At 44.7% G+C, this 57,671-nt stretch carries 43 protein-coding genes, 1 tRNA gene and 4 pseudogenes (1 of these 48 only partly in view); 34 read left to right on the top strand and 14 right to left on the bottom strand.

Translation table 11 applies throughout. From position 1 onward, the window contains the following. The 20 genes from QUB13_RS00620 to QUB13_RS00530 form a co-directional block, all read left to right on the top strand. Nucleotides 1-3,187, top strand: the 3' portion of a protein-coding gene (locus QUB13_RS00620) for a trifunctional serine/threonine-protein kinase/ATP-binding protein/sensor histidine kinase (protein ID WP_333377724.1). It extends 2,270 nt beyond the left edge of the window; 3,187 of the gene's 5,457 nt are visible here — the last part of the coding sequence; its start codon lies off the left edge, out of view; its stop codon occupies nucleotides 3,185-3,187. 315 nt (nucleotides 3,188-3,502) lie between these two features. Further along, nucleotides 3,503-5,569: a phosphodiester glycosidase family protein gene (locus QUB13_RS00615; protein WP_333377722.1), complete on the top strand. Its 2,067-nt coding sequence runs from the start codon at nucleotides 3,503-3,505 to the stop codon at nucleotides 5,567-5,569. Between the two features lie 462 nt (nucleotides 5,570-6,031). Then, entirely contained in the window at nucleotides 6,032-8,773 is a 2,742-nt protein-coding gene (locus tag QUB13_RS00610; RefSeq protein ID WP_333115226.1) for a DEAD/DEAH box helicase, read from the top strand. Between the two features lie 264 nt (nucleotides 8,774-9,037). Further along, nucleotides 9,038-11,806, top strand: coding sequence for a family 10 glycosylhydrolase (locus tag QUB13_RS00605; protein WP_333377719.1), 2,769 nt, complete (start codon nucleotides 9,038-9,040; stop codon nucleotides 11,804-11,806). Nucleotides 11,807-12,106: 300 nt separating this feature from the next. Further along, entirely contained in the window at nucleotides 12,107-16,051 is a 3,945-nt protein-coding gene (locus QUB13_RS00600; protein ID WP_442922118.1) for a PAS domain S-box protein, read from the top strand. Between the two features lie 7 nt (nucleotides 16,052-16,058). Further along, nucleotides 16,059-17,483, top strand: a complete 1,425-nt coding sequence (locus tag QUB13_RS00595) for a hybrid sensor histidine kinase/response regulator (protein ID WP_333377712.1) — start codon at nucleotides 16,059-16,061, stop codon at nucleotides 17,481-17,483. Nucleotides 17,484-17,698: 215 nt separating this feature from the next. Then, a complete protein-coding gene (locus tag QUB13_RS00590; RefSeq protein ID WP_194070556.1) occupies nucleotides 17,699-18,091 on the top strand; it encodes a response regulator in 393 nt (130 codons plus the stop codon). Continuing rightward, nucleotides 18,088-20,655: a response regulator gene (locus QUB13_RS00585; protein ID WP_333377709.1), complete on the top strand. Its 2,568-nt coding sequence runs from the start codon at nucleotides 18,088-18,090 to the stop codon at nucleotides 20,653-20,655. Before QUB13_RS00590 ends, QUB13_RS00585 begins: the two co-directional genes overlap by 4 nt. Beyond that, nucleotides 20,630-22,288 carry an adenylate/guanylate cyclase domain-containing protein gene (locus tag QUB13_RS00580; RefSeq protein ID WP_333377706.1) on the top strand — a complete coding sequence of 553 codons (1,659 nt, stop codon included), beginning with the start codon at nucleotides 20,630-20,632 and terminating at the stop codon, nucleotides 22,286-22,288. The genes QUB13_RS00585 and QUB13_RS00580 overlap by 26 nt, the downstream gene beginning before the upstream one ends. A 191-nt stretch (nucleotides 22,289-22,479) precedes the next feature. Further along, entirely contained in the window at nucleotides 22,480-22,872 is a 393-nt protein-coding gene (locus QUB13_RS00575; protein ID WP_333377703.1) for a DUF1499 domain-containing protein, read from the top strand. Nucleotides 22,873-23,207: 335 nt separating this feature from the next. Next, nucleotides 23,208-24,056, top strand: a complete 849-nt coding sequence (locus QUB13_RS00570; protein ID WP_333377700.1) for a DUF2382 domain-containing protein — start codon at nucleotides 23,208-23,210, stop codon at nucleotides 24,054-24,056. A 265-nt stretch (nucleotides 24,057-24,321) separates the two neighbouring features. Then, the gene (locus QUB13_RS00565; protein ID WP_333377698.1) at nucleotides 24,322-25,215 is read left to right on the top strand and encodes a YsnF/AvaK domain-containing protein; all 894 of its coding nucleotides are present in this window, start codon (nucleotides 24,322-24,324) and stop codon (nucleotides 25,213-25,215) included. Between the two features lie 159 nt (nucleotides 25,216-25,374). Further along, the gene (locus tag QUB13_RS00560) at nucleotides 25,375-25,860 is read left to right on the top strand and encodes a glutathione peroxidase (protein WP_333377695.1); all 486 of its coding nucleotides are present in this window, start codon (nucleotides 25,375-25,377) and stop codon (nucleotides 25,858-25,860) included. A 1,383-nt stretch (nucleotides 25,861-27,243) separates the two neighbouring features. Then, nucleotides 27,244-27,570: a transposase gene (locus tag QUB13_RS30355; RefSeq protein ID WP_373537502.1), complete on the top strand. Its 327-nt coding sequence runs from the start codon at nucleotides 27,244-27,246 to the stop codon at nucleotides 27,568-27,570. 185 nt (nucleotides 27,571-27,755) lie between these two features. Then, complete coding sequence (locus QUB13_RS00550; RefSeq protein ID WP_333377691.1) at nucleotides 27,756-27,986, top strand: hypothetical protein; 231 nt, start codon at nucleotides 27,756-27,758, stop codon at nucleotides 27,984-27,986. A gap of 135 nt (nucleotides 27,987-28,121) precedes the next feature. Beyond that, nucleotides 28,122-28,325 (top strand): hypothetical protein, encoded by a 204-nt coding sequence (locus QUB13_RS00545; RefSeq protein WP_194070547.1) that lies wholly within the window; start codon nucleotides 28,122-28,124, stop codon nucleotides 28,323-28,325. Between the two features lie 147 nt (nucleotides 28,326-28,472). After that, a tRNA-Ala gene (locus tag QUB13_RS00540) sits at nucleotides 28,473-28,545 on the top strand. A 123-nt stretch (nucleotides 28,546-28,668) separates the two neighbouring features. Beyond that, entirely contained in the window at nucleotides 28,669-28,854 is a 186-nt protein-coding gene (locus tag QUB13_RS30350) for an Arm DNA-binding domain-containing protein (protein WP_442922114.1), read from the top strand. Next, nucleotides 28,769-29,233, top strand: a complete 465-nt coding sequence (locus QUB13_RS00535) for a phage integrase SAM-like domain-containing protein (RefSeq protein WP_442922117.1) — start codon at nucleotides 28,769-28,771, stop codon at nucleotides 29,231-29,233. The genes QUB13_RS30350 and QUB13_RS00535 overlap by 86 nt, the downstream gene beginning before the upstream one ends. Then, a complete protein-coding gene (locus QUB13_RS00530) occupies nucleotides 29,176-29,631 on the top strand; it encodes a tyrosine-type recombinase/integrase (RefSeq protein WP_333377685.1) in 456 nt (151 codons plus the stop codon). The genes QUB13_RS00535 and QUB13_RS00530 overlap by 58 nt, the downstream gene beginning before the upstream one ends. Nucleotides 29,632-29,691: 60 nt before the next feature. Here QUB13_RS00530 and QUB13_RS00525 read toward each other — a convergent pair. From QUB13_RS00525 to QUB13_RS00510, 4 genes and pseudogenes are all read right to left on the bottom strand, one after another. Next, nucleotides 29,692-29,784 (bottom strand): annotated as a pseudogene (locus QUB13_RS00525) (IS1 family transposase); the annotation flags it as partial. Between the two features lie 106 nt (nucleotides 29,785-29,890). Further along, a pseudogene (locus tag QUB13_RS00520) lies at nucleotides 29,891-30,522 on the bottom strand (IS1 family transposase); the annotation flags it as partial. A gap of 226 nt (nucleotides 30,523-30,748) precedes the next feature. Continuing rightward, complete coding sequence (locus tag QUB13_RS00515) at nucleotides 30,749-31,312, bottom strand: transposase (protein ID WP_333377682.1); 564 nt, start codon at nucleotides 31,310-31,312, stop codon at nucleotides 30,749-30,751. Between the two features lie 18 nt (nucleotides 31,313-31,330). Further along, nucleotides 31,331-31,765 carry a hypothetical protein gene (locus tag QUB13_RS00510; RefSeq protein WP_223300638.1) on the bottom strand — a complete coding sequence of 145 codons (435 nt, stop codon included), beginning with the start codon at nucleotides 31,763-31,765 and terminating at the stop codon, nucleotides 31,331-31,333. 183 nt (nucleotides 31,766-31,948) lie between these two features. Here QUB13_RS00510 and QUB13_RS30345 point away from each other — a divergent pair, with 183 nt between their 5' ends. Continuing rightward, nucleotides 31,949-32,158, top strand: a complete 210-nt coding sequence (locus QUB13_RS30345) for a hypothetical protein (protein ID WP_442922122.1) — start codon at nucleotides 31,949-31,951, stop codon at nucleotides 32,156-32,158. Next, nucleotides 32,056-32,378: pseudogene (locus tag QUB13_RS00500) on the top strand (DNA/RNA non-specific endonuclease). The gene QUB13_RS30345 and the pseudogene QUB13_RS00500 overlap by 103 nt, the downstream one beginning before the upstream one ends. On the opposite strand, the gene QUB13_RS00495 reads toward QUB13_RS00500, so the two are convergent. Next, nucleotides 32,306-34,615 (bottom strand): FUSC family protein, encoded by a 2,310-nt coding sequence (locus QUB13_RS00495; RefSeq protein WP_333377672.1) that lies wholly within the window; start codon nucleotides 34,613-34,615, stop codon nucleotides 32,306-32,308. The pseudogene QUB13_RS00500 and the gene QUB13_RS00495 overlap by 73 nt on opposite strands. A 352-nt stretch (nucleotides 34,616-34,967) precedes the next feature. Here QUB13_RS00495 and QUB13_RS00490 point away from each other — a divergent pair, with 352 nt between their 5' ends. From QUB13_RS00490 to gcvT, 4 genes are all read left to right on the top strand, one after another. Further along, nucleotides 34,968-35,495: a hypothetical protein gene (locus QUB13_RS00490; protein ID WP_333377668.1), complete on the top strand. Its 528-nt coding sequence runs from the start codon at nucleotides 34,968-34,970 to the stop codon at nucleotides 35,493-35,495. 77 nt (nucleotides 35,496-35,572) lie between these two features. Continuing rightward, entirely contained in the window at nucleotides 35,573-36,652 is a 1,080-nt protein-coding gene (locus QUB13_RS00485; RefSeq protein WP_333377665.1) for a hypothetical protein, read from the top strand. A 737-nt stretch (nucleotides 36,653-37,389) separates the two neighbouring features. Next, entirely contained in the window at nucleotides 37,390-37,575 is a 186-nt protein-coding gene (locus QUB13_RS00480; RefSeq protein ID WP_333377663.1) for a hypothetical protein, read from the top strand. A gap of 236 nt (nucleotides 37,576-37,811) precedes the next feature. Continuing rightward, nucleotides 37,812-38,963 carry a glycine cleavage system aminomethyltransferase GcvT gene (gcvT, locus tag QUB13_RS00475; RefSeq protein WP_333377660.1) on the top strand — a complete coding sequence of 384 codons (1,152 nt, stop codon included), beginning with the start codon at nucleotides 37,812-37,814 and terminating at the stop codon, nucleotides 38,961-38,963. A gap of 108 nt (nucleotides 38,964-39,071) precedes the next feature. Here the strand turns inward: gcvT and QUB13_RS00470 are convergent, their stop codons facing one another. Next, nucleotides 39,072-39,905 carry an alpha/beta hydrolase gene (locus QUB13_RS00470; RefSeq protein ID WP_333377658.1) on the bottom strand — a complete coding sequence of 278 codons (834 nt, stop codon included), beginning with the start codon at nucleotides 39,903-39,905 and terminating at the stop codon, nucleotides 39,072-39,074. 60 nt (nucleotides 39,906-39,965) lie between these two features. Between QUB13_RS00470 and gcvH the strand changes: the two genes are divergently transcribed. The 6 genes from gcvH (at nucleotide 39,966) to QUB13_RS00440 (ending at nucleotide 49,580) form a co-directional block, all read left to right on the top strand. After that, on the top strand, nucleotides 39,966-40,355 hold the full coding sequence (gene gcvH, locus QUB13_RS00465; protein ID WP_333253457.1) for a glycine cleavage system protein GcvH: 390 nt from the start codon (nucleotides 39,966-39,968) through the stop codon (nucleotides 40,353-40,355). A gap of 253 nt (nucleotides 40,356-40,608) precedes the next feature. Continuing rightward, nucleotides 40,609-43,542, top strand: a complete 2,934-nt coding sequence (gene gcvP, locus QUB13_RS00460; RefSeq protein ID WP_333377655.1) for an aminomethyl-transferring glycine dehydrogenase — start codon at nucleotides 40,609-40,611, stop codon at nucleotides 43,540-43,542. A 218-nt stretch (nucleotides 43,543-43,760) separates the two neighbouring features. Then, entirely contained in the window at nucleotides 43,761-45,299 is a 1,539-nt protein-coding gene (locus tag QUB13_RS00455) for a serine/threonine-protein kinase (protein ID WP_333377652.1), read from the top strand. Between the two features lie 426 nt (nucleotides 45,300-45,725). Next, complete coding sequence (locus tag QUB13_RS00450) at nucleotides 45,726-46,148, top strand: endonuclease domain-containing protein (RefSeq protein WP_333377649.1); 423 nt, start codon at nucleotides 45,726-45,728, stop codon at nucleotides 46,146-46,148. 377 nt (nucleotides 46,149-46,525) lie between these two features. After that, a complete protein-coding gene (locus tag QUB13_RS00445; protein WP_333377647.1) occupies nucleotides 46,526-47,887 on the top strand; it encodes a protein kinase domain-containing protein in 1,362 nt (453 codons plus the stop codon). Nucleotides 47,888-47,891: 4 nt separating this feature from the next. Continuing rightward, nucleotides 47,892-49,580 carry a glycoside hydrolase family 44 protein gene (locus QUB13_RS00440; RefSeq protein ID WP_333377644.1) on the top strand — a complete coding sequence of 563 codons (1,689 nt, stop codon included), beginning with the start codon at nucleotides 47,892-47,894 and terminating at the stop codon, nucleotides 49,578-49,580. A gap of 149 nt (nucleotides 49,581-49,729) precedes the next feature. Here the strand turns inward: QUB13_RS00440 and QUB13_RS00435 are convergent, their stop codons facing one another. The 8 genes and pseudogenes from QUB13_RS00435 to QUB13_RS00400 form a co-directional block, all read right to left on the bottom strand. Further along, nucleotides 49,730-50,035, bottom strand: coding sequence for a DUF5615 family PIN-like protein (locus tag QUB13_RS00435; protein WP_333378217.1), 306 nt, complete (start codon nucleotides 50,033-50,035; stop codon nucleotides 49,730-49,732). Nucleotides 50,036-50,167: 132 nt separating this feature from the next. Continuing rightward, nucleotides 50,168-50,392, bottom strand: coding sequence for a DUF433 domain-containing protein (locus tag QUB13_RS00430; protein ID WP_333377641.1), 225 nt, complete (start codon nucleotides 50,390-50,392; stop codon nucleotides 50,168-50,170). 41 nt (nucleotides 50,393-50,433) lie between these two features. Then, nucleotides 50,434-51,306 (bottom strand): MBL fold metallo-hydrolase, encoded by an 873-nt coding sequence (locus QUB13_RS00425; RefSeq protein WP_333377638.1) that lies wholly within the window; start codon nucleotides 51,304-51,306, stop codon nucleotides 50,434-50,436. Between the two features lie 292 nt (nucleotides 51,307-51,598). Then, complete coding sequence (locus QUB13_RS00420; RefSeq protein WP_333115259.1) at nucleotides 51,599-52,210, bottom strand: HEAT repeat domain-containing protein; 612 nt, start codon at nucleotides 52,208-52,210, stop codon at nucleotides 51,599-51,601. A 145-nt stretch (nucleotides 52,211-52,355) separates the two neighbouring features. Continuing rightward, nucleotides 52,356-53,633, bottom strand: a complete 1,278-nt coding sequence (locus tag QUB13_RS00415; RefSeq protein ID WP_333377634.1) for a HEAT repeat domain-containing protein — start codon at nucleotides 53,631-53,633, stop codon at nucleotides 52,356-52,358. A 369-nt stretch (nucleotides 53,634-54,002) separates the two neighbouring features. Further along, on the bottom strand, nucleotides 54,003-54,497 hold the full coding sequence (locus QUB13_RS00410; RefSeq protein WP_194012005.1) for a bleomycin hydrolase: 495 nt from the start codon (nucleotides 54,495-54,497) through the stop codon (nucleotides 54,003-54,005). Nucleotides 54,498-54,581: 84 nt separating this feature from the next. Continuing rightward, nucleotides 54,582-55,136 (bottom strand): bleomycin hydrolase, encoded by a 555-nt coding sequence (locus QUB13_RS00405; protein ID WP_194069665.1) that lies wholly within the window; start codon nucleotides 55,134-55,136, stop codon nucleotides 54,582-54,584. 520 nt (nucleotides 55,137-55,656) lie between these two features. Then, nucleotides 55,657-56,774 (bottom strand): annotated as a pseudogene (locus QUB13_RS00400) (IS630 family transposase). Nucleotides 56,775-56,954: 180 nt separating this feature from the next. On the opposite strand from QUB13_RS00400, the gene QUB13_RS30340 reads away from it, so the two are divergent. Both QUB13_RS30340 and QUB13_RS00395 read left to right on the top strand, forming a co-directional pair. Next, nucleotides 56,955-57,134, top strand: a complete 180-nt coding sequence (locus tag QUB13_RS30340; protein WP_442921980.1) for a helix-turn-helix domain-containing protein — start codon at nucleotides 56,955-56,957, stop codon at nucleotides 57,132-57,134. A 158-nt stretch (nucleotides 57,135-57,292) separates the two neighbouring features. Beyond that, on the top strand, nucleotides 57,293-57,565 hold the full coding sequence (locus tag QUB13_RS00395) for a transposase (RefSeq protein ID WP_333377632.1): 273 nt from the start codon (nucleotides 57,293-57,295) through the stop codon (nucleotides 57,563-57,565). Nucleotides 57,566-57,671: the final 106 nt, after the last annotated feature.

Here is a 57,671-nt window from a genome sequence, read left to right as displayed (position 1 = left end):
TCAATTAAATCACGGAACTGTTTTAATTACCCAACCAACAGAACGAGAAGAATTAGCTCAACTCAATTTAATTGCCTGTCGCAAAGCTAAAACTTCAACCGCCTATCAAGCAGCGCGTGAATATGCGACAGTGGGATTGTCTCTTTTGGATAAAAATGCTTGGCAGCAGCAGTATGAAATGACCCTCGCCTTGCATGAATTAGCGGCGGAAGTGGCAATGCTAACTGGCAACTTTGAGGCTATGGAAAAATTCATTGATATTGTCATTCAACAGGCACGCTCCTTACCTGAAAAAGTCAATGTTTACTGCATCAGAATTCAATCTCATATTTCCCAAAGTAAACTGACATCAGCGATCGCGATCGGCCAACAAGTCTTACAACAGCTTGGTATAACCTTTCCTGAAACACCGACACCATCAGATATTCAACAGGAAATCCAACAGATTGAGGAACTCATTGGAGATCGGGAAATCGCTGATTTGGTTCACTTGCCTGAAATGACAGATGCAGAAAAACTAGGTAGTCTTAAAATTGTCAATATCATTATCCCAGCCGCTTACCTCACTGGCTCTGCGCTGTACCCATTGCTGAATAGTTTGTCCGTTAAACTATCAATTCAGTACGGTAACACATCGACTTCTGCTTTAGGCTATGCAACCTATGGCAATATTCTCTGCAATTTCTTACAAATAGATACAGGATCGCAGTTTGGTTCCCTGGCACTCCAGATTATTTCAAAACTCGATGCCAAAGCAAGTAAAACAGATGTTTTGATGATCTTGGGGATATTTATTGTACACCGCAAATCTCACATTAAAGAAACACTACCCCTCTTGCAAGAAGGTTACACCAGTGCCATAGAATTTGGAAACTTGGTACTTGCTGGATATAATGGGCACACTTTTTGCCTCAATTCTTTTTGGTGTAATCAATCCCTGGCTACCTTAGAGCAGGATATTAGCGCCTACTGCCATAGTTTGATGCAATTAAATCAATTGACAACCGCAAATTATTGCCGGATCTATTGGCAACCTGTTTTAAATCTGCTGGGTTTGGCAGAACATACCACCGTTTTGTCTGGAAAAGCCCTTGAAGAAACAGAATTTCGACCGCAGCTAGAGTCTGCCAAAGATGGATATGGATTGTATATTTTCCATTTGTATAAACTAATGCTTTGTTTCTTGTTTGGAGAAATTGAGCCAGCGAAAAATCATGCTATTGAAGTCAGGCGCTATTTTATGGCTGGTGCGGGATTAGTCACCGAACCAGTATTTTATCTTTATGATTCTCTGCTAACTTTGGCACAATTAAATCCACAGTTAGATGAAACATCAGAAACATTGCAGGGTGTAATAGAAAACCAAACAAAGTTACAGCAATGGGCGCATCATGCACCCATAAATTATCAACATAAGGTTGATTTGGTAGAGGCAGAAAAATGTCGAGTGTTCGGACAAAAAGCCAAAGCAATTGAGTTTTACGACCAGGCAATTTCTGGAGCCAAAGCCAACGAATATACGCAAGAAGAAGCACTTGCTAACGAACTGGCAGCAAAGTTCTACCTAGATTGGGGCAAAAAGCGCATAGCCGGGGAATACATGATCCAAGCCTACTATGCCTACGCTCGTTGGGGTGCAAAAGCCAAAGTCGCTGACTTAGAAGCTCGCTATCCTCAACTACTTACACCTATATTAGAGCAAACCCTTTCTCCTCTCTCCGCTCACGAAACTCTCTTAACATGGGGTAATGTCACCTCCACCAGTTCGGCCACATCCAGTAGTAGTGTTTCTGTGGCTTTAGATTTAGCTACTATTCTCAAAGCTTCTCATACTATTTCCGCTGAAATCGAACTGGAAAATCTACTTTCATCGTTGATGACGATCGTCATCGAAAACGCGGGGGCTGATAAATGCGTGTTCATGCTCATGCGAGACTCGCGCCTGTTAATCAAAGGGTCAATTACCACAGGTTCAAAGCCAGTTGTCTTGCAGCGTATTCCCATTGAAGATAGCCAGGACATTCCCCACAGACTGATTTACAAAGTCAAGCATGACAAGCAAACTGCTGTAATAGTTGATGCAAGTGCCGATGCGAACTTAGCCAATGACCCCTATATCATCCGTCAGCAGCCCAAAAGTATCTTGTGTAGCCCGATTTTGCATCAAGGGAAGTTGATGGGCATTTTATATCTAGAAAATAATCTAGCAACGGGAGTATTTACGAGCGATCGCGTCACCCTACTCAACATCCTCTGCTCGCAAGCTGCAATTTCCTTACAAAACGCCCAATTGTATCAACAATCTCAGGATTATGCCCAAAAACTAGAGTCCTCTATCCACAATCTTCAACAGATGCAACTGCAATTGGTGCAGGGTGAGAAAATGTCTGCTCTTGGAAATTTAGTCGCAGGGGTAGCCCACGAAATTAACAATCCCGTAGGCTTTATCGCTGGCAATTTGCAACCCGCTCAAGAATACGTGGGGGATTTATTCCACTTGATCGATTTGTATCAAGAAAAATTTCCCGCTCCGGGAGTGGAAATTGAATCAGAAATTGAGGAGATGGACTTGGAGTATTTGCGAGAAGATTTGCCGAAATTGATTAGCTCAATGAATGAGGGAGTCGATCGCATTCGTAATATCAGTACGAGTTTGAGAACGTTTTCGAGGGCGGATAGCGATCGACCAGTTTCTTTCAATATTCACGACGGACTCGACAGCACTCTGCTGATTCTAAAGCATCGATTAAAAGCGAGCGAGTTACGCCCTGCTATTGAAGTTGTGAAAGAGTATGGTAACTTGCCCCTAGTAAAATGCTTTCCCGGACAGTTGAACCAGGTATTTATGAATGTGCTGGCTAATGCCATTGATGCTCTGGAAGAGTCAAATAAGGGGCGCAGTTTTAGTGAAATTAAAGTCCTACCTAATCAAATCACGGTTCAAACTGCTCTGAGCGAAGATAAAAATCAGGTTTTGATTCGGATTAAGGATAATGGAGCGGGGATGTCGAAGGAAGTCAAGGAAAACATCTTTAACCATTTATTTACAACTAAGGCTGTGGGTCAAGGAACTGGATTGGGATTGTCGATCGCTAACCAAATTGTTGTGGAAAAACATGGAGGTACGTTACTCGTGAATTCTTCCCTAGGACAGGGTTCGGAGTTTGTGATTTCTATTCCGGCATGAGCAGTTCGTGCTAGAATTTAACGCAATTAGCGCCGTTTAGTAAGAAGAAACATAGGGATATTCCGGGTTTCTAGATACCTATAGCAATCCTAAATGACTCGTAAACTTTTTACCCTGCCCCAACCCTCCCCTTGCTAAGGAGAGGGAGTAAGAAATTCACAAAGGATTTAGGATTGCTATATGCGTTGAGGATTAAAATTGTGAGTTGTAAATTGTGATATCAATTCCGGTTGCACTCTTTATGATGTTAACAGTCAACAGTCAACAGTCAACAGTCAACAGTGAATTTACTATTCCGATGCTAACGGATTTGATATGAAATGTAATTGGTATTATTGGCGTTCAATATTGTCAGTCTCGATTTTACCTGTACTGGCGATCGCCCAGTCTTTGCTTTGGAATCAACCCGGAAGAGCGCAAGAGGCTTCGAGTGGGAGAACTTCTAATTTTTCCTCCAATCCATTACACAATTTATTGCCCTCTTCCTTGTTCCTGAATCGTGAATTAACGGAGGTCAATTTGACTCAATCTGTACCGCCAGTTGCCAGAATTAAACAAGGCCGCCAAGTGTCTCTCAACGGCCGGATTCTGCCCTTAGCTTGGACTGTGCAGCCAACAAACAGCACTTCGGCAAATTTCCGAATTTGGATTGCTGATGTGGGCTTGATGCAAAGTGCGGGAGTGGATTTGCTCAACACCGCCGACAGTACCAAACAACCGGTGCAGTGGTTTTCGGTATCTTTCACCGATGCTAAAAGTTTGACAGCCAGGGCAACAGGCCCGTATCGTTACTTAGATGTTACAGATTTTGCTAAACTTGCAGGCTGGCAGATATCTGCTGAGGGCAATGTTCTAAAAATTACTTCTCCAACTGCCAATATTACTGGCATTCGGCAAGCAGCGAGAGAATGGGGCGATCGCACAGTGCTCGATCTCGATCGCCCCGCCCCCTGGCAAGTCAACTTCGTCGATACACCGAGCCCGTCCCCAACAACCCCACCGCGAGACACTCCCGACGACCCCACAAAGCCCGCTATCCCGCAGCAGACAGCGCCCCCAGCCCGAAACCTCGAAACACCAGACGACCCGACCAAACCCGCGCTCTCGCAGCCGCTAGCGCCCGCAGCGCCGATCGCCACTCAAGAATGGTCGATCGCGATCGATGCCAAGATCGATCGCACTTCGATCGATCGCGCTTTTGCAACCAGCAAACAAGTGCGATCGTTAAAAATCGAACCTGCGGGGAATCAAACCAAAGTCAAGGTACAAATTCCATTAGGTTGGCGGCCACAAGTTTTCAGTTTAGGAAATCCCAATCGATTAGTTATCGACATTCGCCCGGATTCCCTAGTAGAAAAAAACATTCTTTGGGCTCCGGGCGTGCGGTGGCGGCAGCAATATCAAAATTTAGGAACCGCTCGTTTTCCCGTAGTTGGGTTAGAAATTAATCCCCGCCAATCCGGTGTCAAAATTAGACCGCTTTTGAGCAATCCGCCGACAGATCTAGGTACTGCACCTCTATTGCAAACAGCAGAACTTTCTGGAACTGCGGCTGCAATTAATGCCGGATTTTTCAATCGCATCAATCGATTAGCTTTAGGCGCGATTCGGCGGGAAAATAAATGGCTTTCCGGGTCAATTTTGAATCGGGGGGCGATCGCTTGGAACGATCGGGGCGAATTTGCGATCGCTCGTTTGACTTTGCAAGAAACTTTAATAACTCCTGCAAATCAACGTTTGTCTCTTTCACAGTTAAATAGTGCCTACGTGACATCAGGAATCGGCCGCTACAATCCCGATTGGGGAAAAACTTATACTCCGTTTTCTGATAATGAAATAGTTGTGACAGTTGCGGGCGATAGAGTTGTCAGCCAATCTCCCGGAGGCGCGCCGGGAACAACAAATTTCCCGATTCCAGCAAACGGTTATGTTTTGGCTTTGCGTTCCAATTTTCCCCCTGCTTCTCAATTAACTGCTGGCACTTTATTGCGTTTGGAAACTAACACAATTCCGGCAGATTTTAACCGTTTTCCTTACATTCTAGGCGGCGGGCCGGTGTTGGTACAAAACAGTCGAGTTGTTTTGGATGCTAAGGCGGAAGGGTTTAGCGATGCCTATGTTCGACAGACAGCGATTCGGAGTGCGATCGGGCGAACTGCTTCGGGGAATTTGCTAATTGTAGCGGTGCACAATCGCGCGGGCGGGGCGGGCCCAAATTTTGCGGAACTGGCGCAGATATTGCAGCAAATGGGTGCTGTGGAGGCTTTAAATTTGGATGGGGGAAGTTCGACGAGTTTGTATTTGGGAGGGAGTTTGCTCGATCGCCCGCCGTCTACTGCTGCGAGAGTCCATAATGCGATCGGTATTTTCATTCAACCATAAATTGACTGATATTGTAGGGGAGGGTTAACCCTAATTTAGGCAGCTTAATGACAATCTAAATAAACCCGCCCTTCTAGGAAAAATCTTCCCAAAATTTGGAATTTATCGGCGATCGTGTGGGGTAAAGGTAGGTCAAGAAATATCAGGTTAGATCGTGTCCGGTAGATTACCATAACAAACATGGTTAGTAGTGCGGACTGAAGTCCGATCGATTAACCTGCGCGTGCGTGCGGTTAATCGATCGGACACGATCGAAAAAAAAACAGCAGTCCAGACTGCAAACCTGGTTCGATCGCTATACTAGATTTTTGAGGCACTAAGTATAAAAGCCCGAATCACCCACTCCCTTACTTCCTCCGAGTTCCGATCGGCTGACAAAGGTTTAAAATCAATACAGTCCTCTGCTGCCTTGCTTTCAGCAAGATTTAAGCATAATTACCCTGCAACCTCAGAATAATCCTTGTGCCAGATAATTCCCAGAACCGCCCAGAGCTGGATCTGAAGACCATATTTCCATTCGAGCTAGATAACTTTCAGAGAGAGGCGATCGCCGCCCTCGATGCAGGTAAATCCGTTGTGGTGTGCGCTCCCACAGGCTCGGGGAAAACGTTAATCGGCGAATACGCCATCCATCAAGCACTTTTCCGGGGGCGGCGCGTGTTCTACACCACTCCTCTAAAAGCTCTCTCCAACCAAAAGCTGCGCGACTTCCGCAGGCAATTTGGAGACGACAGCGTAGGTTTGCTCACGGGCGACATCTCCGTCAATCGAGATGCGCCGATTTTGGTGATGACTACGGAAATATTTCGGAATATGCTCTACGGTACGCCGATCGGAGCAGTCGGCGCTTCCCTCACCGGAGTCGAAACCGTAGTGCTCGACGAATGTCACTACATGAACGATCGCCAGCGCGGTACAGTCTGGGAAGAATCGATCATTTACTGTTCCGGCGAAATTCAACTGCTCGCCCTCTCAGCCACCGTCGCCAATAGCGACCAACTCACAGACTGGATTAACAAAGTTCACGGGCCCACACAGCTAGTCTACTCAGACTTTCGACCAGTACCCCTGCAATTCCACTTTGCCAATCAAAAAGGCATATTTCCCCTGCTAGACGAAACCGGCAAAAGAGCTAATCCGCGGTTAGTCCCCAAAAAGAAGCAGCAAAAAGCAGAAAGAGGCAGCATTCCCACTCCCAGTTTGACCGATGTTTTGTGCCGGTTGGACGATCGAGATATGCTACCAGCAATCTACTTCATCTTCAGCCGTCGCGGGTGCGACCAAGCAGTCGCAGAAGTCGGAAATTTATCCCTGGTTAACGAAGCCGAAACAGCCGAACTCAAACGCATCATTGACGATTTTTTACAGCGAAACCCAGAAGCAGAACGCTTAGGTCAAAAAGAAGCACTTTTAAAAGGCATCGCAGCCCACCACGCAGGCATTTTACCCGCTTGGAAAGGCTTAGTAGAAGAACTCTTTGGCAGAGGTTTGATTAAAGTCGTATTTGCCACCGAAACCCTCGCAGCCGGGATTAATATGCCCGCCCGCACCACAGTCATTTCCACCTTGTCCAAGCGCACCGACAAGGGACACCGACTGCTAAACGCTTCAGAATTCCTGCAAATGGCCGGTCGGGCCGGTCGCCGTGGGATGGACGAACTGGGGCACGTTGTCGCAGTTCAGACGCGCTTTGAAGGTGCAAAAGAAGCCTCTTATTTGGCAACAGCCAAAGCCGACCCCCTCGCCAGTCAATTTACGCCCAGCTACGGCATGGTGCTGAATTTGCTGCAAACTCACACGATCGATGAAGCTCAAGAGTTAGTAGAGCGCAGTTTCGGTCAATACCTGTCTACCTTGTACTTGCAGCCGCAGCAAGCAGAATTAGACCGACTGGAAACAGAATTAGTGGCGATCGACAAATCCCTGGCGGCCGGAGGTAATGTCTCTTACCTAGAAAAACAACTCGCCGATTACGAAAAATTGCAGGGAAGACTCAAAGAAGACAAACGTTTGCTCAAAATTTTATTGCAGCAAGCAGAAGAAGCGCGCATTAAGGAGATGTCCGTAGCCGTGTCTTTTGCAGTGCTCGGCACGGTTCTGAGTCTCAAAGGCAAGCACGTTCCGACAGCCAAACGATCGCACGCAACCCCCGTACCCGCCATCTTAGTTGCCAAAATCGCAGGTTCGGGCCAAGCACCAAACTTGGTGTGCTTGGGTAAAGACAACCGCTGGTACATCGTCGCCATTAGCGATGTCGCCACCCTCCACGCCGAACTACCTCGCTTGAGTGTCGCAGATACCTTGATCCCCCCGGCAGAACTGACTCTGAGACTCGGCCAGTGTCGCTTGGGAACCGAAGAAACCGTGGCAATTGCCCGATCGATCCCAGAATTGCCCCCACCAGAACCGAGCCCGGAGGCGATCGAGCAACTGCAGAAAATCGCAGCCCTAGAAGATCGACTAGAAATTCACCCAGTTCTAGAATGGGGCAATCCCGGTACTTTGCTCAAACGCCAGCGCCGCCGGGAAGAATTGAAAAAAGAAATCCGCAAAAGCGAACAAGACTTAGAAAAGCAGCGAGCTCGCTATTGGGAGCAATTTCTCAACTTAATTGACATCTTGCTAAACTTCGGCTGTTTGGAAAGAGTAATTTCGGCAGATGGAAACCGAGACGACTCCTCCGACAGATTAGTACCCACAGTTTTGGGCCAAGCCTGTGCCGCCATTCGCGGCGATAACGAACTGTGGCTGGGTTTGTCCCTGATGTCTTCAGAGTTTGACGAACTCGACCCCCACCACCTCGCTGCTGCTTGCGCGGCCTTGGTTACAGAAGTTTCCAGGCCTGACAGTTGGACTCATTACTCGCTGTCGCCGGAAGTTTTAGCACCTTTGGACAACCTGCAAAAAGGCCTGCGCCGCCGGTTGTTTCAAGTGCAGTACCGCCACGAAGCTGCGATCCCGATTTGGCTGGAACGGGATTTAGTGACTTTGGTGGAACAGTGGGCTCTGGGTGTGGAATGGCTGGAACTAATTAGTCATACGAGTTTGGATGAAGGAGATGTGGTGCGAATTTTGCGCCGGACTTTGGATTTCTTGTCTCAGATTCCTCATGTTCCTCACGTTTCGGATTCTTTGCGGAGGAATGCTTGTCGGGCGATGCAGTTGATCGATCGATTCCCGGTAAATGAAACTGCAATTCAGTAGTGAAGGTTCGATCGTTCGGACTAAAGTCCTGATTTTTGCGGACTAAAGTCCGAACAATCGAACCTTTTTTATGGCGGTTGTTCGATCGCGCGCAATCTGAGTTTAGGATAAAATTTGCGATCGAATGCGCTCCCATCCTCAGCGGGCGATCGTCTATTTTCCCGATCGCACGTTGCACGACAGAAGAAAAAATTGTATGGTGCGGATCGATCTAAATTGTTATTAAAATTTTATTAAGCGGTGTGGTGGGTAATTCTCGTGTCAATGCAACAGCTCAAAAGAACCAGTCAAACGCCTAAAACCATCTCTCAGACTCAAAAAAATCGCCTTTTCACCTTCTTGCAAAGAGTCTTGATTGGAACCCTAGCGAGTACATTACTAAATACATTCATTCTATTTCCCTCACCCAGTTTCGCCGAAGTAGTTCTGGGCGTTGTTCGCAGTTCCGAAAATTCTCCTGACTGGGTAAAAATTACCACGCGCCTCTGGGAAAGCGGCATTGCTTACAAACCAATTAATCTCGAAGAAATCAAAAGTACGGCGGATTTAGCAGGCGTTAACGTCCTGTTTTTGCCCAACATAGAAACTTTGACCCCGGCGCAAATTAAAGTTTTAGAAGCTTGGGCATCCCAGGGCGGCCGTTTGATTGCTTCTGGCCCTGTAGGGCGCAGTTCCCCGGCTTTGGTGCGCCAATCTTTACGATCGCTCCTTGGGGCCTATTGGGCTTTTCCGTTAACCCAGCCGGCGGTACCACAACCGCGCGCGCGCTGTCGGGATATCGCCTGCAATACTTCTAGCAATTGGATGCCGGCCCAACAACAAAACGGCTCAGTTCTAGGCGGTGTCCTGATTCCCGCCGACGCCAACAGTCAAACAGTCGCGACTTGGAAAAATAGTTCCGGTTCCTCGGCGGCGATCGCCACCGATCGCGCTACCTATCTCGGCTGGCGCTGGGGTACCGACGGTTCGTCAAATTTAGACAAAGCTTGGCTGCAGGCCTCGATCGCCCGCTGGGGAGGCACAACCGGTTCCGCCGCAACAGCGCCAACAGCCGCTGCCCTCCCACTTCCTTCTCCCCCCCCCTCCAGAGTCCCAAGAAACACCGCCCCTGCGCCGCGCAGTACCCCGCTGAGTACACTTTCTCCTGCTCCCTCGCTTCCCGAACCAGTCCCCGCAAATTTTACAGACCCTTCAGATCAGTCAGCGCCGGCGGGTTTGGACGTGCAGGCAAATTCCAATCAGCCGATCGTCAGCATTGAAGCCTACTTGATGCGCCAAGAGCTCACCAACCTCCTCGGTAGGTTTGAAAGCGCCCTGACAGCATCTAATTCCGGGAATACCGCCGTCAATCTCAGTGCTCCTAACCCCGCTCAACTCGTGGCTGGAAGCAACAGTGCCGGCGGCCCAGCCGCCATTCGTCCGTCTGTGATACCAGGGACTATGATGCGGGCGATCGCCAACGCGCGGGAGGTTTTGCAAAATTTTGACCAACTCCTGCAACAACAAAAATACGCCGAAGCCAGACAGCAGTGGGTGCAAGCGCGCCAGTTGCTGTGGCAAAATTACCCCCAGGAAGGGCCGCGCGTCGGGGCGGAAATTCGGGCGGTTTGGCTCGATCGCGGTACGATCGTGGCCGCTCGATCTGAACAAGGTTTGGCCGCAGTGTTCGATCGGCTCGCCGCCGCCGGTATCAATACCGTTTTCTTTGAAACTGTGAATGCCGGATATCCAATTTATCCCAGTCAAGTTGCACCCCAACAAAACCCCCTCACAGTTGGCTGGGACCCGCTGGAATCTGCTGTTAAATTAGCCCACGAGCGAGGCCTGGAACTGCACGCTTGGGTTTGGATTTTTGCCACCGGAAATAAACGCCACAATGCTTTAATTGGTCAACGTGATTCTTATCCGGGGCCGGTGCTTTCCGCTCATCCAAATTGGGCAAATATTGACAATAAAGGACGCATCCAAAATCCTAATGACGGTAAATTTTATATCGATCCAGCAAACCCAGAAGCGCGCAGTTATCTACTCCAAATTATCAACGAAATTGCCACCCGCTACAAAGTAGATGGAGTGCAGTTAGACTACATTCGCTATCCTTTTCAAAATGATAACGCGGGTTTTACCTACGGCTACGGTGCTGCGGCGAGGCAGCAATTCAAACAGTTGACTGGTACAGATCCGGTGAATATTTCCCCCAAGGACGGCAGTTTGTGGCGGCAGTGGGTTGAATTTAAAACTAATCAAATTAATAGTTTTGTCGCTGAAGTTTATCGGCTTTTGGGGTCGAATTCTCCCCGCACAATTCTGTCGGTGGCGGTGTTTCCTCACCCAGAAAGTCAGCGGATTTACAAAATTCAGCAAAATTGGGAAGTTTGGGCCCGTCAGGGTATTGTAGATTTGATTGTGCCGATGACTTATGCTTTGGATACTAACCGACTTCAGCGCGTTACGGAACCGTTGGCGAAGGAACAAATGCTCGGTTCGGCTTTGATTTCTCCGTCGGTTAAGTTGTTGACTCTCCCGCAAGTTGTGGCGATCGACCAAATTCAAGCTTTGCGCGATTTGCCCACAGGGGGCTATGCTATTTTTGCGGTGGAAAGTATCAGCAGCGCGATGCAGGGCTTTTTTAACCGCACTCAAGGGCGAGGGGTGCGTTCTACGAATGCTGCAGAACCGATTCCTTACCGGCAGCCGTTTGCAGCCGCGGCTTCGCGCTATACTGCTCTCAAGCAGGAATGGAGTTTTTTGTTGGCTAACAATCAGTTGCAGGTGTCGGAATCTGAACTGAAAGTTCTCCAAAGTCGATCGGATGAATTGGCGCAAGCTTTTAGCAAATTGGCGGTCAATCCTTCTAGTGAAAGTTTAGCGACGGCTAAAAGATTGTTGGCAAATTTTCAATCTCAGTTTCCAGCTTTGATGCGGCTGCATTCTCGGGACAATAGCTATCAGGTACAAACTTGGCAAAATCGTTTGGAGAGTTTGGATATGCTGTTGCGTTACGGCGAAAGGGTGGAGTTGAATCGCAAGTAAAAGCAGTTTTAGGGGTGCCGGCAGCTACCGATAGGGCGATCGCGCCCAATCACCTGTTCTCCGCAAAAATACGGTATATTAATATTAATGAATGCCTGTACGTTTGTCAAAAAGGTAAAATCCCAGCCCTGCACTCATAATAATCTCTCGGGAGCATCTGGGGCTTTGTAAAAAGTCCCAAATGCTCCCCACTTTTTTTTAAGTAAGTAACCGGATTCAATAAAACTAGCTCGTCTATCGCTCCAAAATTTTAACATCTACTAATTTCCCTTGACAATTTCAATTACTCTTAGGATGAATATGTTTCCTAAACCGCTGAATCGCTTTGCCACCAAAATGTTAGGTAAAGTTCCATTACAAACAGTGCTCGTAGTGCCTTTTTTAGTGCAAATTGTCGGCACCGTAGGAGTTGTCGGTTGGCTATCATTCCAAAACGGTCAGCGGGCGGTTAACGATGTAGCAGCTCAGTTGCGGGGAGAAATTAGCGATCGCATCAAAGACCGCATGGAAAACTATATGTCAATTCCCCATATTGTCAATCACCTCAACGTTCAAGGCATAAAATTGGGGCAGTTGAACCTCGAAGAAAAACAAAAACTAGAACTTCATTTCCTCGAACAAATTCAATATTTTGATACAATCAGCATCATTTATGTAGCCACAGAAAATGGAGAACACTCGGGAGCCATCCGCACTAAAGATCGGATTCTCATCTCTGCTGCTGACAAATCTACTGGCAATAAATTAGCTCGATATACTGGTGATTCTCAAGGAAACCGCGTTAAATTAGTAGAAATATCCAATAATATTTACGACCCGCGAATTCGTCCTTGGTACATAGCAGCGGCGCTCGCAAAAAAACCTATCTGGAGTCCAATTTATACAGACTTTTTGACAAGAGAGCTAGCCATTACTGCTGCTATGCCTATTTACGATGCTGCGGGGAAGCTGTTAGGAATAGCTGGCAGCGATTTGCTGTTTTCCAAAATTAAACAATTTCTCGTCAGCCTCAAAATTGGTAAATCTGGGCAAACTTTTGTGATGGAAAGATCGGGAATGTTAATTGCCTCTTCAACGGCGGGCGAAGAATTCGCAGTGGAAGGTAAAGAAGCAAAGCGCGTCCAAGCTTCAGCCAGCAAAAATCCCGTAATTCGCCTAACCGCAAAGCATTTAGAAAAAACATACCAAAGCTTAGCTAAAATCAAAAATTCTCAACAGCTTACTTTTGATATTGACGGGAAGCGCAATTTTATGGAGGTAACTCCTTTTAAAGACGATCGCGGGTTGGATTGGCTGATTGTCGTAGTTGTACCAGAGTCCGACTTTATGGAGCAAATTAACGCCAATACCCGCACGACTGTTTTGCTGTCGGTTGCAGCTTTGATCGTAGCGACAATTCTGGGAATTTTTACTGCTAAATGGGTGGTGCAGCCGATTTTAAAATTGAATGCAGCGGCGAAAGCTTTGGCAAAGAATGAATGGGATACAAAGCTCGCTCTGAATCGCGAAGATGAACTCGGAGAACTTGCGGCTGCTTTTAACAGCATGGCAGAGCAATTACAGCACTCATTTACTTCGATTTCAGAAAGTGAAAACCGAGTAAAACAATTTCTAAATGCAGTACCGATTGGCATTTTTATTGTCGAGCCAAATGGTCAACCTCACTATATTAATCCTACAGGGGAGCAACTTTTAGGTCAAGGAATTATAGCAGCAAACTCTGAAAATTTGCGACAATCCTACCGAGTTAATTTAGCTGGTACTCAGGAAATTTATCCAGCGGAGCGCGACCCAGTTTTAAACGCTTTGCAGGGCAAAAGTGTCACTGTTGATGACGTTGAAATCTCCTTGACTGACAAAATTGTTCCCCTGCAAGTTTGGGGCACTCCTATTTACGACGATCGAGGCAACATTATCTACGGAATGTGCGCTTTTCAAGATATTACTGAACGCAAACAGGCGGACAAACTGTTAACCGAATACAACCAAAATTTAGCAGTACAAGTTGCAGAACGTACCGCCGATTTTGTGAAAGCAAAAGAAAAGTTTTCTAAGGCTTTTCGTTCCAGTCCCAATGCGATTACGATCACGAGAATCAGTGATGGTAGTCACATTGAAGTTAATGACAGCTTTTGTCGGATGATGGGCTACAGTCACGATCAAATTATTGGAAAAACAGCGGTTGAACTGAATTTTTGGGCGACTTTGGCAGAGCGCGATCGGATGATTCAAATGTTAAAAAATAAAACGGCTATTCACAATTACGAACTCAGGTTTCGCAATAAAAGCGGTACAGAAAGAACGGCGCTGCTGTCTATTGAAACCATCGAAATTGACGGAGAACCTTGTTTTCTGTCGATTTCGAGCGATATTACCGATCGCCAAAAAGCAGAAAACGCTCTCCGGGAAGCCGAAGAAAAGTACCGCAACATTTATGAAAACGCTTTAAACGGCATTTTTCAGACTGCTGCTGACGGACAATACATCAGCGCTAACCCCGCTTTAGCTAACCTCTACGGTTACGAATCGTCGCAAGAACTAATCGCATCCCAGCCGAATTTCAATAACCAGCTTTATGTAAATCCCAATCGCCACGACGAATTTATTACGCTGATGAACGAGTACGGAATACTGGCTAACTTTGAATCGGAAATTTACCGCAAAGATGGCAGCATTATCTGGATTTCTGAAAATTCTCGCGCTGTCTGCAATGCCGCCGGAAGTCTACTTTACTACGAAGGTTTTATTAAGGATATTACTGATAGCAAACAAGCGGAAATCAAAATGCAGCAGGCGAAAGAAGCGGCTGAAGCAGCAAACAAAGCTAAGAGCACATTTCTCGCCAATATGAGTCACGAATTGCGATCGCCCCTAAACGCAATCATCGGCTTTGCTCAAGTCATGCTCCGCAGTAAAACTATGTCTCAAGAAAATCAAGAAAATGTCGGAATTATCCTGCGGAGTGGCGAACATTTACTCTCTTTAATAAACCAAGTTTTAGACTTGTCAAAAATCGAAGCAGGACGTACTACTATTTATGAAAAAAACTTCGATTTATACCGATTAATAGACGATTTAGAAGATATGTTTGCGCTCAAAGCTGAGGAAAAAAGCTTGCATTTAATCTTCGATCGAGAGGCGGAAGTTCCCCATTATATTTCCACCGATGAAGTCAAATTGCGCCAAGTTTTAATTAATTTGCTCAACAATGCAATTAAATTTACTTCCGAAGGGGGAGTGTCGGTGCAAGTCAAAGCAGGAAGAGGAAAAATACACAAAAATAGCCCTAACCAATTGCCCGGTCGCTACTGGCTGCATTTTGAAGTTCAAGATACTGGTGCAGGTATTGCTGCTGAGGAAATTCCTCATTTGTTTGAAGCGTTTGTACAGACACAAACAGGTAAAGATTCTCAGGAAGGAACTGGCTTAGGTTTAGCGATCAGCCGACAGTTTGTACAATTAATGGGAGGTGAAATTACTGTTAGCAGCGAGCTAGAAAATGGCACAATATTTCAGTTTGACATCCAAGTTCATCTGGTGGAAACTGCCGATATTGAAAGCAAAAAAACTCAAGTTCGAGTTGTTGCTCTCGCACCCGATCAGCCGCGTTACCGCTTGCTAATTGTGGACGACAAACCCCTGAACCGTCAACTTTTGGTAAAACTTCTGAGTCCGCTCGGATTTGAGTTGAGAGAAGCAAGTAATGGTAAAGAAGCGGTGGATATTTTTATGGAGTGGGAACCGCATCTGATTTGGATGGACATGAGAATGCCTGTGATGGACGGGTACGAGGCAACGAAACAGATTAAAACTACAACTAGCGGGCAAGCAACGGCGATTGTGGCTTTGACTGCTAGTGTTTTGGAGGAAGAACGGGCGGTGATTCTTTCGGCCGGTTGCGATGATTTTATGCGTAAACCCTTCCGAGAAGAGGATATCTTTGTGGCAATGGGTAAACATTTAGGAGTACGCTATATTTATGAAGATTCAACTGCTGTCATCGCGACAGGTTTAGGGGACTCAAGTCAAGATATACTGACACCGGAGGCGATCGCCTCTCTTTCCGCCGATTGGATGGCTCAATTCAAGCAAAATATTTTGAGTGTGGACATGGAGGCGATCGCCAGTTCGATCGCACAAATTCGCACTGTCAACCCCTCTCTTGCGGACGCGCTTCAAGACTGCATTAATAATTTTGAATACGACAGAATTTTAAACACGATTTCTCGCAGCCAAAAACAGTAAATACCCAATGAATTCAACTTTAGCTAACATTGATCGAGCTAATATTTTAGTAGTAGACGACACGCCAGAAAACCTGCGATTGCTGGCAGGAATATTGAGCGAAAAAGGCTATAAAGTTCGCCCGGTTCCCAACGGTAAACTAGCACTTTCTGCAGCTCAAAAAATGCCCCCGGATCTAGTGTTGCTCGATGTGATGATGCCAGAAATGGACGGTTATGAAGTTTGTCAGCAGCTCAAAGATTCTGAAATCACAAAAGATATTCCGGTGATTTTCATCAGTGCGATTAATGACGTGATGGATAAAGTCAAAGCTTTTGGAGTTGGGGGAGTGGACTTTATTACCAAACCGTTTCAAGTTGAAGAAGTTTTAGCCCGGATCGAAACTCATTTAAAAATTTGTTCGCTACAACAAATTTTGCAAGAAAAAAATCAAGATTTAGCAACTGCGATCCAGGAACTGCAAGCCACCCAAGAGCATTTGATTCAATCGGAAAAAATGGCTGCACTAGGACAACTGATTGCCGGCATTGCCCACGAAATCAATACGCCCCTGGGCATTATAGGTTCCTCTATTGATAACATAGCTAATTTTTGGGACGATAATTTACCCAAAATGCCTCAATTTTTTCAAGAGATTTCTGAAGAAAGTAAAGGTTACTTCTTAAGTTTACTTTACCGATCTACCAATCAAACAAATTTATTTACCAGTAGAGAGAAACGCAAATTTAAGCAGCAGTTGATTAGAGATTTGACTGCAGAATCGGTTCAGACTCCTGATGAAATTGCTGATACTTTAGTTGATATGGAAATTTACGACAACATAGAACAGTTGTTGCCATTTTTCAAATTGCCTGATTGGGAAGTAGTTTTCAATACTGCTTATCAATTTGCGAGCTTTAAAAAAAGTATTAGCCTGATCCAAAGAGCGACAGCTAAGTCGGGGAAAGTAGTATTTGCCTTGAAAAGTTACGCTCATTTCGATAACAAGCAAGAAAAAGTCCATGCGAACTTGCACGACGGTATTGACACGGTGTTAACTCTTTATCAAAATCAACTGAAACACGGTATAGAAGTAGTTAAAGATTATGGAAATCTACCCGAAATAACTTGCTATCCCGATGACTTAAATCAAGTTTGGACGAATTTGATTCACAATGCCCTGCAAGCAATGGATTATAAAGGTATTTTGACTCTAGAGACTCAGCAGCAAGAGGCAAATATTATTCTCAAGTTTACTGATAATGGCAAAGGTATTCCCCCAGAAGTTATTCCCAAAATTTTTCAGCCATTTTTTACGACTAAATCTGCGGGGGAAGGTAGCGGTTTGGGATTGGATATTGTGAGAAAAATTGTCAAGAAACACGAAGGCACAATTGATGTAGAATCTGTACCGGGGCAGACAACCTTTACAGTGTCGCTGCCAATCTATTAAATAAAACTTACTTTTGTTTAAAAAAGAAGGCAAATTTAAACCGGCGCTCCCTACTATTATGTCATGAATGATTCCAAATTGACAATTCCTATGCTCCAATGGAAAATGGTATAAGATGGGGGATAGATACCTTGTCTGCTCGCCTGAAATTAATCACCTAGCAGCAAGTAATTTTCGCAAGCCGGCCGGCTAAAATCCCAACAGCGATTAAACAAATGAGTAAGCCTGTAATCCTTTGCGTTGACGATGAACCAGATATATTGAATACTCTCAAGATGCAGCTCAAGAATGAATTTAAAGATGATTACTTTTACGAATTGGCTGAAAGTGGTGATGAAGCTTTAGATTTACTTGAGGATTTTCAAGAAGAATTTCAGGTGATTGTGGTTGTTTCTGATTGGCTGATGCCGGGAATTAAAGGTGACGAACTTTTAATTAAAATTCACCGAAAATATCCTAAAATTATTACGGTGATGTTGACGGGACAAGCGGATGCAGCGGCAGTTGAGCGGGCAGTCAAAGAAGCCGATTTATACTGCTGTTTGTACAAACCTTGGAGTAGCAAAGAGTTAATAGAGACAATAAAATCTGGGCTGGCTAAGTTATGAAAAAACCTGTAATTGTTTGTATTGACGACGAACCTGATGTTTTGAAGAGTTTAAAGATTGAGCTGAAAAAGGCGATCGGGGATAGTTGTATTATTGAAACGGCGGAAGGGGGGGAAGATGCTTTAGAGTTGCTGGCAGATTTGCAGGCAGATGAATACGAGATTGCTTTGGTGCTTTCCGATTATATCATGCCGGATATTAAAGGGGACGAATTGCTCAAGCAAATTCACGAACGCTCACCGGATACGCTGACGATTATGCTGACGGGCCAAGCAGATTTGGAAGCTTTGAGCAATGCTATCAAGTATGCTAAGTTGTACCGTTATATCCCTAAACCTTGGCAAAATGAAGATTTGAAATTAACGGTAGTAGAAGCTGTTCACAGTTATTTGCAAGACCAAAAGTTAACAGATGAAATCCTGAAACGGCAAGAAGTAAATCAGGAGTTGAAGCAAGTAAATGCGGCGCTGTCTGCGAGTGAAAGCCGCCTGAATCAATTTTTAGAAGCTTTACCAGTGGGGGTATCTGTTTACAATCCAGACGGCTCGATCGCCTATTTTAACCAGACAGCGCGGGATTTGCTGGGTGCAGACACGATCCCGGAAAGCACAGCGGAACAATTAGCTGCAAGTTATCAACTTTATGTTGCCAATACTGATGAGCTTTACCCGCCGGATAATTTGCCAGTTTTGCGCGCGCTGAAAGGGGAATTTGTCAGGGTTGACGATGTAGAAATCCGTCAGGATGACAAAATAATTGCGATCGAGCTCAATACCACGCCGATTTTTGACGCTAGCGGAAATATTACTTATGCGATCGCAGTTTTTCAAGATATTAGCGATCGCAAACAAGCCGAAAAAATACTAGCAGACTACCAGCACACCTTAGAAGTCCAAATTGACGAACGCACAGAACAACTGCAACAAGCCGCCTTAGCTGCTGAAGCAGCAAACAAAGCTAAAAGCACGTTTCTTGCTAATATGAGCCACGAGTTGCGAACCCCTCTCAATTCCATACTCGGGTTTGCACAAATCATGGAACCAAGCCCCAATTTTTCTGCTGAAAACCGAGAAAATTTAAGAATTATTCACCGCAGCGGCGAACACTTGCTGACTCTGATCAATCAAGCCTTAGACTTGTCAAAAATCGAAGCGGGACGGATGGCGATCGTCCCGAAAAACTTCGACCTCTACCGCTTGCTTGATGACTTGGAAGATATGTTTCAATTTCGAGCACAGAGTCAAGAATTGCAATTGCTTTTCGAGCGCGAGGCTGACGTTCCCCAGTACGTGCGAACCGATGAGGTTAAACTGCGGCAAGTCCTGATAAATCTCCTCAGCAATGCCGTTAAATTCACACCGACAGGCGGAATAGTTTTAAGAATTAGAAAGTTAAAATATTCTGGAATAGTAGATTTATTAGATAGATCTACAGTTATGTTTGATACCGCAACAAGTATTCGGGACTTCGCCATAACTTCCAGGGAATTAGCAATAGTTGAATTAACAAAAGACACTGAAGATATAAGTTCCGAACCGATGGTTTTCCTTCAGTTTGAAATAAAAGATACAGGAGTAGGCATTTCTCCCGAAGAAGTGGGGAATGTTTTCCAAGCATTCGTGCAGACGACTTCTGGTCAAAATGCTCAGAAAGGTACTGGTTTAGGATTGACTATCAGCCGTCAATTTGTCCGCTTGATGGGAGGAGATATCGTCGTAGAAAGTCAACTGGAAATTGGCACGAGTTTTAAATTTGAGATTCCAGTCGGTGCGGTTTATGCTGCGGATATTCCCGAACCACAAATTAACCTGGAAGTTACAGGATTGGAACCAAATCAACCTTGCTACCGGATTTTAATTGTGGACGATCGCGAAGACAACCGCCAACTTTTAGTCAAAATGCTTTCTCCTTTGGGTTTCGCGCTGCAACAAGCCAGCAACGGCAGCGAAGCAGTAGAAATCTGGGAAAACTGGCAGCCGCATTTAATTTTGATGGATGTGCGAATGCCAGTGATGGACGGCTACGAAGCTACTAAAGAAATTAGAACCCGAATACAGCAGAGAGAGCAAAAGCAGCAAGGCAAGGCTCCAATGAGTGTTTGTGAGTTTGAATCTCCGATTCCGAAGATTATTGCTTTGACTGCTAGTACAATTGAAGGCAGGCGCTCGTTTGCTTTATTAGTCGGCTGCGACGATTTTATTAGCAAACCTTTCCGCAAAAATGATATATTTAATAGCCTCAACCAACACTTAGGGGTCAAGTATCTCTACTCTCCCTCGACTTATTTGATGTCAAAGGGCGATAATCTATCTAACTCTCCCCCTATTGTTGCGCTTGCTTATTTGCCTGCACTTCCCGCAGAATGGATAGAGAAGATGAAGCAGGTAATCCGTAATGCTGATTTTGACTTAATTTCCAGGACAATCGAGGAAATAAGGGATGCTCATCGTGAATTTTCCGACATCCTCCAGGGGCATCTCGATAATTTTGATTACCAGAAAATTCTTAATTTAATTACCGAGGCGGAGGAATCAAATAATGCAGATAAATGCGGAAAAAACTGAAAACTATCAAGCAGATATTTTAGTAGTTGATGATACGCCAGATAATCTGCGTTTGTTGATTAGAATTCTGCAAAAAAATGGTTATAAAGTTCGACCTGTTACCAATGGTGTTTCTGCTATAGATGCAATTCAATCTAGCGTACCAGATTTGATTTTGCTCGATATTATGATGCCGGATATTGACGGCTACGAACTCTGTAAAAAATTGAAATCACAACCGAAATTTAAAGAAATTCCGATTATTTTTCTCAGCGCGCTAGAAGAAGGAATAAATAAGGCACAAGCTTTTGAGGTGGGCGGAGCAGATTATATCACAAAACCTTTTCAGGTGAAAGAAGTATTGGCGCGAGTTAGCAATCAACTTACTGTGCGTTCCTTGCAAATGCAATTGCAAGAAAAAAATCAAATATTGACGGCTAAAAATGTCCAGTTGCACGAGGAAATCGCCGAACGTCACCAGGTGGAAATGGAAACGAGGTTGCTGCTGAAGGCTACTCAAGCTATTAGTAAATCTGAGAGTTTTGAGTCGGCTATAGATGTGATCTTAGGTTTAATTTGCCAAACTATTGAATGGAATCTGGGCGAAGCTTGGATTCCCTCTAGTGAAGGCGTTTTAAAATGCGCTACAGGGAGGTACGTCAGCGATTCGAGTTTTGCCCAATTCCGACAGACAAGTTGGGAGTTAACTTTTGCTGCTGGTGTGGGACTTCCGGGGAGGATTTGGCAGTCGCAGCAGTCTGAATGGATAGAGGATGTTTCTACTGCACCGGAACAAGTTTTTTTACAATCGCAAATTGCGATGGATGTGGGGTTAAAAGCGGCTTTTGGTGTGCCAATTTTGGCAGACAATCAAGTGTTAGCGATTTTGATTTTTTATCAGGAAAACAATCTGGAATGTCAGCCGCGCTTGTTGGAATTGGTGAGTGCGGTTGCGATGCAGCTAGGTTCGCTGATTCAGCGGAAACAAGCTGAAGCAGCGCTGAAATTGCAGCAAGAGCAAACAGAGAAATTGCTGCTGAATATTTTACCGAAACCTATTGCCGATCGCTTGCAAAAAGAGCAAAAATTAATAGCGGATCATTTTGATGATGTGACGGTATTGTTTGCGGATTTGGTGGGTTTTACAGAGTTTTCTGCTCACAAAACTCCGACGCAGTTGGTAGAAATTTTGAACGCGATTTTTTCGGAGTTCGATAGGTTGTCTGAGTTGCACGGGTTGGAAAAGATTAAGACGATTGGGGATGCTTATATGGTGGTTGGGGGTTTGCCGACGGTGCGGGAGGATCACTCTGAGGCGATCGCACTTTTAGCTTTGGAAATGCAGGCAGCTTTGAGAAGTTTTAATACTAAAGTTGGAGAAAGTTTTGAATTGCGGATCGGAATTCACAGCGGTTCGGTGGTGGCGGGAATTATTGGAATTAGCAAATTTAGCTATGATTTGTGGGGGGATACTGTGAATGTTGCGTCTAGGATGGAGTCGAACGGATTGCCGGGTAAAATTCAAGTGACTGCGACAACTTACGAGCGATTGAAAGCTCGGTTTGTTTTTGAAGAACGGGGTGAGATTTCGGTAAAAGGTAAAGGAACAATGTTGACTTATTGGTTGATTGAAGAACAAGGTCAAGTTTTTTGATTTTTTGAGGTCAATTTCAATTAATATTAAAATTAGAATGAATTTACACTTTCAGGAGGGATAATCCTTTGCAGACAGTTGAAACAAAATCGCCTCAAGCATTGAAAAGAGTCCTAGTTATTTTAATATCACTGCTAGCGGTAGCGGTACTGTCGATCGCTATTTTTATCCTAGTACCCGGAGAAAAAACAATGTTTGCTGGAAAAAAACCTGCCAATATCGGTATTGTGTCGGGAAAACTCGCGGCGTGCCCTGCTTCGCCTAACTGCGTCAGCAGCTTCAGTCAAGATGCCGAACACCAAATTGAGCCTTTGGCATACACTTCGTCGCCTACAGAAGCAATGGCAAAGCTCAAAGGGGCGATCGAGTCCTCAGCAAAGACTAAAATTATCACCGCAACTGATAATTACCTCTATGCGGAGTTCACGAGTCCTTTGATGGGGTTTGTCGATGACGTGGAATTTTTGGTAGATGATGCCGCAAAAGTCATTCACGCGCGATCGGCATCGCGTCTGGGACAGTCGGATTTAGGAGTTAACCGCAAACGAATTGAGACACTCAGAGCTCAACTAAATCAACAGTGAGCTAATTTCTAGATATCCCGAAGCTCAGACAGCGGTTGAAACCTGGTGTTGTCAAACGATGTCCCCTCCCAGCGGACTCAAGAACATAACCCAGTCTTAACCGCCCGATCGAGTCAAACCCTATCCCCCGGAGTGAGAGTTTGCCTCGATCGGCACTTTCAACCGCTAGGTATTGTTGATCGGGCTTTGCATAGCTGAGTGCGCTCGTCACCGCACCAGGCACTATTCCTATAGTATTAAACGCCCTAAATTGTACACTTCAGACTTTAGGGAGATGTAAGTCAACCCAATTAATTTTTACTATAAATTTAATTAAACAAGCGAGGAAAAAACACATGACACTTCAAAGATTAGAAGAATTTTATCCTAACTATCAAGAAGAAATCTTTGCTGGAGACGACATCAAGGGATTTGATGTTTATGCCGGCGACTCTGATGAAAAAGTAGGAACCGTTTATGATGCTTTGGTTGATGAAAGCGGTCGTTTTCGCTATCTGGTAATTGATACCGGGATTTGGATTTTTGGCAAAAAAGTATTGCTGCCGATTGGCTCTGCCCGCTTCGACTACGGAGCACGTCGAGTCTACGCTACAGGCCTTCGCAGCAAAGATCAAGCAGAAAGATTGCCTGCTTACAATGAATTAGAACCACTAGATTACGATCGCGAAGAACAGGTAAGAGGCGTTTACCGCAATCAAGGCACAGCCGCAACTGCCACTCCTGCCAGCTACGATCGCAGTAACTACAGCTACGATCTCGATCGCCCCCTCTACGAAACAAACGAAAAGAAACACCAAAATCTCAAGCTTTACGAAGAACGCTTGATTGCCAACAAACACCGCGACAAAACAGGCGAAGTAGCAGTGGGCAAGCGCGTGGAAACTGAAACAGCACGAGCATCAGTACCTATCGAGAAGGAACGAGTTGTAATCGAGCGAGTAACGCCCGTAGAAGCGGGTCAAGTAGTTTCAGTCGGTGAAGCTGACTTCCAATCAGGGGAAGTTGCACGCATGGAAGTGTACGAAGAAACGGCCGACATTCACAAGGAAGCCTACGTGCGCGAAGAAGTCAACATCAGAAAAGAAGTTGTCCGCAGCACGGTTGATGGCGAAGAAACCTTGCGCCGTGAAGAATTGGACATTGACACGGATGGCACTCCGGTTGTAGATAATAAAAATATCTAAACCAACTGCAGCAGGTATTGAATAGGAATTGCGGATTAATCACATAATTCTGTCACATCGCTGGTTGAAATTGTGCGATAGTCGCGCAATTCCTAGATGCAGACGGCGGTTGAAACCAGGTTTACAAAAACTTTCGTCCGTGCCAAACGGGCCAAAGAAAATAACGTAATTTTAACCGCCCGTTATTCACCCCGCTAATGTCGGGTGAAAGGCAAGTATAAACCTGGTTTCTACCGCCCCGTCTTTTTAGCAGGAAAATTTAAAAATGAACGGTCAAGTATCAGCCGAAAAAATAGCAGCAGCAAAATCAATTACTCGTCTCAACCGGGTGCCGGAAAAAGTCAGAACTAAGCTAAAAAGTTTTACAGTAAAAGACAATCAAGGTCACTTGGTAGGTAAAATAAAAGATGTATATTTTGATGAAAGCGGTCAACTAAATTTTGTGGTAGCAGGGCTAGGCAGCGAAAAAGCTCGAATTTTTTTAGTTAGTATTAAGCTGCTAAAAAAAGTAGATTATCACCAAAAATCTTTGTTTGTAAGTGTTAATTCAGATGAAGTCGATCTGCTGCCGGGAATTTCGGCAAATAGCGAGGCTCAGTCTGTAGAAAATTCCTCAGAAGCGCTGAATGAATTAACGAATAGCGAGTCAACCCAACCCTCAAAAGTTATGTCAAATCTAACAGATTCCGATCGCCAAAATGAGAATTTGGAGACGAGTGAAGAGGAGGAAGACTTTGATATTGTCGATCGAGAAGTAATTCGCCTGCTAGAAGAACGATTGGTGATCAATCGCAGCAAGCGCAAAGTCGGCGAAGTCATTGTCCGCAAAGAAATTGAAACTCGGATGGTACAAGTGCCCATCCAGTGGGAAAAGCTAATTGTCGAACAAGTCGGCGACGATCCGAAGGTGTTGGCCGAAATAGATTTGGGCGAGGGAAGCATCACGGGTATAGATTTGACGGGAATTAAGCACGATCGCGATGAACCGACAGTTAAGGCTGAGTTTACCTCGGTGCAGAAAGCCAGCAAAATCTTAAATTCGATCGCCTCTCAACCCCGCCACGGTTGCGTAAAAGTCCGCCTCGAACTCGTTCTGGAGAACCCGCAACTAGAGGAAACTTACCAAAAATGGATGACGGAAAGCCACTCCGACAGTTAAATAAAATTAGTTTGTAGCAAGGAATGCAAGTCCTCTGATTTTTATGAGGACTTGCATTCCTTACTAGCAACACCTATAAATTTTGAGCGATCGGCATACCGACCAAATCTTACCAAATTGCGGTAAAATTGTGGTGGTCAAATTTACAAGTATTTGAAAATGCCCAGCACCATCTCCGACATTAAAGTAAAAACGATCGCAGGCGCAGACAAGCAGCTAGGAGAGTACGCTGGTAAGGTACTCTTGATAGTTAACGTAGCTTCTCAATGCGGCTATACACCTCAATACAAAGGACTCGAAGAATTGAGCCAGAAATACAGCGCTGGGGGACTCAGGGTTTTAGGATTTCCCTGCAACGACTTCGGAGCACAAGAACCTGGAAGTAACGCAGAAATCGTCAATTTCTGTACGACCAAATACGGTGTCAGCTTTGAATTGTTTGACAAAGTACGCGCCAAAGGCAGTCAGCAGCATCCGCTGTACGCTAAACTTACGAGTGAAGCCGACCCCAAGGGTGATGTTTCGTGGAATTTTGAGAAATTCTTAGTTAACAAACAAGGTGAAGTGGTTGCCAGATTCCCCAGCAGCGTGGCCCCAGATTCGCCAGAATTGATCGCCGCCATTGAAAAAGAATTGGCAAAATAAGCTGTTCGGTAAATAGTTTTTAAACCGCCGATATAACAGATGGATGTTTAGTTATTGTAGGGTGCGTCATATCAATTCCGGTTGCACCGTCAGGTGATTATTGACTGTTGACTGGTGGGTCGAAAAACTGAATGGTTGAGTATTAACTGTTGACTCGATTTTATTATTCAGAGGCAACCGGAAACGATATCAGGGCTGAATGTTTTGCAGACAGACTAACAATTTTCCCCGAGACGCACCCTACTACGATTAGTTAGCTTGTTTTTGCTTCTCTTCCCCATTGTTGAGAAGTAATCAGCAATTAATAAATACGGATGATTGAATTATTTAATTGGAGAATCGTTTAATTTAATGGAAAATACATCGGGATTAGATTTAGCCGTAGGTTTACTAGCCTTCGCGATTCTGGGAGGCGGGCTGGCCATGCTGTTTGTAGGTATGGCATCGTTCCCTAAAGAAAAGTAACAATAATTGAGATTATATCCTGACTGCGACTCCAATCAAATTGGTTCGTAGTGAGGACTTCAGTCGTCCAATTTCTATGAAAAGTGAAGTCCGAACCATCAAAATTTGAATAAATTTCAAAGCATTCATTTTTATAGTAACCGTCAAAAAAAATAGGAAGTTCTTAATTGCTGAAAGCCTTGATTTGATGGTTTCTTTCTTCTTCCTGATGACTAATGACCAATGACTATTAACTAATGACTGAGGGCGGATATTTCCTTTTTTTAGTCACTTGTATCATACAGCACTTGCAGATGTTATGAGGTACAATAGAATCGACTAAAAATAATATACTAATGAAATCATACTCAGTAGATTTGCGAGCCTTTCATAGTATCAGCCCATCTACAGCAGAAGCTGTAGATCAGAAAAACAGCAGAAATATTTGCCTGCAGTAAAAGCTTAGGATCGAAAACTTACCTCCTACAGTCCTCTCTCCTGTAAGTTGCCAGATCAAAGGAGCCAGAGCCTCCAGATCTGGATTACCAGGCTCTTCCTGGTAACGAGCAATCGCTTAAGTTATTAAATTTTAATTCCTTAGTTCAAAAACTTGTCAAGCAACAAAAAATTGAGAAAATTTACAGCCTCAACCTAGGGATAAACCCAGATTCAGTCATTTGAATAATGCGTCAAAAGAGTTGAGATAAATAGTGACAGCACATCCCGATACAACCTTGGTATAATTGTATGAATTATTCGCCCAAAAGACCGAAAATTTGGTGGTAGAACAGCCATGTGTAACGCCTTACACAAGTTGGGGTTAAATCGTAAAAAAAAATAGTAAGAAGTAGCCAAGTCGGCACTGAAAGAGTCATGAAATTAAGGTTAGAGTATGGGGCAAAGTCAAGCATATTGACACAAAAAATCTAGTATTTTTAGATAAAACTGGAGTATTACACTTGTTTAACCAGAACTCATGCTTCCAATGAGGCAAAGCGAGCCTATATGGATAACTTACCAGCGCATAAAGTAGATTCAATTAAGCCTATGATTGAAGCGGTGGGTGCTTCTATCTTGTGTTTATCTCCATACTCTCCTGATTTTAATCCAATTGAATTATGGTGGTCGCAACTCAAATCTTTATTGCGACAGTTTTCACCAACCAGCACTAAAATGGTTGAAACGATAATTGCTGTGGCTATTGACTTAATTAATCCGAAACATCTCACAAACTGGTTTACTAATTGCTGCTACTGTATCTCATAACATCCCGAAGTGCTGTATGTCATAAATATGGCTGATTCACAGATGGTCAGAAACCGGGTTTTTTCCAAAAATCTTTGGTTCTTACCGACAGATTAGGTCAAAAACCCGGTTTCTTTGGCGGAGTGCGTAACTCTTTTTAGTTAAACTGGAGTGCAACTTTTAACCCCATCGCTCTTGACGAATTCTTGATAAACCTATTTATCACCAAAAAAGTCGATCGCACTCTTCGGTTTTGCCATTCTCTCATCCAGCTACACTCAAAACGGGCGATCGTCTTCGTTGATCGGCCTCCCGCAGGCGCGCGTTTCCCTAACGCACCTACCCTCAAAAAAAGCGATCGCACCCGCCGCGATCGCACCCGCCGCCCCTCAATAGCTGAGCCAGCTCTCATTTACTTTGCATATCGTAATGATTAGGCAGAGCTATCTTTTTTCTCAGTGCCTTTTTGTTGCTCCCTCGGGGTTTTACACCAATAATTAAATGCGTATAAGCTAATCTGCAAGCAGTCAAAAGTTTTGTTACAATGGGTACGCTGTTACAAAACGTAACTTATGCTGATTTCTATTTTAATAATTGACGTGGCCCTAGTCGCTTGGTCTTTGCACCTAATGCAAGAGGCGATCGCGCAACGGGAATTTTCACTAATCCTAGCCGGCATCCTAGTCGCGGTCTCAGCCGCAGCCCTGATCGTCGTCTACTTCCTCATGGGCTCTTGCTTGAGCCATTTAACCGCAATATCCCAACACACTTATTAAATAATCCTAGGGATTCGTTCATTGAAAAGCAGCCAGGAGATTTTAAAAAAGTCCAAAGCCTTGCCAGTTCAAGGCTCCAAACTATTTTTTCAAAAAGGCTTGACAAACATTACTCCATTAAGGCATGATTGAGAGCGCGAAAAGAAAGGGGAATTAGCTCAGTTGGTAGAGCACTACAATGGCATTGTAGGGGTCAGCGGTTCGAGCCCGCTATTCTCCATAAACAAACCCGTTCACACAACGAGTTTTGTTGTTTATATAAGAAAACTGTTAGATTTGATATTCTCAATTAGGGGTGACAGCCTCTGACAATCCCAGACACTTTATGCGATAAATCTGCGATATGCCCAAAGGAGCGGTAAATATAGAAGTTTGCAAGGAGCGACTACGGTTAGCCTGGTCGTGGAATGGCAAACGCTTTTGGCTCTACATCGGTTTGCCCGATACTCGCGCCAACCGCAAAGCAGCCGAAATCAAAGCTCGGACGATGGCGTACCGCCCCGCTACGCTACGAACTCGACATCGTTAGTGGTAACTTTGACCCTTCCCTCATTAAATACAAACCTCAGAAACAAGAATCCATTTCTGTTTCTGAGCTTTTTGACCAATTTGTCGAACACAAACGCCGTGCCATCTCGATCGGTGGATTAGCTAAATACATTGGATTACAGAAACACGTTTCTGTGTTTTTCCAAAACAAAACCAGTATTTCTGTTACTGAAACTGTTGCTGAGAATTTTCGAGATTGGTTGGCACAGAAACTTGAACCCGTTACAGTACGCGAACGGATCGTGTTAATCAACGCTTGCTGGGAATGGGCTCGCAAAAAGAAATTGGTTTTTGAAAATCCTTGGACAGACATCAAGGTTTCAGTTGGGCCCAAACAACGACCGGAACCGTTCACGTAGGCGTAAGCCGGGGCGTAGCCATCGCAGAGATTTCAGCGATCGTCCACAAATTTCGCTCTGATTCAAATCTCAGTCACTATGCTGACTACGTAGAATTCAAATTTGGAGTCGGACTCCGCACCGGGGAAACAGCAGCGCTATTGTGGCAGCATTGCTCACCAGAATGCGATCGTATCTGGATTGGAGAAAGTTTGAGCAATGGCTCTCGCAAATCCACCAAAACTAACAAAGCCCGCACGGTGCCGCTAACTCCGCGCCTGCAACAGTTGCTCAAAAATCGGCGGGCAAAGGACGGACGGCCGGATGATCTAATCTTCACCAGTACAAACGGCTCTGCGATTGACTCCAAAAACTTCTGCAACCGCTATTGGAAACCAGCACCATTACTCACAAGTTAAGCTAAAAGCACTATTGTCAATGAGTAATTTGGTAGTGATAAATATGTAGTGATTAGATATTCATTGGCTCAAAACATAGTTGTAATGATGAATAAAATACCAAATAGCACCTATATGGTTTTCTAACTTTTTAGAAAATGAAAGAGTTTTTCTTATACCATTTTTCTAAAATCGTGCAACACTCTTCGACCCCCCCTAGCCCCCCCTTGCAAAGGGGGGGGGACAAGAACACTGTTGCATTCTTTTTTAAAATTGGTATTACGATCCGAGAAACACGTTGGCGCAAAGTATTATTAAATCTTTCAATGTGATTAGTCTTTCCACTTTCTTTACCAACTGGCTGATGGCGTAGCGAAGGAAAAAAACAAGCATATGCAGCCCAAAAATCTGTATAGCAAACAGCACATTGTCGATATACAGGAGGTAGAGAATTTCATAATTGTTTGGCTCCTTCTTCGCTACGATCGCCAATATAAACACCAATAATTTCTCTGGTGTCTCTATCCATTGCGGTGCCACACCCATTGCTTATTTTCTTTACAATCTACAAATGACCACAGTTCATCACATTCAACATTCAATCTGACTTTTTTTTTAGGTTTAACCTTTACTGTGCGTTCGATTGAGGCATATTTATTATTTACGTAATCCTGTAACCATTTTTGAGAAACACCCGTGCTTCTAGCTATACCAGCCAAAGAAATCTTCTCCAAAAGAAGTCGATCAATTAAATTTTTTGTTTCCGAAGCTCATTACTTTGTTTGTCGGATTTTTGACAAATTGGCATCCGCAACTTTGACATTTGTATTTGGGTTTTTTATTGTGAATTCTACCATTTTTAACTATGTGATTTGAACCACAATTGGGGCAATTTGGTCGTAAGGATAGCATATTATATGACTAAATTAATCTGGGCAGGTATCAAAGATTCCAGCAATAATTTATTATAATAAGCTGTTCAGCATCTAAAACGCCTGTCGGGGTGACAAGTCGCCTATAACGCTGATAGAATAAGCCTCATAGCTCTTATGCCTTGTTGATAATTAGGTAGTGTGGAGACAAAGACATTAATTCAACAACAACCTGCCAATTACTAAACATCGAATCGACCCATGATTCACCCGCCTCGTCCAATATAAAAAGTGCTATGTCTAGCATATTTTCTGTGGCTTTCTGTTTTTCTGCCTAGATATTCTTGAACTTGCTTTGATTTAATATCTATCCCTTGAATGATACTCTTTAAGTATGATAGCGATAGCAAAATTAATAATTTACTCAATCGGTCGCCCGTTAAATTAGTCTTCTCTAGGTTATAGCCTCCGCCTTTAAAATCTCTAAACATTTCTTCAATTCCAAATCTTTTTGCATAAGCATCAACTGCGGCTTGTATATCTGCCAAGCTTGTCAGAATATACCAAGGCTCTTTTGTAATAAAATTTCGATATTTCCCTAGCCATTTACCGGCTTTATTAAACCCCGTAATGGGTGCAGTTTTTCTGATTGTTACTTCTTGATTGAAAAAGCTATTTCCTGGCTCTAATCCTAGCATTTTTAGTTCAGCCCCTAACTCCGATTCAATCTTGATACAAACATTCTTTTTTAGTCGTAAACAGAAATCTACTTTCTTCTCCCTCAGCCAGTTGGCGAGGGTAACGCTACAAAATTCACGTTCTCCTAACACTATCAATTTATAATCTGATCAAGCGGCGAATACTGGCGTTAATACGAATTGTTGATTGTCTAATGTGCTGTTCCCTTGTTTCTCAAGCATTTTCCAATAAATAGGAATAGCTCTTTTTCGCCAAATCATGCTGACCATCAAAATATTATTGGATTGCCATTTGGTTCGGTCTATTGCTAAATATACAACCTTATTCTGTTTGACAGTACCTTTAATCCAACCAATTACCAGTGACAGCCAAATATCATCTAGAACCCATTTATCCTCTGATAAAAATCTCTGAAGTTTTTTTCTTCTACTTTCAAATTTAATGGGCATCGCTAGTTTTGTCGCTATGCTTTCTAATGTGACTTCTTTAATCGATTGCACTACTTGAATCAATAAAATTGTCAATAAGTAATTAGAACGTGTCAGCTTTTCTGACAAATGGGCATGATATAATTCTGGTATCATTTAATTGTTTTTGGGTAAGAAGCTTTCTTACCCTATCTTTTTTGAGGCGATTTGTCTAGGATTGCCTCAGAGTCTGTTTTTCAGGCAACCTGTCACCCCGTCAGCGCATTCCACTATCAAATAATCAACGTTAGCCGCTAAGTCGGTTAGTTGGTCTAGAAGGTCGTCGGGGCTTTGGAGTACGTGAGTGGCGATACTCGGTTCCATCCTGCTGCACCACTGGGAACTAGAGCGCTGAGCGTCAAGACAACTTCCGCCCCGACGATACCCTCCCCGCTGCTGCGTACAAAGTGCGCCCTAACGATTACACCGGAAGCGGCTGCGACCGGGGACACATTGCACCCAGCGGCGATCGCACCCGCAACGAAGCGGACAACAGCAGCACTTTCCTGATGACATGATGCCCCAAGTCCCAGAACTAAACCGAGGCGTGTGGGGTGACTTGGAAGATTACTGCCGCGAGTTGGTGCAACAAGGAAAAGAACTTTACATCGTAGCGGGGCCCGTGGGGAGGAAAGGCAGCATCGGTAAAGTATTTGACTATTTAGTTGAACTCTTATCAACTGATGCTTGCAGGCGATCGATCGCACAATGCAGACATTTCATTTCATAGGCAATTCGATCCAGTTGTGTGGAAACGGGAGTTTGTTCGAGAACAGCTTGTCTCGTTGACGTTACAGAACTTGGATTTGTAGCCAACTCTGATATCCTAGTGAGATGTAACTGTTCAATATCGTTGTGAATGGCTTCGATATAAATCTCTAGCTTCGGTAAAGCTAGAGGTGGGTGTCCCTGTTCCAGCGCGTTGGCTAAGTTCTCTAAAACTTGCACAATCGCATCGGTAAATCGCTGGAAATCTACAAATTGGTAGTCTCCGCTAAATTTACGTTGATGTTCTGCTAGGGTTGTGACTGAGCTGAAAAAGGCACGAATGTAGAGTATCAGCATCGCGATCGGTTCGACTTCTCCTCGAACGTGACGGGGTTCGCTGAATAACCTTTGAGCAGCAGCAGCAGCATTCGCATTCTCTAATGCTGCTTGATGATGCAGGTTTCTGATAGTTTCAGTCGAGCAGTTTTGTTCTGGGTTAATGTAGCTAGCTGCAACTTGTTGAAAGTAAGCGAGATTAGATCGAATCGTTGTTGCTAGTTGTGCTGGAAGTTGCGAGCGCTCCCAACTGGGGAATAAAAAATAGCTGCCGAGTAATGCTAAAATTCCTCCAATTAAGCTATCGACAATGCGTAATACTCCAATTTCCCAGCCACCTTTGCTCGTCACATTCAGTAGCAATATGACTGCGGGAGTAAGGAGGGTGATAAAGATGCCGTAGCTCAGCGATCGTACTGACATAGCAGTGACTAAGAGTATCAGAAGACAGACTAATATTATCACTGGATTGTGGATAAGTATGACCAGGACAATACCAAAGATGCCCCCTAATGTGGTTCCAATCACACGCTGCACAGTTGCCTGAGAAGTACCGCCAAAGTTGGGCTTTAGGGCAACTACAGCAGTGAGTGTTACCCAATAGCCTGTGGGTACTTGCAATAGCAAAGCTACTAATTCGGCAGTTGTTACTATTAGCGCCAGCCTCAAAGCATGACGAAAAATAACAGAATCAAACGTGAGATTGTTCCGCAGCGTGTCAATGATTGAAGAACGCTGTGGCTCTATCGGGGGATAAATGTTTAGCTGGGCGATGCTGCGTCTTTCTCCCTGTTGTAAATCTGTGGCAATTTCGGCATCGGCATGAATTTGTTCCGCTAGCGCTTTGAGACTAGCTACAATCTTGCCAAGACTCACTAAGTCACCATAGTCATCTGTCCGATCCACACTAGCTTGATTCAGGGTTTGAGAGTGTAGGACTTGCCAGTGGTATTCTAGTGCCTCGATCGCCCGATCTATATCTCCCAAGAGAACAACATTCTTTCCTTTAGCAAGTGCATCTGACAAGATTTGTAGAGCCGTTGCCGATGTTTCTAGCACTTGCTGAATTTCTCTGTGCAACTGCTGAACTAAGGGACGAGAGGAGGCGATGGCTAACAGTTCCACCAGTGCTACAATAGAATTAGTAATTTGGTTGACATCCTCAATTAAGACGAGTAACTGATTGCCACGCAAGTCAGCAGTTTCTCTGCCCGTCCACACAGCACCCCAAACACTCCGGGCTGAGGTCAAATCCTGTATTACGCTGTCTTGACCTTGTAAGAATTGCTCTGCCCACTTCTGACGCTCCTCCAGAATTAAGGGTATCTCGCTTGCCATTCTCACAAATTTGCTCAATGTCGCATAACAACTGCTGGCTGCCTCAATCGCAGGTGTATAAGGGCGTAACACCCACAATAAGAGAGATAACACCATCGCCCATAAAGCTCCAGCTAGGCACAGCGCACATTGCAGAAGAACAGTAGAGAAATCGGGGAACGAAGCGAATTTGGCTAGAGAGACGATAAACATAATTGATGTCACCAGACTAACCGTCGCCGCGCTCGTGCCAAACAGACCAGCTAAGCCAGCGACGAACATCACCAAGAACGTTGTTGGAATAGCCAGCCACAGGGTACTACTAACCAGATTCGCCATTAGCAAGGCGACAGTAACGCCAACGGTTGCGGAGAGCATTACAGTTGCTTTTTGGCGATAGGCTCCACCCACATCGACCATGCCAACAAACATAGCTCCCATCACCGCGATCGCACTTGCAGCAGGATGACCTGTAATGAAGCCAACTGCAATGGGCCCGCTCACTGCCAAAAGGGTACGCAAGCCGTAGATAATGTCAGGTTTACCGGGCAAGGGCTGAAACTGCTGCAACAGCCAGTTGAGAGATTGTCGATGGCCAGATGGCATACTAGGCTACCTCTTTAAATTAACTGCTTATACGAATGATAAGACACAAAAGTGGCGTTGCTGATTTACGGTAGAAAAGGCTAAATATGCCAGTCATAGAAACCAGTATCTACAAAACTTCGGGATTTTCAAGGTATTTTTTTCATACTGTAAATCAGTAACACCACAATTCTTATTAGTTTCTCGCTGATTCTATCTCTGCGAGTGCTGTTCATCTCTCATCTTTTTTTTAGTTGTTAGCGAGTTTCATCTTTATATCAAGTAGGCACAAAAGTCAACTTGTTGTCTAGTAAAAAAACAACAATAAGTCAGATGATATAGTAAAAAATAAATACCGATCGAGTTGTAATTTATGAAATTAACAGCAGTTTTAGCAAGCAAATTACTCCGCCAAATTCTCGTAGACTACAACTACTGGCCCGAATCTGAATCTGATTCACCTCTCTCAATCCGTCGCTCAAAAACTATCTTAGATGACAAAGCGATTCTCTCTCGCGATGCAAGTATGCGACGAGCAGCAGTAAAAGATTCTGATCCAGCAACAACAACTTACAAAGCTCCTAACGATCGACGCATTGAGTGTAAAACACTCGATGAAACCTTCAAACCCTTGGCTGCTACCGCATTACTTGCAGTCCAAACCGCAGCTACCAGTATGCAAAGTGGGATGGCTGGATTGGAAACTCTGGAAGTACCGATCGAACAATCCGAATATTTAGTCCAAGTCTATAGCGTTTTCAAACAACTAACAAATCCCAAAGTTTGCTACGTTGTTGATGGTGATGCAACAAGTTCCGATCCATACACTGGACTATTCATTACTGGTCAAACCAGCGATGGTGAGGTGATTATTGCTCAATCTCTTCTCATCCAAACTTGATGATTTTACTAATCCTATCTAGTTAATTTACTAGGTAGGATTAACTCTGATAACACAAATTAAGGACAGTTAAACAAATGGCAATAAGAATTATTTCTCCAGTTTCAGGAGAAATTGTCCAAGCAAACACAGTTCCTAACACTGTGAGAGTCAAAGCGATCGCCGACAGTAACTTAAATTCTGACGTTCGTTTTAAACTCAACGGAACGATTGTAGGAATTGATAAGTCAGCTACTTCGATCAATGTTAATGGATTTGTAGAATATCAATATCAATTAAATATTCCAATCCCCGCAGCCGGCATTCATTCGATCGAAGCCGAAGATATTGACCCCGGAATGATGGTTCGATCGACTGACTCAATAAGTTTTGAACTCAAACTCAACGAACCCAAAATAACTCTCACTGAAACTACAACAACTTTAGCCGCTAAGTTGGTAACTGCCACGATCGCTAACCGACCAACTGGAGCTTTGGTCAGATTTAGTCTCAATGGTACAGTCCTCAAAGAAGATAGCACCAGCCCATTCAATGTTTCTGTCTCTGAACCCGGAGAACTAAAAGCTGAATTGGTTGTTGCTGGCAATGTAGTTGATGTTGCTACCGCTACTCTTCAAATCTCAGATCTTCCTACTCCTACTCCTACCCCAACTCCTTCCCAAGGGCCCAAAGGTGATAAAGGTGATAAAGGTGAACCCGGTATCCAAGGTATTCAGGGTATTCAGGGCATTCAGGGAGAACGTGGTGAACGTGGAGAACGTGGTGAGAAGGGAGAGACAGGCGCGATCGGACTGACCGGAGCCTGGACTGCCTGGAGCGCCTGGAGCGCCTGGAGCATCAGCACCGGGCCCAAAATGTCATGTGATGACTATTACTCACACTTACGACGGAAACAATTTACGTCAAGTATCCACACCAGATATTCCATCTTGGAAATATTTAGGATTTACAGCAACGTGTCACATGAGTGGTACAAGCAACAATTGGGTAATTCCTCCAGGTGGATATGCGAATGGAACACCACCGATATTTCGCTTTTTAGCTGCGATCGAGTCCAAAAATTCCGTTTACCCGATTCTTCCGTAACCTTTGCTGTTACTATCTTTCGGCGTTTGGCTAGTTGTTCTTGTGAGCTACTTACTAACGGTCTGACGTAAGCCGATTCCCAAGTTACGGCAATATCAAACATTTCACAGTGTTTTCTTACGGCATCTAAATAAGAAGGATGACATTCACCAAATAGATGAAGTCTTTTGGAATGGTTTGGGTAATAAGTCGCGTAAACTAAAACCTGTCCCAGTCCACCTTTCCAGCCTTTTACCGTCTGAATTTCGATGATTTCTGTTGAGCTTAATAAGTCTATGATTCCCCCTCCTGTCGGAACTTCTATTTGTGCATCAAGCTCAACACTCATTCGATCGCGAATTTTCTTTTCTTGTGAGAAAGCCATTTCGTGAGCTACTTTTGGTTAGAGCTACATTATTTTTGTCCGAGGCTGTCCGTCAAGTAGCTCACGAACCTCCAAAAAAAAAGCAATTTATCGTCTGTCTGAACCTGGGTTAGGCGCTGGCTCTACGCCAGTGCAATCGTAATACCCGTAATGTTTTGCATTCTTTAGCATCTGAGCGATCGCTTCCTGCTTTGTCCGACCTGGGGCTGTGGTCGTTACGTCTGGATGCAGCGATCGCCTCACAATAACTGGGTAATGCTGAATATGCTGTTATAAAATCATTTCGTCTCCTAGTGCCGTCTGTCGGCATTGGTGGAAAGTCCTGTTCAGCGTTGGCGCGCTGTTCTGGGCGTTTTTGTAATGTAACATTAAAACAATGTTACGTCAACAAAACTTAGGTGTTTAAGCTAAAGATTTGTTGCGCTCATAGAATATGCTGGTTTTATGAGTAAAGGAAATAAAAGCAAAAGCAGAGACACACGCGATCGATTTTCTGTAACCTTTGATATTGGAGGATTGCGCGATCGACTAATGGCTCAGGCAAGCGAACCAAATCAATCACTGGCTTCGATCGTCCGTATGGCCCTGCTGGAATGGTTAACCGATCGCGAATCCCAAAAGAGCGATTAAATTGATATATCACTTATTGATAATGCTTAAGATATATGTACAGCAAGGATTATGGGTTTATCAAACGAACAATGCAATTGTAGGGGTCAGCGGTTCGAGCCCGCTATTCTCCATAAACAAAATTAGAGCCACAAAATTAGATCGGACGGCGGTTGAAAGCGCCAGCGTCTTCTTAAATTCGATCGCACTTTCCCGTAAAATTAAAACAATCTACCCGCAAAAAAAGCAATTATCCCGTGGCAAAGTCAACTGAACCCAACAATCCAGAGAGGCCGAGCCAGCTTGCGCGATCGCCTCTGTACGACCTATCATTACAGCTCAAAGGTCGGATGGTACCATTTTCCGGGTGGGAGATGGCAGTGCAGTACGCAGGCATCAGCAGCGAACACCAAGCAGTACGCCAACAAGCAGGAATGTTCGACATTTCCCACATGGGAAAATTCTGCTTGAAAGGGAAACAACTAATAGAAAAATTTCAACCCCTAGTACCCTCAGACTTAAGCCGCTTGCAACCAGGTCAAGCTCAATATACAGTCTTATTAAATAACCAAGGCTGCATCATAGACGACATTATTTTTTACTGCCAAGAACCCGACGCGAACACCAACGAAGAACGTGCAGCAATCATTGTCAACGCCGCCACTCGCATCACAGACAAAGCCTGGATAGAAGCCCACTTAGCATCTAGCGAAATTAGTTTTACCGACATCTCCCAAGACCAAGTTTTAATCGCAATTCAAGGGCCGGAAGCTGTAAACCATCTCCAGCCTTTTGTGGAAGACAACCTAGCACAAATTAAACCCTTCGGACACTTAGAAACAAACCTGTTAGGACAGCCGAGTTTTATCGCCCGAACTGGTTACACCGGCGAAGATGGATTTGAAATCATGGTGGATATAGAAACAGGCAAAAAACTCTGGCAAAAATTCCTCAATGCTGGCGTTGTTCCCTGCGGATTGGGGGCCAGAGATACCTTGCGTTTAGAAGCAGCAATGGCACTTTACGGCCAAGATATCGACGACAGTACCACACCTTTTGAAGCTGGATTGGGTTGGGTAGTTCACCTCGACAGCAAAGGCGATTTTATTGGGCGCGAGGTTTTGGAACAGCAGAAAGCCAATGGAGTATCGAAGCGGTTGGTAGGGTTAGAAATGGAAGGGCGACACATTGCGCGCCACGGCTATCCGATAATATTTGAAAGCGAAACAGTAGGAGAAGTTACTAGCGGTACATTGTCGCCTACCTTGAATCGGGCCGTCGCCCTCGCGATGCTTCCGGTAAAATTAGCGAAAATCGGCCAGCGGTTAGAAGTCGAGATTCGCGGGAAAAATTACCCGGCGACGGTGGTTAAAAAACCATTTTATCGCTCTCCAAACCGCCCAAATTAAATTAAGTAGGTAAGTCTTAATTCAGGGGCAAACTAAGAGCAACTACCGAAAAAAAGTGAATTTTATGTATTGTTGTGGAACGGGCTTCTAGCCCCTTGCTCATCTTAGTCAAGAAGACTCATCTACTAGCTTAGCAAATTGTCGCAAAGTTGCAGCATAGCGATCGCCCGCCACCTCCATCAAATCATTGTGTCCGGCGCGATCGACCCAAAAATTGAATTTAGGCTGCTTAGCGGCCGCAAAAAGCTGCTTTCCATGCCAAAAATGTACCACCTCATCAGCCTTACCATGAATCACCAAAACAGGCGATCGAACTTTGCCAATTTTATCAATATTCACAAACTTGTCAAAGGGTAAAATCGGAATTCGCGTCAACACCCGAAAAGCCGAAACAAAGGAACTTTCAACCACCAAACCGCCCACTTTTTGCCGCGATGCCAAATCAATTGCCGGCCCACCGCCCACAGAACGCCCATAAAGAATAATGTGCTTTGCAGATACTCCCAACTGTTGGGTTAAATAATTATAAACAGCATCAATATCACGATAAGTATTATCCTCAGAAGGATTTCCCTGACTCGTGCCGTAACCTTGATAATCATAGGCAAACACCGCAAACCCGCTATCTCGAATTTCTCCGAGTAGCCACAAAATGTCGCCCAAGTCTTCCGCATTCCCGTGACTGTAAAGTATAGTATATTTAGCTTGCGGGTTAGGAAAATGAACAGCAGAAATTTTCATGCCATTAGCTGAGCTAACTTTGATAAATTCCCTGCTATCACTCTGGCTAGATGGCGGAGGTTGAAAAATTAGCCGTTCTGAAAAAAAGAAACCATAAAAACATAAAAATGCGTAAATAAAAATTATAGATTGCATCAGTCTTTTGACAGAAAATTCTCCAAAAAGCCAGCGTTTAATATTTTTTTTGTTCCACTTATTCATCAATAAATGCCCATAGTTCACTAAGATTTACTGAATACTTTGTTTATTGCGAGAAAAGACATGGCACTAACATACCCTGATGACCTGAAATACTTAGACACCCACGAATACATCCGACTCGAAGGCGAAATTGCCACGATAGGCATCAGTGCCTTTGCAGTTGACCAACTCGGCGATATCGTGTTTCTAGATTTGCCCGAAGTCGATTCTCGCCTGGAAAAAGGCGAAGCTTTCGGTACAGTCGAGTCAGTGAAAGCAGTTGAAGATTTGAAAGCGCCTGTTACGGGTACTGTCGTAGAACGCAACGATGACATTATAGAGTCTCCCGAAAACTTGGCGGAAGACCCCTATGGGGCTGGGTGGCTGCTGAAAGTGCGCGTTGACAATCTCAGCGACGACAGTGATGCTTTGTCTGTCGAGAAGTATCGCCAAATGGTGGAAGGGGAATAGGGGAGAGGGGGAGAGTGGGAGAGTGGGAGAGGGGGAGAGTGGGAGAGGGGGAGAGGGGAGAGTGGGAGAGGGGGGAGAGGGGGAGAGTGGGAGAGTGGGAGAGGGGGAGAGGGGGAAATCGTTTCTCTTCCCTCTTCCCTCTTCCTTCTTCCTTCTTCCCTCTTCCTTCTTCCTTCTTCCCTCTTCCTTCTTCCTTCTTTTGTGACTAAATGTTACAAACAAAGAAGCAAAAGTTAACTCAGGAGAATCCGCCTTGGTACTCTACAGCCCTCAACTTGAACCCAGTCAGCAGCAAAACCTTTCCCCCATCGGTGGTTTTGCGGGGCGGCACATTGGCCCGACACCCAGCGAAATCCAGCAAATGCTGGATGTTTTGGGTATTTCCAGCCTCGATGAGTTGATTGACAAAACTGTTCCAGCGGCGATTCGCATGAATCAACCCCTGCAACTTCCCGCAGCGCAAAGCGAGTACGCTGCTTTGGCAGAATTGAAAGAAATTGCTGCAAAAAATCAGATATTTCGATCGTACATCGGCACAGGATATCACGACTGCATCACACCGCCGGTCATCCAGCGGAATATCCTGGAAAATCCCGGCTGGTATACAGCTTACACTCCCTACCAAGCCGAAATTGCCCAAGGACGATTGGAAGCTTTGCTGAACTTCCAAACGATGATAATCGAGCTCACGGGTTTGGAAATTGCCAACGCTTCCTTGCTGGATGAGGGGACTGCGGCGGCGGAAGCGATGGCGGTGAGTTACGGCGCTAGCAAAAAGGGGGCGAAAGCATTTTTTGTGGCTCAAGATTGCCACCCTCAAACTATTGAAGTGGTGCAAACTCGCGCTAAACCGCTGGGAATTGAAGTTATTGTGGGCGACCATCAAAGCTTTGAGTTCGATCGTACAATCTTCGGCGCGCTCCTGCAATACCCAGCAACAGACGGCACAATTTACGACTATAGGGATTTTATTCGATCGGCACACCAAGCCGGCGCATTAGTCACAGTAGCCGCCGACATTTTGAGCCTTTGCTTGCTCACACCCCCGGGCGAATTCGGCGCGGACATCGCCGTAGGAAGCACCCAGCGCTTCGGAGTACCGATGGGATTCGGAGGGCCCCACGCAGCCTATTTCGCCACAAAAGAAGAGTTTAAACGGCAAGTTCCGGGGCGAATTGTCGGCGTTTCCAAAGATGCAAACGGCAAGTCTGCGTTACGCTTGGCTTTGCAAACTCGCGAACAGCACATCCGCCGCGAAAAAGCAACTAGCAATATTTGTACTGCTCAAGTTTTGCTGGCAGTGATGGCGAGTATGTATGCTGTTTATCACGGCCCGTCTGGACTCAGAGACATTGCAGAAAAAGTATGGAGTTTAACTGCACTTTTGGCATCCGGTTTAAGAAGTTTCGGATACAAAATTGGTTCTCAACCTTTCTTCGATACTCTGCGAGTAGAATTGGGAGACAAACCGCTGTCAGAACTTCTAGCAACTGCCCAACTTCGCAACATTAATCTTCGAGTTTTTGATGAGGCGACAGTCGGAATAACTTTAGATGAAACTGTTACTGTTGAAGACGTGCAAGATTTATGGGAAATTTTCGGACAGCATAAGGATTATATCAGGGTCGAGGGGCAGAACGCTCTCAATATTCCGCTGGATGCAGACGCATTAAATTCCTATTTGACTTTACCAGATTTTTGCGATCGTACAACCAGCTATCTCACCCATCCAGTTTTCAACAGCTACCATTCCGAAACCGAACTTTTGCGGTACTTGCACCGTTTAGAAACCAAGGATTTATCGCTAAACACATCGATGATTCCCTTGGGTTCCTGCACGATGAAATTGAACGCAACAGCCGAGATGCTGCCGGTAACTTGGGCCGAATTTGGCAAGATACATCCCTTTGCACCCCGCAATCAAACTCGCGGCTATCAAATGATGTTCGTGCAACTCGAACAGTGGCTGGCAGAAATCACCGGTTTTGCGGGAATTTCTTTGCAGCCCAACGCCGGTTCCCAGGGAGAATACGCGGGATTGTTAGTCCTTCGCCAATACCACGAACACCGAGGAGAATCTCACCGCAATATCTGTTTAATTCCCCAGTCAGCCCACGGTACAAATCCGGCTAGTGCAGTCATGGCGGGGATGAAAGTAGTTGCTGTCGAGTGCGATAGCCAGGGGAATATTGATGTCGCCGACTTGCAGAAAAAAGCCGAGAAACACAAAAACGAACTTGCTGCTTTGATGGTGACTTATCCATCTACCCACGGCGTGTTTGAGTCAGAAATTAAAGAGATTTGCGAGATTGTTCACAACTGCGGCGGACAAGTGTATATGGACGGCGCAAATATGAATGCTCAAGTTGGTTTGTGCCGCCCCGGTGATTTTGGTGCTGATGTTTGTCACTTGAATTTGCACAAAACTTTCTGCATTCCTCACGGCGGCGGCGGGCCTGGCATGGGGCCGATTGGAGTTATGCCTCATCTAGTTTCTTTCTTACCTGATGTTTCGGGAGAACCCAACCCAGAGAAAGATAGCAATTCTATAGGTGCTGTTTCGGCTGCGCCTTGGGGCAGTGCTAGCATTTTGACTATTTCTTGGATGTACATTCGGATGATGGGAGGAGTCGGTTTAACTGAGGCGACAAAAGTTGCAATTCTTAATGCTAATTACATGGCAAAACGGTTAGAATCTTATTATCCGGTTTTGTATAAAGGGAAATCGGGTTTAGTGGCACACGAGTGTATTCTGGATTTGCGGCTTCTCAAAAAATCTGCTGCTATTGAAGTTGATGATATCGCCAAACGCTTGATGGATTACGGCTATCACGCGCCGACTGTTTCTTGGCCTGTCGCAGGTACGGTAATGGTGGAACCGACGGAAAGCGAATCGAAGCAGGAATTAGATTCTTTCTGCCATGCGATGATTGCGATTCGAGGCGAAATTGCGGAGATTGAAAAAGGCAATGTGGATTCGCAAAATAATCTGTTGAAAAATGCGCCGCATACTGCAGAATCTCTGATGGTTGATGAGTGGAATCGTCCTTATACTCGCGCGCAAGCTGCTTATCCGACTGCTGGGACTCGCGAATATAAGTTTTGGCCTGCGGTGGGCCGGATAGATAATGCTTTTGGCGATCGTAATTTTGTGTGTTCTTGTTTGCCAATGGAGGCTTACACTTAAGATTGAAACCGGGTTTTTTCCCAAAATTAAAACTGTCACCTAAATCTCGGAAAAAACCCGGTTTCTGAACCTCTCTCCTCTCTTCCTCTGTGCCCTCTGTGGCCTCTGCGGTTAAATCATTCCGAAACAACCGTAAACGATATCATCCAAAGCCTCAACAAAAATTCCCCCATCTCAGCTATAATCAAAACCATCCTATCCCTCCCCACAAACCCGCTATGAGGCACTGGCAGCCGGGACAACAAATCCACAACGGCAAATACATCATCGAAGCCATCCTCGGCGGCGGCGGATTCGGTGTCACCTACCGCGCTCAAAACCGCAAAGAAGGCAAAGTAGTCGCCATCAAAACCCTAAATGCCAACGTTCAAGGTAAACCAAACTTTCGCGAATACCAAACCAAATTTGTCAACGAAGCATTATCTTTAGCCAAGTGCAGCCATCCACACGTCGTCCAAGTTTACGAAGTATTTCCCGAAATGGCAGGAAATATCGAATTGTGGTGCATGGTGATGGAATTAATCGACGGAATTGACTTAGCTAGCCATCTCGAAGATAACGGCATTTTGTCCGAAACAAAAGCTTTGCCAATTATTCAACAAGTGGGAAGCGCCCTGAGTTTTGTGCACCAGCAAGGATTTACTCACCTGGATGTTAAACCGCAAAATGTTATGTTAAGAACCCCCCCCAGCCCCCCCTTGGTAAGGGGGGGAGTAAGAGGAAGTCAGCTCCTTGGTAAGGAGGGCGAAATCTCTTCTTCCCCACTTAACAAGGGGGGCGAAATCTCTTCTTCCCCACTTAACAAGGGGGGCGAAATCTCTTCTTCCCCACTTAATAAGGGGGGCGAAATCTCTTCTTCCCCCCTTAATAAGGGGGGCCAGGGGGGTGCAGTTTTGATTGATTTTGGCTTGGCGCGACAGGTGACAGCGCCGGGGAAATTGCGGACAAATAGCAATTCCGGGACTGAGTGTTACGCGCCCATTGAATTGTTAGAAAAACGGGCAGAACTTGGTGCTTATACAGATGTTTATTCCCTAGCAGCAACGCTTTATGTGATGTTGACTGGTGAGTTGCCGTTTCCCTCGCAATTCAGGAAGCAAAATATTCCTTTAACTCCGCCAAAGCAATTCAATTCTGAGATTAGCGACAGGGTGAATGCCGCAATTATGAAAGGGATGGAGTTGGAACCGCAAAATCGCCCGCAGTCGGTGCAGGAATGGTTGGATTTGCTGATACCGAAACCAGTGGCTGCTGAGACTACGCGGGTGATTTCAGCCGTGGGGATGGATTATATAAACTTGCGGAATTTATTGGCGGCTAAAAACTGGAAAGAAGCCGATGAGGAAACGCAGAGAGTGATGTTGAAGGTGGCGGGTAGGGAGAAAAAAGGATGGCTGGATGAAGAAAGTATTGATAAATTTCCCTGCGAGGACTTGCGAACCATTGACCAACTTTGGGTAAAATACAGCAACGGGCGCTTCGGCTTTAGCGTACAGAAGCGCATCTATCAAAGTTTGGGTGGAACGAGGGAATATGATCGTGAAGTTTGGTTCAAGTTTTGCGATCGGGTAGGCTGGAGAAAAAATAACGAATTGCTGTCCGGCAAAGACTTCACTTTTTCAGAGAAAGCACCAGAAGCTCACCTCCCCGTCGTGTGCACTCACATCCCCATATCCACTTTGGGTGAGTTTGGTGAGGGTGCTTTTGAGAGGACAGTCCGTACTCTCTTCTCTCGCGTCGAGACTTGTAGGCTGTAACATCTAAGCGTTTCAGGATTTCATAAAGATTTATAATAAAGCCCAAAACCACCAAGCCATGCCCTGTCTACGTTTCCGACGGGGTTGTCGGGACATAACGAGCAAATAATCAAAGTAAAATCAATCTCAGAAACAGGGTTTCTGCGATAATTTATGTATCATCACCCAGATTCAGGAAGAAACCCGGTTTCTACCTCCCCACCAACAGCCTCCAAACTCCATAACTTAGAAACAAAATTTGTAGTTTGGATCAACAACAAAGACTAAGCAACCAACAATAAAACTCAAATAACTCTTACTCCCCCCCTTGCCAAGGGGGGGGCTGGGGGGGGGGTTAAAATACCAGCAACCAACAATAAAACTCAAACAACTCTTACTCCCCCCCTTACCAAGGGGGGGCTGGGGGGGGTTAAATCCTATATAACAATGACAAAACTCTACAACAAAAGCTCAGAAAAATTCAAGCGGCAGAAGCTTCGCAGGGAAATGACGGCAGCGGAAAAGCAGCTATGGAAACATATCAGAAACAGACAGCTTGAAAATTGTAAATTTCGCAGACAATATAGTGTAGCAGCATTTGTACTAGATTTTTTTTCACCGGAAATCAAGTTAGCACTAGAAGTTGATGGTGACAGCCATTTTGTGGATGGCGCTGTAGAATATGATGCAGAAAGGCAAGAGTTTATTGAGTCGGCAAGAATTAATTTTTTGAGGTTTACTAATGATGATGTTTATTATAATTTAGATGGGGTTCTAGAGGTTATTGTTGAAGGGATTAAATCGTTGAGAATATTGGGTGTTTTACCCCCCCCCAGCCCCCCCTTGCTAAGGGGGGGAGTAAGAGTTTAGCCATTCTTTGGTAAGGGGGGGAGCAAGAAGTTGGCTCTTTGTTAAGGGGGGGGAGCAAGAAGTTGGCTCTTTGTTAAGGGGGGGGAGCAAGAGTTAGAAATGTAGATGAGATTTAATCGTTTATCGCATCAATTCTTTTACCCCCCCAGCCCCCCCTTGGTAAGGGGGGGAGCAAGAGTTAGCTGTTTGTTAAGGGTGGGAGTAAGAGTTGGAAATGTAGATGATATTTAATCGTTGAGAACATCTACTCTTTTACCCCCCCCCAGCCCCCCCCTTGGTAAGGGGGGGAGCAAGAGTTGGCCCCGATGTTCGGGGTGGGAGCAAGAGTTTCGAGCGTCCAAAATTCAAAATTGAATAATACAAAATCTATAATTTATATGACTTCAAAAGTTACTCTCACTATCGTCGCAGGTAATCTTAAAGGCCAAGTATTTACCTTTGATACCCGCACAACTTGCATTATTGGCCGCGCCCAAGATTGCTACCCCAATATTCCCGATGACGAAAAACACCGCACAATTTCTCGCTATCACTGTTTGCTAGATATCAATCCTCCCGATATCCGAGTGCGCGATTTTGGTAGCAAAAATGGTACTTTTGTTAATAGCAAGAAAATTGGTCAGCGAGAAGCTCATCAAACTCCTGAAGACGCTGCTCAAATTCTATTTCCAGAGTACGACTTGCAGGGGGGAGATGAATTTACACTCAGCGATACTTCTTTTCTAGTTGCTGTTGCTGTTGACCCGGAAATTGCGAAAAATATCCAACACCAATCACCCCCGGTCGTTCCCTCAAATCAAGCGAATCTGTGGGAAATGTTGCAAGCTTTTTTGTTCAAAGCTGTGGCTAATGTGAGCAATCTCGGAGTTCTCGGCGATTACGTTTTGCTGAAGGAGTTGGGTAGGGGTGGTTTTAGTTTGGTTTATTTGGCGCGACAAAAACAAACTAATGAAGAAGTTGCGCTGAAAGTGATGCTACCAAAAGTAGCTGCGAATCAGCGGGCGGTTGATTGGTTTATGCGGGAAATTGAAAATACGAAATCTTTAAAACATCCCCATGTAGTAGGATTAAAAGAGTCTGGTTATGCCGATGAAACCTTCTTTTTTACGATGGAATACTGCGAGGGTGGCAGTGTTGTTGATTTGATGGCAAAACGCGGTGTCAGCACTTTGCCTATCGGTGAAGCTGTGGCTATTATTTTGCAAGTTTTAGATGGTTTGACTTATACGCATAATGCGGAGATTCCGAATGTCAGATTGGCTGATGGTAGTTTTGCAAAGGGACGGGGTTTGATTCACCGGGATTTGAAGCCGGGGAATATTTTTCTGGCGAATCTGGGAGGGAAACAAGTTGCTAAGATTGGGGATTATGGGTTAGCAAAGGCTTTCGATCAAGCGGGTTTAAGCGGTCAAACGATGACTGGTTCTCAAGTGGGTACGCCGTGTTTTATGCCGCGACAGCAAGTGCTTGATTATAAGTATGCGAAACCGGAGGTTGATGTTTGGGCGGCGGCGGCTTGTTTGTATGTGATGATTACGGGATATTCGCCGCGCAATTTTGTGGGAGTTGACCCGTTTCGTGCTGTGTTGGATAATGATGCGGTTCCTATTCGCGATCGCACTTCTTCGATCCCTAAACCGCTAGCTACCGCAATCGATCGCGCTTTAATCGACAATCCTGAAATTTATTACAAAAGTGCACTAGATTTTAAACAAGCTTTATTAAACACTATATCATAAATTAATGAATGCACGATTTTGGTTGCTGTCTCCCGAAAATAAACCTCGTTGGCTGGTTCTATTTTTATTGGGTTTAATCACGACTTTGGCAACGATCGCCACCGCAGTTTACCTCAAAACGACGATCGCCCAAACAGCCAATCCCACATTATCTGTAGACGTTACAGCCGATCGACATTCCATCAGCCCCGACATCTACGGTATGAACGATTATGCCCTAGATCCCGCCATCGCCCAAGAGTTGCGAATTCCAGTCGAACGCTGGGGCGCAAATCACACCAGCCGCTACAACTGGTTAGTCGATTCTTCCAACAGCGGCGATGACTTCTTCTTCGTGGGCGGCGGCGACAACAAAAACCCGATTCCCGGCGATTCGATCGACAAAATTGTCAACACCAACCGCAAAAACGGCAGCAAAAGCATCGTTACTATCCCGATGATTGGCTATGTAAATAAATTGAGCATCTGGAATTGCGGCTTTCGAGTAGCCAAATACGGCGCCCAAGAAAAAACCAATCCTTACATTTTTCCAGAAGGCGACAAGTGCGGTAACGGAAAGCGTCCAGATGGCAGTTTGATAACTGATAATAATCGCCTTGATGTTAGTATTGTTAGCGATGCCGCTTTCCAGAAAGCTTGGGTTCAACACTTAGTTAAAACCCACGGTACTGCTGAATCGGGCGGCGTGCAAATTTATCAAATGGACAACGAACCAAGCGGCTGGGGAAACACTCACCGCGATGTTCATCCAGAAGCGACAAGTTATGATGAATTGCGCGATCGCACTTACCAATATGCGTCAATGGTAAAAGCCACAGATCCCACCGCTAAGGTACTCGGCCCGTCAGATTTCGGCTGGCCTGTTTATGTGGATTCGGGAGTAAAGGGCGATCGCGAAAAACACGGCGGTGTCTGGTTTGGGCGGTGGTACTTGCAGCAAATGCGCGCCTACGAACAGCAAAAAGGTGTTCGCATCCTCGACTATTTTGACGAACACTACTATCCTGTCGTCGATGACCTCTGTTTGGCGAATTGTCCCGCCGGCGATGCTAAGACGCAAGCAGCGCGGTTGCGATCGACTCGTTCTCTGTGGGACAGCACTTATACTGATGAAAGTTGGATTGGTAAATCGAATCCGCCGCTAACAATTATTCCCCGGTTTCGAGACTGGATAAAGCAGGATTATCCAGGTACAAAACTTGCAATTACTGAATACAATTGGGGCGGTTTGGAGTCGATGAACGGCGCGTTAACTCAAGCCGACATCCTGGGGATTTTTGGGCGAGAACAACTCGATTTAGCGACGCTGTGGGGGCCTCCGAAGTCTTCTGAACCGGGTTCCTATGCCTTCCGCACGTACCTGAATTATGACGGGAAGGGCAGCAAGTACGGCGATACTTGGGTGCGATCGCACAGCACAGACCAAGAACTTTTGTCAATCTACGGATCGCAACGCACTAACGACGGTGCTTTGACGCTGGTAATCATTAACAAAACCAGTAAAAAATTGACTAGCAACTTGAGTTTGAAAGGATTTAAATCGGCGGGTAAAGCTCAAGTTTACACTTACAGCGAGGCAAATTTGCAGGCGATCGTCCGTCAGGATGATTTGGCTGTCAGCGGTGCTGGATTCAAGGCAACTTATCCCGCTAATTCTATCACTTTGGTTGCCATTCCCAAGGAAAAAGCTTAGTCATATTGTTTTCGCTTGCATCGGAATGATTTAACCACAGAGTACACAGAGTACACAGAGGGAGAAAATATATATCTGAATCATTCCGATGCTACCGGATTTGATATCAGTTGTCAAATCCCCTAGCATTGGAATTTTTACTGTGGCGACTAATCCCCGCTAATCTCCACCAACCTTTCACCTGTTCTCAAAAGTTCCAGCGCATCTAACAACGTTGCACTGAGAATCTCTCGCAACCGATCGTTTGATGTATTGCCACACGTCAACCAAATAATTTGTGGGGGGGAATCAAGACGATCGACTAAATCAACAAAATCACTGTCTTTAGTCATCAAAATAACTCCCTGCGCTTTGGCTGCCTCGAAAATCTCAGGATCTTCAGCATCTCTCAGTCCAATGTCGCACCAGGCTACCGCTGCTACTCCTAGTGTATTAAGTAATTGGACAGAATTAATTACACACTAATTTTTTGCTGATTCTTTACTAGATAAGGCTTGTAGCCCAGAATTTTGTGTAATTAATTGTGTCTTACTACTTAGTCATCGAGGTTGCGATCGCTGGTGACAGATGTGCATCTACCCAGATCGTCATGCAACCAATACTGGATGATTAAGTTTACGTGAGGCGTACAAAAGAGATGCTTTGAGGTCGTCTATTTCCAGATCGGGCATTTCTTCGATAATTTGTTCCGCACTCAAACCAGCCGCAAATAAGTCTAGTACATCTGATACCCGAATTCTCATGCCACGAATACAGGGACGACCGCTACACTGTCTGGGATTAATTGTGATTCTTCCAAGTAGTTCCAACATTCAAGTTAGTGAGGGTAAAAACTTATCTTCAGTATATCAGATTAAGCATCGACCATCCAAGCAATACATTTTTGCATTTGATTGTTCATCGTTTCTATATCGGCATTATGTCGGCGGCCGTGTCCCGGTAATACCCATTCAAACGAGTAATTAGCCAAATTCTGCATAGACTTGATTTGTTCCGGCCAAGAATACCAGCAGAGTTCGCGAAAGCCAACTAGCTGCTGCAAATTATCCGACCAAGCCAGATGATCGCCGCTAAACAAAAACTTATTATTGTAAAGCAAAACGGTGTGAGCTTTCGTGTGGCCGGGAGCAGGTAGAATCAACAAATCATCGGCTAATTGATACGGTTCGCTGCCCGACAATTGAATTTCTACACTGCGAGTATCCGCGTTAATTTCATCAGTATGAAGAATGCGATCGCACCCAAAATGATCGTGGTATTTTTGATGGTCTGCTACATCGTCGCGGTGAGTCAAGTACATATAGCGAATGCCGCCCATTGCTTCGATATTTTTGACTAGCGGCGGCGCAAAACGGGGAGAATCGACTAAAATATTGCCCTCTGGACGAACAATTAAATAACTAGCAGCCCCGTAGGATTTCTCGGAATGGTAGCCGCAGTGGTAAATATTTTCTGTTACGAGTGCAGGCAAATTTTGCTGAACTTCTTTAATGTTTTTCGGTTTGTCAACAGTGCCGATCGAACTTGTGGGACAAGACAAAAGAGCCGCGAGACTTCGCATTTCTGCCGTTTCGTTTGTCGGCTGCTGGTAAACCGCCGACTTTTCTCCCGCTTGAGTAAATACTTCCGGTGCCATCCAGCGACAAGTATCGCAGTTTATGCAGCTACTATCTACATAAAAGTTACCGCTGATATTTTCGGGACGGCGCAAATTTATATTAGCCATTTTTTTACCTTTTGAAAAATTGAAAATGTTAGTTCACGCTAACATCTTCTACCATTTTACATTTCTTAGTGGGGACTTGGGGCGCAACTAAGCAAGCGTATGCAAGTCCGCACGCGCGATCGAATTAACCGTTTTGTTACGGTAATCGATCGGACGGGCTGTGATATTCTTTCCGTTTGCATCGGAATCATAATTTTCTGAGGGTGCAGTTCTGTCCGCTGCAGACAGCACTGCGGTATTATTTCGATCTAACTGGATTTGATCTAAATGGTCGATCGCCCATTCAATCCAACTAACCGCCGGAATTCCACTTAGTCACCTGATTCATTCGAGACAAAGCACTTTCAGCAGACTCGCGAATATAAGGATCGGCATCAGGATTGGCCGCCGCCGCCTCCAAAACCTCCTGGGCTTTTGTGCCTCCGATTGTCGCCAAGGAACCAGTTATCGCCACAGCCAAGGCAATATTGTCAGTATTCTCGATCGTCTCAATCAAGATATCCAACGCGGCGGTACCAATTTGTCCCAGCGCCATTACCGAGGAGATATAAACCACCGGATTCGGATCGCTTAGTGCTTTTTGCAGCCCTTGCAATCCTAATTCTGGAAAAGTTATATCGGGATAGTTGACAGCGATCGCCGTTAATGCTTTTGCACAACTCGCCTGAATCGTGGCATTCTTGCTATTGAGCAGAGAATCTACCAGCAACGGCACAGCATCGTTACCGATTATCCCCAAAACTTGCACTGCCGATCGGCGATAAACAACATCTTCCTCGTCCAAAATTCCCATCAACTGCCCAATAGTCGTTTCATCGCGAGTTTCAGCTATTTCGCTGATTGCGCGTTTCCGCAGGTGCGGATTTGGATGCTTTAGCTGTTGGAAAAGTTCTTCTTTCGGCATTTTAGTCAGTAGTCAGTTGGCAGTTGGCAGTTGTTAGTTGGCAGTTGGCAGTTGTTAGTTGGCAGTTAACAGTTAACAGTCAACAGTCAACAGTTAACAGTTAACAGTTAACAGTCAACAGTTAACAGTCAACAACCTTAAATTATTATACTCTAGAGATTAAACTCGCCGCTTTTGCCCGCAGCAGCAAATCCTCATCGGCAGCCAAAATCTCGCGGCCGCTTTTGTCTCCTAATTTTTGCAATGCCATCAAACTAGCATATTTCAAATCCCAAATTCTAGTTTCCAGACCAACTTTTATTTCAGCAATAGCGCGTTTGTCGCCGATTTCGCCGAGGGCGAAGGCTGCGGCGGCGCGGGATTTTTGAAACTGCGGTTCTCGATTGTGCAGCGCTTCTATGAGTAAATCGAAGGCAGGGGCGTAGTTGAGCCAACCCAGCAGTTTCATGACATGATAGTGCGCGCCGTAATCGTTGTATGCTGATTTTGCATAAGTTGCCAGTAAGGCCTCCGGTGCTTCATCTTTGTAGGATTCTAGGATGGTTTTGGTTGCCAGATAACAGCGTCCGAAATCGGTTTCGTAGAGTTCATTAATGGCAAATTCGAGGCTTGGTAGTTGGTCGTATTCGTGTACTAAATCGAGGTCGTCGGGCCGATCGCCAATTATGCGATCGAGAATCGGTTCAATTTCGGCAAAAGCAATCTCTCCAGCAGGAATCCCCGCACTCGCTAGCATCCGCACGGCCCGCAGGCGAAACACCAAAGACACGGGACAGCGGGAAATCTCAGGAATTGCTTTGTAATATTTGGCGTCTATTAAATCTTGAATGCTGCTGCGGCGATCGTTAACATTGCTGCTTTGCAGCAACTCTACCACGCGCGACATTTGCGAGTAATCTCCCGTAAAGCGGCAGATTGTGGTGATGGCCGCACCTTGAATCATCCCATCTTTATCCTCTACAAATTTGTTGAGGCGCGAGATTGCTGCTGTGTAATTTAATTTTGCCAAAGCGTGGATGATTACCCGATAGCTTTGAGTTGGTTTGTCGAGCAATTTGGCAATATCTTCTAAGATATCGGGATTTTCTGTGCCGATTTCGCCGATCGCCCAAACTGCATTTTCTACCACGTAACAGTCATCATCGCCCAAGCAAGCATGGAGAGATGTGAGTGCAGATTTTGCCTGCAAGCGCCCCAAGGTTTCTGCTGCTTTGCGGCGAACTGAGCGATTGTCAAGACCATCGTCGGTATTTTCCACGGCTACAATCAGGGCGGCGATCGACTTTTCTGTGGAAAAATTCACTAAATGAGAAGCTGCAATGTAGCGATCGTAAGGGTCATCTAGTTTTTGGGCCGGCGTTTCCAAAATGGCGATCGCCTGTTCTTCTGTCAGATTAAATAAATTAAAAAAACGCTTATCCACTTACCAATTACCAACAACTAACAGTACGATACCACCAAAAACACCGATACACAAATTATTTCTTTTAATCCCTTTTCATCACTAATAACTAATAACCAATAACTAATAACCAATAACTAATAACCAATAACTAATAACTAATAACTAATAACTAATAACTAATAACCAATAACTAATAACCAATAACTAATAACCAATAACTAACAACTAACAACTGACAACTGACAACTGACAACTGACAACTAACAAATGTTAAGGGACTCTTAGCACGACACTAAACCCGATTTAGGCTTTTGCAGCGTCCCAAGAGTCCCCCACAACCGATCGAACTTATGTCCAACCTAGCCGTGAATTAAGCGATCGAGCTTTCTAGGAAAGAGAGTTGATCGTGTAGTCGAGGAGAGCGCGGAACTCTACCAAGGCTTGAGGAGACATATCGCGAGGAGCGCAAGCGCGATCGCGAGTGTACACCAAAGCAGCAACGTAAGGAGCTGTAGGCAAGTTCAAGGCGCGGTAAACTTCGCGTTGACCAGCAATACCCCATTCATCAAGAGGGCCGGTGCCGCCAACTACCAAGCAGTAGTTGATCAAGCGCAGGTAGTGCTTGATGTCGCGCATACACTTGTCTTTTTTGACTTGAGTTTCGTTGGCTTCGCCAGCGTTGTTCAAGTAAGGATATTTTTTGATGCAAGCATCGTAGCCTTCTTTAGCAACTGCGTCGATTCCAGCAGCCAGCTTTTCAGCAGCTTCTAAACGAGCAGCAGCGCGTTGAATGCTTCCTTGAACCGATTCCAAGTCAGAAGAGGAGGGGAAACGCCCCGCCGCATCAGCAGCCGTAACTACTGTGGTGATTACTGATTTCATGTTCTGAGATCTCCAGAAATAGATTTTTGACAGTTTGTTTCAATTCAACTGGCCGCAGAGCCAGTAACTATTGGTCTGCTTGAATTAGCTCAGAGCAGAAGCAACGCGATCGAAGTAGCTAGCAGCTTCAGATGCCAAAGAGGAGCAGTCGCCATCGATGGTTTCCATTTTGCGGAAGCGATTACCAGCTTGAGCTTCTGTGTTGGTGCTATTGATGTGAGCAACAGAGCTAGCTTTCATGATTTGAACTGCACGAACTGCGGAGCCAGAAGGCACGCCCAGAGCGATGTAGGTTTCTTTCAAACCATTCAAGCAACGATCGTCCAAAACGGAAGCATCACCAGCCAACAAAGCGTAGCTGATGTAACGCAGGATGATTTCGCCGTCGCGCAAGCAAGCAGCCATGCGGCGGTTCGGGTAGCAATTGCCACCGGCTTGAATCAAACCTTGGTTTTCGCAGACCATGCCGGCGATGGCATCAGAAACTATGCAGCTAGCGTTGCTAGCGATCGCGTTTACTGCATCCAAGCGCTTGTTGCCTTCAGCAATAAAGCTTCTTAGTGAAGTAAGTTCAGCGCCACCAATAGTACCGGTTTTGGCATCTGCCGTGATTACGGCTCTGGAAAATGCGTCTAGCATTGAGCTCTCCTTCTGAATAAAAGGTAAAAATCTTGTTATTTAACAAGTCGATTTAGAACATAAAAGACAACGGGCCTCTCAGTCTCATTTATTAGAAACAAAGTAATAATCTGTAACATTCTGCTATAGGGGACACAGGGCGTGGATCATCCTACCAGGGGAGGATTTACGCAAAAACGCGGTTTCTCCGAGAGATGCTTGAGGCCCAAAGCGGGTGTTCGATCCCGCTTGCGTCCAGCCAGACTGCTTGGGAGGATTTCTGGGGGAAGCTGCGAGACAGTTGCCGATCCTCGGCTCACGGGTAACAAATTATGTATGTCTGGTCGAGCTCCTCGATCTCGCCCGTGAGTCGATCGCCCTCGCGAGTTTTCTCAGTTTTCTGCCACAGTGCCTTCCAAAGCCGCAGCAACCACCCTGTAATGCTCATCCCGCTGCAGTTCCGAGAGCAATTCTTTAGCTTGGGAGTCTTGAGTACCGTCGAGGGCGATCGCGGCCCGCCACCGATTCCGTCAATAAGCTGCTACGCAGCTAAACCGGATAAAATAGCATTGCCTTTATTTTTGATTTTTCGATCCCATTTAATAACCATTTCTCCTTTATTTAATAATTTATGTAGCAAATCAGACAATTCTTCTACTGACTTAAACAGTCGATGTGCTATATTCTTTCGCTGAATGCCAAACCAATTCAATCAAATTATAATCAGGGCTGTAAGGTGGCAAAAATTCTAAAATAATCTGAGGCATTTCGGCTGATATTTGGCTCAAAATATCTTTTTTTTTATGAAAAATAGCATTGTCTAAAATGATTACAATCTTCATTCCAGATTCGGCAAAGTTTTCAGTTTGATTGCCCAGTTCTCTCCATTCTTGAACTATCGAATCATTTAAATCATTAATTTGCTCATAAATTGTCTTCGAGTCTCCTCTTTTTATCACAAAATTTAACCTTTTTTTGTCATGATATCTCAACCGACCCATGATATTTACTCTGCCTCTTTCCCTTTGATCTGTAATTTTTTTTCGACTACCTTTTTTACCCCAAATTTTTCTTCTTATCACTCGTAAACTGAATCCACTCTCACGCCCTTTACCATACCTGTAAAAGCTCTGGCATTTCTTTAGTTATTCTCAAATACTCCGATAGTTTCTGTTTAAATACTTCCATTTCAAGGGGATTTTGTTTGGATTCTAAGCTATATTTCGCCCAAATGTAAACGTATTTTTTTTTGTAGTATCCGGGATATTTGGGAACCACTCAATTTAATTCCTGTGACTTTTTCTAAATATGTTGCTAATCTGGCTGCCGTCCATCTCCCAAATTCATATCCATATTCTTCGGGAGCTTTATCGATTGTATCTATCAATATTTGTTCAGACTTTGGAGTGAATTTGCGAAAATTTTCTGGGCTTCTTTTATCTAAAAAACTATCCAAATTATCCGGTCGCCATGAACTGACCAATAAGCCACTTTTGTGTAAGAAATTTCCATAAATTCACTAATTTTTCGATAAGTTTTTCCGTCATTTATTAGCCATAAAATTAGAATTTTTCCCCTCATGTAATTTTCATCAGACTCTTTTAGTAGTTTAATAAGTCTCTGTTTTTGATTTTGATATAGATGGTTTTGAGCTGGCATATATTACAACTAATTATCGCTTAATTTATATTTATATTATACGGTATAGCTGCGTATCAGCTTAACCGCATTGGTCCAAAATCACTTGGAGATAAAAGGCATGAACATCCAGATGCCCATACACTTTTGAATGATGTACAACAAGCACAACTATGGCAAGCGCTACAATCACCTCCAACTGTGGGTGGGCTTTGGAACGGACAGAAAGTTGCAAATTGGATGAGTGAATTATTAGGACGTTCAGTTAGTAGACAACGAGGTTGGGAGTATTTGAAGGCAATGAGACTACGTTTGAGAGTACCTCGACCCTCTCATCAGGAAGCAGACTTTACGGAACAGGAACAATGGAAAAAAAATTAGCAAAAACGGTGAATTAAGTTCAAGAAGAGTACCCAAATGCCGATGTAGAAGTTTGGACAATGGATGAACATAGAGTTGGGCTGAAACCAATAATTTGACGTATTTGGGTAGATGAATCGACAGTACCCGTAGCATCGGTAAATTGGCGATTTAAATGGTTGTGGTTGTATGGCTTCGTTCACCCACAATCTGGAGAAACAAAGGCGTGGATTCTACCTTTTGTGAATACCGAAATTTTTAATCAAGTTTTAGCCGATTTCGCCCAACATTTTGAAGTCGGGGAAAATAAACAAGTCGTATTGACTTTAGATCGAGCTGGATGGCATACCGCTAAAAAACTTGATGTACCGCAGGGCATTCATATTATAGAAATGCCCTCTCACTCTCCAGAACTACAAAGGCGCAGAAAGACTTTGGCCACTTACAAATGAGCCTCTTGCTAATCGAACATTTAAAAATCTTGATGAATTAGAGGAAATTTTATTTAATCGTTGCCAACAATTACTCCAACAGCAAGACTTAGTTCGAGGTTTGACA

Origin of the sequence: Microcoleus sp. B4-D4 (assembly GCF_036705185.1) — a bacterium.
In the GTDB taxonomy this organism is placed as follows: Bacteria; Cyanobacteriota; Cyanobacteriia; order Cyanobacteriales; family Microcoleaceae; genus Microcoleus.
Note: the sequence above shows the minus strand (reverse complement) of the source record. Positions and strands in the feature narration are given on the sequence as shown.

Bases quoted from the DNA above. Each gene is read 5' to 3' on its own strand.
- QUB13_RS00570 (WP_333377700.1), top strand. From the start codon at position 23,208: ATGACACTTCAAAGATTAGAAGAATTTTATCCTAACTATCAAGAAGAA.
- QUB13_RS00410 (WP_194012005.1), bottom strand. From the start codon at position 54,497: ATGAAATCAGTAATCACCACAGTAGTTACGGCTGCTGATGCGGCGGGG.
- QUB13_RS00480 (WP_333377663.1), top strand. From the start codon at position 37,390: ATGAGTAAAGGAAATAAAAGCAAAAGCAGAGACACACGCGATCGATTT.
- QUB13_RS00485 (WP_333377665.1), top strand. From the start codon at position 35,573: ATGGCAATAAGAATTATTTCTCCAGTTTCAGGAGAAATTGTCCAAGCA.
- QUB13_RS00470 (WP_333377658.1), bottom strand. From the start codon at position 39,905: ATGAATAAGTGGAACAAAAAAAATATTAAACGCTGGCTTTTTGGAGAA.
- QUB13_RS00420 (WP_333115259.1), bottom strand. From the start codon at position 52,210: ATGCCGAAAGAAGAACTTTTCCAACAGCTAAAGCATCCAAATCCGCAC.
- QUB13_RS00430 (WP_333377641.1), bottom strand. From the start codon at position 50,392: ATGTTGGAACTACTTGGAAGAATCACAATTAATCCCAGACAGTGTAGC.
- QUB13_RS00405 (WP_194069665.1), bottom strand. From the start codon at position 55,136: ATGCTAGACGCATTTTCCAGAGCCGTAATCACGGCAGATGCCAAAACC.
- QUB13_RS00510 (WP_223300638.1), bottom strand. From the start codon at position 31,765: ATGATACCAGAATTATATCATGCCCATTTGTCAGAAAAGCTGACACGT.
- QUB13_RS00560 (WP_333377695.1), top strand. From the start codon at position 25,375: ATGCCCAGCACCATCTCCGACATTAAAGTAAAAACGATCGCAGGCGCA.
- QUB13_RS00565 (WP_333377698.1), top strand. From the start codon at position 24,322: ATGAACGGTCAAGTATCAGCCGAAAAAATAGCAGCAGCAAAATCAATT.
- QUB13_RS00425 (WP_333377638.1), bottom strand. From the start codon at position 51,306: ATGGCTAATATAAATTTGCGCCGTCCCGAAAATATCAGCGGTAACTTT.
- QUB13_RS00545 (WP_194070547.1), top strand. From the start codon at position 28,122: ATGCTGATTTCTATTTTAATAATTGACGTGGCCCTAGTCGCTTGGTCT.
- gcvH (WP_333253457.1), top strand. From the start codon at position 39,966: ATGGCACTAACATACCCTGATGACCTGAAATACTTAGACACCCACGAA.
- QUB13_RS00495 (WP_333377672.1), bottom strand. From the start codon at position 34,615: ATGCCATCTGGCCATCGACAATCTCTCAACTGGCTGTTGCAGCAGTTT.
- QUB13_RS00595 (WP_333377712.1), top strand. From the start codon at position 16,059: ATGAATTCAACTTTAGCTAACATTGATCGAGCTAATATTTTAGTAGTA.
- QUB13_RS00615 (WP_333377722.1), top strand. From the start codon at position 3,503: ATGAAATGTAATTGGTATTATTGGCGTTCAATATTGTCAGTCTCGATT.
- QUB13_RS00440 (WP_333377644.1), top strand. From the start codon at position 47,892: ATGAATGCACGATTTTGGTTGCTGTCTCCCGAAAATAAACCTCGTTGG.
- QUB13_RS00490 (WP_333377668.1), top strand. From the start codon at position 34,968: ATGAAATTAACAGCAGTTTTAGCAAGCAAATTACTCCGCCAAATTCTC.
- QUB13_RS00585 (WP_333377709.1), top strand. From the start codon at position 18,088: ATGAAAAAACCTGTAATTGTTTGTATTGACGACGAACCTGATGTTTTG.
- QUB13_RS00575 (WP_333377703.1), top strand. From the start codon at position 22,480: ATGTTTGCTGGAAAAAAACCTGCCAATATCGGTATTGTGTCGGGAAAA.
- QUB13_RS00605 (WP_333377719.1), top strand. From the start codon at position 9,038: ATGCAACAGCTCAAAAGAACCAGTCAAACGCCTAAAACCATCTCTCAG.
- QUB13_RS00455 (WP_333377652.1), top strand. From the start codon at position 43,761: ATGAGGCACTGGCAGCCGGGACAACAAATCCACAACGGCAAATACATC.
- QUB13_RS00590 (WP_194070556.1), top strand. From the start codon at position 17,699: ATGAGTAAGCCTGTAATCCTTTGCGTTGACGATGAACCAGATATATTG.
- QUB13_RS30350 (WP_442922114.1), top strand. From the start codon at position 28,669: ATGCCCAAAGGAGCGGTAAATATAGAAGTTTGCAAGGAGCGACTACGG.
- QUB13_RS00450 (WP_333377649.1), top strand. From the start codon at position 45,726: ATGACAAAACTCTACAACAAAAGCTCAGAAAAATTCAAGCGGCAGAAG.
- QUB13_RS00580 (WP_333377706.1), top strand. From the start codon at position 20,630: ATGCAGATAAATGCGGAAAAAACTGAAAACTATCAAGCAGATATTTTA.
- QUB13_RS00600 (WP_442922118.1), top strand. From the start codon at position 12,107: ATGTTTCCTAAACCGCTGAATCGCTTTGCCACCAAAATGTTAGGTAAA.
- QUB13_RS00445 (WP_333377647.1), top strand. From the start codon at position 46,526: ATGACTTCAAAAGTTACTCTCACTATCGTCGCAGGTAATCTTAAAGGC.